Source organism: Pseudomonas gingeri (assembly GCF_013385635.1).
GTDB classification, from domain to species: domain Bacteria; phylum Pseudomonadota; class Gammaproteobacteria; order Pseudomonadales; family Pseudomonadaceae; genus Aquipseudomonas; species Aquipseudomonas gingeri_A.
The window spans coordinates 114,600-172,270 of record NZ_JACAPR010000002.1 but is presented as its reverse complement, the minus strand read 5'-3'; the positions used below and the strand labels follow the sequence as shown (position 1 = coordinate 172,270).

Sequence of the window (57,671 nt, the reverse complement as noted above, 5' to 3'; positions counted from 1 at the left end):
CATGCGCGATGCACCGAGCCGTGTGCTGATGGAAGCCCTGTGGGCCGCCGGCGCCCAGGTACGGGCCTTCGACCCGGAAGCCATGCAGGAAACCCAGCGCCTGTACCCGGATGAGCCGGGCCTGTCGCTGATGGGCACGCCGGAAGCCGCGCTGGTCGGTGCCGATGCCTTGATCGTCTGCACCGAATGGCAGCAATTCAAGGCCCCGGACTTCGAACGGATCCAGCAGCGCCTCAAGGCCCCGGTGATTTTCGACGGCCGCAACCTGTACGACGCCAATCGCATGCAGCGCAAGGGCTTTACCTACTTTGCCATCGGCCGCGGCGCGTCCCTGGACCTGCCGGTGACCCGTCACGGTCATGTAGAGGCCTGATCGCCTTGGTCCTTGTGGGAGCCGGCTTGCCGGCGATAGCGGTCGGACGGGCGATACAAGGCTTGCGGGCCTCGATCGCCGGCAAGCCGGTTCCTACAGGGTATGGCGTTTGATCGCTCCCACGCTCCTGCGTGGGAATGCCTCTCAGGACGCTCTGCGTCCGCTGTGTGACGCAAAGCGTCACGGACTGCATGCCCACGCCGAGCGTGGGAACGATCCTTGGACAAGGACCTCACTGTGACATTGCTCCCCGCCTCTCGCCAAACCCTCAATCGCCAATCCCTGGGCCTTGGCCTGATCGCCCTGCTGCTGTTCCTCGCCGGGGTCTATCAGCAGGCCGCCATCGGCTTCGACTCGCGCTTCGTGCTGTTCGCCCAGGAAATGCTCCGCCACGGTCCGGGATTCTTCCCCACCACCTACGGCGAACCCTATCCCGATTACTCGGCCTTCTCGACCTTCCTGGTCTGGCTGTTCGCCCAGCCCTTCGGTACGGTCAATGCCCTCGCCGCCTGGTTGCCCAGCGCGCTGGCGGCGGCCTGGATCGTGGTGCTGATGTACCGGCTGGTCGCGCCCTATTCGCCACGCTGGGCGTTGCTGAGTATCGCCCTGCTGTTGCTGAGCAATACCTTTATCACCGAAACCCGTGCCGTATCGCTGGACCTGATGCTGGCCGCGGTCGGCCTGTCGGTGTTCTACCTGGGCTACGCCACCGAGCATTTCGCCGCGCCGAAACGCACACTCTGGATCCTCGCGCTGCTGGTACTGGGCTTCGCCATTCGCGGCCCCATCGGCCTGGTGATCCCCACCGGCATGCTCTGCAGCTTCTATCTGCTGGGCGGTCAGTGGCGGCGTTTGCTGGTCTTCGGCTTCCAGGCCCTGGCCTTGCTGGTGGCCTGCATCGGTCTGCTGCTCTGGCTGGCGTGGCTCGATGGCGGCAGCTTCTTCCTCTCGGAAGTGATCCGCATGCAATTCACCGGTCGCATGGATGGCAGTGAAGGTTCCAGCGGCGTGCTGTATTACTTCAGCAGTTCCTTCGGCAACTACGCCCTGGCCTACCCGCTGGCGGTGCTGGTGGTCGCGGCCCTGCTGGCAAACGGTCGCCAGCAGCGCGGACCGGCCCTCCGACTGGTGCTGTACTGCCTGGCCGCCGGCCTGATCGTGATGCTCGGCCTGTCCGTGCCGCAGGCGAAGAAGGCCCGATACATCCTGCCGATGTTGCCGCTGGTCGCGATTGTCGCGGCCTTCCCCTTCCAGGTGAACCAGGGCCGGCTATTCGCCTGGTTGCGCGGTTTGATCCAGGGGATCTGGTTGATCCTGCCGGGCCTGCTGATCGCCGGGATGATCATGCTGCATCGGCGTTTTCCCGAGGAGTTGCCGACACTGGGCCTGGCACCCTGGCTGGCGGGTGTCTTGCAGATCATTGCCGTGATCATGCTGTTCAAGGCCCGCTGGCGGGCGCTGGGCCTGGCCGGCTGTGCGGTACTGGCGCTCTGGGCGAGTTACATTCTGGTGATCGAGCCGGTCGAACGCACGGCCTACGACACGCGCACCTTCACCCGTGCCGCCCGGCAACTGATCCAGCACGACCCGGCGCCTGTGGTCCTGCACGCCATGGGCAAGGACGCGAAGGCGATCAAGTTCATGGTCAATCTCGACGAAGACCTGCAACCGGTGTTCACCGGCACGGCGCAACAGCTCCAGGCCGTGACCGGCCCGGCGTGGCTGGTGATGGACAAGCAGGATTATCAGAAACTGCAGGGCTCGCCGATCGGCGCCCTGGGCCCGGTACTCAGTGGACGCTTCGACAAGAACGATTTTGTGTTGTTGAAACTGCCTTAGCTCGAGAATGTGGCGAGCGGGCTTGCCCGCGCTGGGGGCGAAGCTCCCTAAAACCTTTAATCGCGGCGTATCAGACCTAAACGCGACTCAGGTTTACGGCTGCTGCGCAGCCGAACGCGGGCAAGCCCGCTCGCCACAGGATGAGTCAGGCGCTCCTCAGGCGATCACCACGCTCGCGCCTTTCAGCGTATCCAGGCCGACCCCGACCAGGGTCACCGAATCCGCGCCGAAGCTCAGCACCGTGTCCTGCCCGACCACCCTGGCATGATCAAGGATGTTGTGCCCCTGTGAATCGGCATAACCCATGAACACCAGCTTGTCGGACGCCTGGAAGCCGGTCACGCGATCCTGGCCGAAGGCGCCGTTGAAGAGGAAGGTGTTACCGCCGCCCCTGGCATCCATCAGGTCATTGCCGGCGCCACCGATAAACAGGTTCCCGCCCTTCGCCGCGCCGATCAGGTGATCGTTGCCGTCGTTGCCCAGCAACCATTCGCCCCGGGCCTTCGCCGTCAGGGTGTCCGCGCCGCTGCCGCCGACCTGCGAACTGACATACGCGCCATCGGACAGGCTCTGGTTGCCGACCTTGTGGACCACGTCCCGGGTCAGGAACACCAGGTGCGGCTCACTGCTGATCAGGGTGCCGATATCCTTGGCGATGGTGATCCCGCCCTGGGCATCACGAATATACAAGGTCCCCTGGCCGTCATTGGCGATATCGACGCTGCCCAGCGACTTTTGCAAATCGAGGGTGTTGTTGCCCCGGCCGCCAAGAATGATGTTGTAGCCGCCCTCATCGCGGAAGGTGTCGTTGCCGCCACCGCCCTCCAGATAGTCGTTGCCCCGTCCGCCCTTGAGCAGGTCGCTGGCCTCGCTGCCGATGATAAAGGTCGCCCCGCTGTGGGTTTCGGCATTGCGATTGAGGTCCTGGACCCAGGTCTTTTCCCGCGCCGGATCGGACAGGTTGGCGACGATGATGGTCGAGTCCTTGCTGGTCAGGTCATAGAACTTCGAGTCGAGGATGCGGTTCATGCCATCGCCATAAGCGGTCGGCAAATGAGAAATCCAGGTGGCGACATTGCCGATGGAAAACGGCAGGACGTTCCAGGCATCGGAGGCATAGTGGTCGTTGAAGCTGACGATATTGTTGGTGGCCGACGCCTTGTTGGCATCGTGTACCCCGAGGGTCGCCGGAGTCAGGCTGGAGCCGTTGAGGGCACGGAACACCGGATCGTTTTCATAGCCGATATTCAGCACCTGGGTGCCCGCGCCGCTCTGGGTCGGCGAGGCGAAGGCGATGTAGTTGGCCTCCTTGTAGAAACCGCCCCAGTGGTCCTTGCTCAGGTCCGCCATGCTGTTGACCGCCAGGCCGCCGAGGCTGTGGCCGCTGACCAGCACATCCTTGCCGCCCAGGCCATTGGCCGCGGCAAATGCGGCGACGCTCTTGAGCAGCCCCTCGAAGGCATTGGCACTGTAGTTCTTTGCGTAGTCCTTGGGACCGATGGCCGCCAGCAGGTCATTGATCGCATCGCCGATGGTGTCGCTGATCACCGTCTCCCGGGGCCCGCTGGTACCGCGGAAAGAGATACCGATGGAGGTCAGGTGACCGCTGGCGTCGTACTTGCCGAGCACTTCCGCCTGGCCGGTGGTGTAACCGGCTTTTTCACCGAAGAAAGTGCCCCGGCCATCGGTCTTGCCGCCGTAACCCAGTTGCGTGGCGCTGATGGGTGTCCAGCCGGCCGCCTTCACCGCCGCAAGCGCGGCTTTCTCCGAATCGGGGTTCCAGGGAATCCCGGGGATGATGCCCTGGGCATCGGTGCCGCCGATCAACGCCTTGACCAGGGTCGCCGGCAGCCCGAGGCCGAAGCCATTGTGCTGGTAACCCACGGCAAAGCCGTTGTCGAGGTTGTGGTAGGAGTACAAGGTGATCGCCATCGCGTCGGAGTACAGCGCTTTGGAGACCTCGGAACCCGCGTTTTTATAGTCAAAAACACCCATGGTATTGCCTCTCTGTTGTTGAAATTGTCGAGAAAGCGTTGTCGGCGTCGCATCCTGCAACCGCAAGGACAGCACCTGGGTGCTGCCCTTTTTACATCACGTCAGACCACGATATCCGTGGTCGCTGCCTGCCCCACCGTGGTGACCAGGAAATCCGCCTTGCCGGTCCCGGAGAAATCGATCTCCAGGGTCCCGAGCCCGGTGTCCGTTGCGAAAGCCAGCACCGCATCGCCAGCCTTGCCGGTGAGCCCACTGACGAAATTCAGTGCGGTCCCCCCGGTGATCCCGGACAGGTCGATCTTGTCCTCGCCACTGACAAAATCCATGATCCGGTCGCTCGCATCGGTTGGGGAATCCAACGCATCGATAAACAGAAAGGTGTCCTTGCCGGCACCGCCCCAGAGGCGGTCACCACCAGCGCTACCGTAGAGCAGGTCGTCGCCGGCGCCGCCCTTGAGTTCGTTGGCCGCCAGATTGCCGACCATCAGGTCATCGCCGGAGCCGCCAATCGCATTCTCCAGGGTGACACCCCTGGCAATGGAAACATTGCCTGTCAGCCCACCGACGTCAGAGAAGGAAAGTTCATTGAGATTGATACTCTGGTTCTGGTGGTAACCGGAAAAATCCAGGGTATCGTTGCCACCGGCATCCCAGACCGCAAACACCGGTTTGTCCGCGGCGGACGTGATGCTCAGAAAATCGCGACCGGTATTTGAATTGAAACCATAAATCGTGTCATCGACACGAGTGCTCATATTGGCCCCGTAGAGCTGCTGGATGGCTGAAATATCATCTATCAAGGGAGCGGACGAATACGTTTGCAGGTGATCTTCAGAAAGAGAGGAAAGCATATAGGCTTCATAAGCAGCGATTATTGGCGCACCCAGCGCCCAACTCAAAGACGAATAATTTTCCTGCAGATATTCAATATAATCCTGACTGAAATCGTGCCCTCCATTATTTTCAAGCCAATAGCTCATGACGCTATAACCAACGGTATCCTGAACATACTCCGCATCGTTTTTATAATTGGGTGGTGACGCTTCGTCGTAGTTATAGTAGCCAGGATGCCCAAGCCCCAGGCCGTGGCCTATTTCATGGGTCAATGTCAGTCGGGCATAATTGTTGAGCTCTGGTGTCTTGTTGATCGTGTAGGTGTCACTGGCTTTTACCCAGACATAGGCCGTCTGGTCGGAATTCCCAAAAAAATTCAGATTGAACGCCGTTCCATCAACCTCTTCGCTGGCCTGATAGTTACCTAAATAAAAATGGCCATCTCCGCCGCCGGAAGGGCTTTCCCGGAAGCTCACATTCGCCAGGTCCGACCAGGATTGCAGCGACAACCTGGTTTGATCCTGTTGTTGTGAGTTGAATGGCGTGAAACCGTCGAGTTCGAAAAGATTGGCGAGTCTCGGTCCGTATGGGGTGTTCAGGAACTCATAAGTGATTTCGACTTTGCCATCGCCATCCAGATCCTGAAAGGACTCCATATCCTCTATTAACTTCACCACCGCCTGATCGTTCGAAAAGGAGGGTTTTTCCTGATGAAAAATTTCCGTATCACGATCGGAAACCACCTTGAAATAATTGGCCAGCTTGGAGGCAAGCGTTGTTTGAGCAGAAGCGTTAGTTGTCAGCATGATGAAATCCTTTTTCATAAGGCAAACCAATAAAGCACAGAGGCCGCTAAAAATCGGCGTGCATATTCAATGCTTTACCTCATGAAAAATCCTGTCGAAATCGCTCATCAGGGAACCCGTCCCACAAAAGCTTCATCGACCCTGGCCAGATCGGTTTCACGCAAGGTGCCGGCGTAGTAATGCAATTTGGTCCAGGCCATCAGGTAGTCATAACGTGCCTGCGCCAGGTCGCGGCGGGTGCTGTAGAGCTGCTGCTCGGCGTTCAGCGCGTCGAGGTTGACCCGCTCACCGCCGAGGATGCTTTGTCGGGTGGAAACCACCAGCGCCTCGGCCGATGTCAGGGCCTTCTGGTAGGCCCGCAGCTTGTTCACTCCCGACAGGCAGGCGCTGTACTGCCGGCGCAGATCGATCAGGGTTTCGCGGGTCTTGCCGTCGAGTTCGTATTCGGCCTGCTCCAGGTTGGCGCTGGCCTGGCGCACCGACGCCGACACCCCGCCGCCGGCAAACAACGGCACGTTCACCTCGATGCCGATGGTGTTGGTGTCGTAACGCTGGTTGTAGGTGTTGCCGCTATCGGACTCGCTCTTGCGCACGCTGGCGTAGGCGTTGACCTTGGGCAGGTGTCCGGCGCGATTGCGCTCGACTTCGTAGCGCGCCACCTCCAGGGCCTGGCGCTGGGACGCCAGGGTCGGATTGTTGCTCAACGCCAGTTCGTGCCAGCTGTCGAAATTCGCCGGTTCCAGGGGGAAAGACTGGAATACCGGGCTCAAGGGCGACAGTTCGGTCACATTGACCGCCGGCACGCCGATCAGCGCACCCAGCTCACGCAGGGCCGCATCCTGGACGTCGCGCGCTTCGATTTCCTCGGCGGTGGCCAGCTCGTACCGCGACTCGGCCTCGAGGATATCGGTGCGGGTGCCCTCGCCCTGGCGAAACAGATGCTCGTTCTGCTGGAACTGCTGCTCGAAGGCTTTCTTCTTGGCCCGGGCGATCTCGATCTGGTCCTCGGCAAACAACGCCTGGGTGTAATAGGTCAGCACCCGCACCAGCAACTCCTGGCTCTTGCCGCGAAAGGTCTCGTCGGCAAACAAGGCCTGGGCCACACCCTTGCGGTAGTTGGCGTAGGCCTCGTAGTCGATCAGGGGCTGTTGCAGCATCAGGGTCGAACCGGAACTGGTGTAGCGACGGTCCTCATGGCTATTGCCGCGTTCGTTGAGGTAGGTCGCCCGGGAGTCGTTGCGCCCCTGATTATAGTTGTAGGACAGCTTCGGCAGCAGGCCCGCGCGGCCGATGGCGCGGTTCTCCTGGCCGGCATCGCGCTCCTTCAGCGCGCCGAGAAACACCGGATCGTTGCGCAGCGCCTGTTCATAGACCTGGAACGGTCCCATGGCCTGGCAATCGAGGGAAATGGACAACAGCAAGGCCACGGCCATGCACAGCGGTTTTTTCATCAAGCGGAACATCCTATTCCTCGGTCAACGCAGAGCCCGCGCGGTCCAGCAAGGGCTTGAACAGATAGTTGAGCAGCGAGCGCTCGCCGGTACGCACGAACATTTCGGCGGGCATGCCCGGCTTGATCACCAGCCCGTTGAGTTTCTCCAGGGCCTGGTCGCTGACCGAACTGCGCAGCACGTAGTACGGCGCCCCGGTCTTCTCGTCGAGCAACTGGTCGGCGGAGATCAGGCTGACGGCTCCGCTGACCCGCGGCGTGCGGTTCTGGTTGAAGGCGGTGAAGAGAATGTCCACCGGCAATGCGCTACCCACCTTGTCCACCAGGTTCACCGGCAGATGCCCCTCCACTTCCAGGCGCTCGCCCTGCGGCACGATTTCCAGCAAGGTCTCGCCGGCCCGGACCACCGCGCCCTCGGTATGCACGCCGAGGTTGACCGCGATGCCTTCGGCCGGCGCGCTGATTTCGCTGTGCTGCAGGTCGAAACGGGCGGAAGTCAGTTGCTGCTCCAGGGTCAGGGTTTTCAGCTGGGCATCGGCCAACTGGCTGCGCACCTCCTTCTGGTACTCCTCGGCGTGCTGCGCCAGCTTGAGTCGCGACTCGAGGATCCCCTGCTCGACCCGACCGCTTTCGCCGGTGTTCTGCGCCAGGTCCTGTTGCACCTGGGATAGCTGGCGCTCGTATTCCATCAGCCGGTTGCTGGGGATATAGCCGTTGTCCGCCAGGGGTTTGAGGTTCTCCAACTGACGACGCAGGGAGTCGGCACGGGCGCTCATGTCGGCGCGGGCCCGGCGCATGCCGGCCAGTTGCGCGCTGGCGCCCTCGATCCCGGCGCGGATGCCTGCCTGCTCGCGGGCAAAGGCCTCGCGGCGGCTGCTGAACAACTGCCGCTGGCCTTCGAGTACCAGGCTCAGTTGCGGGTCGGGATCACTGCTCAGTTCCACCGGGAAATGCACCTGCGCCGAATTGTCCCGCTCGCTTTGCCAGCGCGCCTGGCTGGCCCAGGCCATGCGGTACTGCGCCCGCAGGGACTGGACATCGGCCGAGCGCTGGGTCTGGTCGAGGCGAAACAGCGGCTGCCCCTGGTGCACCAACTGCCCTTCACGTACCAGGATCCGCTCGACCACCCCGCCCCCTAGCGATTGCACGGCCTTGCGCTTGCCGGAAACCACCACGGTACCCTGCACCGCGATGCCCTGGTCCAGCGGCGCCAGGGCTGCCCAGGCAAAAAAACCACCGGCGCCCAGCAGCGCCAGCCACCAGCCGGCACGGGCAAAGAATCGTGCGTCACGTTCGGGACGCTCAAGGGTATCGTCGTGCTGTATCAGGCTGTCTTGACTCATGCCCCGCTACTCCGTGTCGGCGCGCTGTATTGTCGGCTCAGGGTCAACCCGGCCGGTTGCGGGACCGCCTGCGGTGTCGCGCCCTGGGCGGTGGCCGACAGCGCCTTGAGCACCTCGGCGCCGGGTCCGAAGGCCTGCATCCGCCCTTCGCTGAGCACCAGCAGCTTGTCCGCCTGGACCAGCGCAGTGGAACGGTGAGTCACCAGGATCACACTGCAGCCCTGGGCCTTCAGTTGCGCGATGGCGGCGGTCAGGGCCGCTTCGCCCACGGCATCGAGGTTGGAATTCGGCTCGTCGAGAACCACCAGCCGCGGTCCGCCATACAGCGCCCGGGCCAATGCCACCCGTTGCTTCTGCCCACCGGACAGGCCGCTGCCATCGTCGCCGAGCACGGTGTCATACCCCTGGGGCAGGCGCAGGATCAGTTCATGCACCCCGGCCTGGACCGCTGCCGCAACCACTTTTTGCGGATCGGCGTCGCTGAAACGGGCGATATTCTCGGCAACCGTGCCACTGAACAGTTCGATCGACTGCGGCAGATAACCGATGTGCGGGCCGAGTTCGCTACGGTCCCAGCGATGGATATCCGCGCCGTCCAGGCGCACCACACCGCCCAGGGTCGGCCAGACGCCCACCAGCACGCGTACCAGGGTCGACTTACCGGAGCCAGAGGAACCGAGGACGCCGAGCACTTCACCCGCCTCCAGCTTGAAACTCACCTGATGCAAGGTCGCGCCACGCCTGCCCGGCGGACCGGCACTGACCTGCTCGAACGCCACCTGCCCCCTGGGCTCGGGCAGGCTCATGGGCAAGGCGCTTTCGGGAAACTCGCGAAGCAGGTCGTCAAGCCGCCGATAGGCCAGCTTGGCCGCACTCCACTGCTTCCATACGGCGATCAACTGATCGATCGGGCTCAATACCCGGCCCATCAGGATCGAGCCGGCGATCATCATCCCGGCGCTCATATCGCCCTTGATCACCAGCAACGCGCCCAGGCCCAGCACCAGCGATTGCAGGCACAGGCGCAGGGACTTGCTCAACGAGGCGACAATGGCCCCGGTATCGCTGGCCTGGTTCTGCCGGGCGAGAAAGCGCGAGTGGATCTGGAACCAGCGTTTGCGCAACGCACCGAGCATACCCATGGCCTGGATGGTCTCGGCGTTATGCAGGTGGCTGGTGGCCAGTTGGCTGGATTTCTGCGAATAGCCGCTGGCTTCGCCCAGCGGCTTTTTTGTCAGCGACTCATTGAGGCAAGCCAAGGCGATCAGCAGCAATGCACCAACGCTGGCGAAGACTCCGAGCCAGGGGTTGAACAGGAAGATCACCAGCAGGTAGATCGGAAACCAGGGCGCATCGAAGAACGCGAACAACGCCGGTCCCGTGAGAAACTGACGGATATGGGTCAGGTCGCCCAGCGCCTGGCCGGCGTGGCCTTCGCCACGAAACAGGTTGCGCTCGAATGCCGCTCGATAGACCCGCAGGTTGAAACGTCGCTCCAGGGCGCTGCCGATGCGGATCACGATAAAACTGCGGATCGTTTCCAGCAGCCCGATAAAGGCGAAAAATCCGACCACCATCAGCGTCAGCATCACCAGGGTGGTTTCGTTCTGCGAGGTCAGCACCCGGTCATAGACCTGGAGCATGTAGATCGAAGGAACCAGCATCAGCAAGTTGATCAGGGCGGTGAAACAACCAACGCTGATCAACGTGCTTTTATAGTCGCCGAGTACACTAAGCAAGGGTGTACCAGAAATCATCTTCAACGATTTCATTTATCTTCCCTGATATTTTTATTCCGAGTGTTCGTAATGCCTGATGCCTTCGGATAGATCGCCGAAGAGTTTGACAGTGTTATCCTTGAAATCTGGAAGAGTATTCTTATTTGGCAAAACCGCTCCTTCGGAAATAACAAGGGTAAGCAAGTAGCGTTTTCGCGCTACTTGCCTATGTCGACTCAAGTCAGTGGAGTAACCTACTGAGTCGACGACTCAGGCCACGATATCCGTGACCGCTGCCTGACCCAACGTGATGACCTGAAAATCGGCCACGCCGTTCCCGGAAAAATCGATCGCCAAGTCAAAACCCAATATCGCCTGGCCAGCCTGGCCGGTGAATTTTTCGACGAAGTTCAAGCCGGAACCGCCGGTGATGCCGGTCAGGTCGATCGTGTCCTGGCCGCTGGAAAAATCGACGAGCCAGTCGGCGTCGCCAGGCATCGAATCCGATACGTCCGTGTACACGAAAGTGTCGCGCCCCTCCCCACCCAGCAACCAGTCGAGGCCGGCACCGCCTTCGAGGACATCGTGACCGCGACCGCCTTCAAGAAAATCCTCCCCATCACCGCCGATAAGGATGTCGTGGCCCGTGCCACCATTGAGGAGATCATCGCCCCCCTTACCGATGAGGATGTCGTGGCCCGCGCCCCCTTCCAGTACATCGTCTCCTTCACCGCCGTGAAGATTGTCGTGACCGGCATAGAGGTTGACCCTCTGATCGTGGATTAATCCTGATGTGTCGAGATGGTGAGTTGCCATACTAAGTCCTTGAAACATGGGAAAACGTACACGAACGCTTCACTGTTCGATAACGAGGGCGGGCATTAGACAGACTCATGCCCGCAGATTCGTGCACATAACGCTCACCCGACGATCAAACGCCGATTTTTTGAAAAAGCCATCTGAAACGGGCGGATCTCCAAGGGGAAAAGTCGACACCACGACCACTCCCATGGCGATCCGACTAGTCCCGGACATCCCTGCTGAACGTCAGTTCACCCCGCTTGCCCGATGCCGTGTAGCGCGTGCCCTGTCGGTTCAGATGCACCAGGCCGTTACCCTCCTGATCGAACAACCACAGCCCATCCGGCGTCGGTTCCCAACTGCCAGGTTGCTGTCCAAGCAGTCTGGCGGCGCATTGCAGGTCGCCAGCCAGCGTCGGCGCCTGGACGCAAAGCTCCAGGACACAGATCTGCGCCGAACCGTCATTGACGGACAACTGCCATTGGCCCGCGAGCGATTCGCGGCTGGGTAACAACAAACTACTGGCCATGACGGCATCTCCTGTAAGTACCAACAGCACGAGCAATGAGCGCGCCCGGGCAATCCCTTGATTTCGAGGCCCGAGGAGCAGCCTCTTGTTGCGGATCTTCATCCGTTTCCCCTTGCTGCCCAGGCCTGCCCGAAGCGAAGAGGCAGCGCGGACGCCGCCTCCCGTTTCACCGAATCAAACCACGATATCGGTGACTGCCGCCTGCCCCACCGTGGTGACCAGGAAATCGGCCACGCCGTGCCCGGAGAAGTCGATCGCCAGGCTGCCCAGGTTGGTGCCCGAGGCATAGGTCAGCACGGCATCACCGGCATGCCCGGTGAAGGCATTGACGAAGTTCAACGCCGCACCGTGGGTGATCCCCGACAGATCGATCTTGTCCTGGCCGCTGACAAAATCCATGATCCGGTCGGCGGCCTTGGGTGCCGAGTCGGAAACGGCGGCGAACACGAAGGTATCGTTGCCCGCCCCGCCCCACAGCTTGTCCGCGCCGCCCGCACCGTAGAGGATGTCGTTGCCGGCACCGCCACGCAGTTCATTGGCGGCATCGTTGCCGATCAGCAGGTCGTTGCCCGAACCGCCGATGGCATTCTCCACCGTGACGCCCTGGGCAATGGAGATATTGCCGACCATGCCCCCCACGTCGGAGAACGAGCCGGCGTGCAGGTTGATCTTCTGGTTCTGGGTGAAGCCGGAGAAATCCAGGGTGTCGTTGCCGCCGCCGTCCCAGACCGAGAACACCAGCTTGTCCGAAGACGAGGTGGCGCTCAGGTAGTCGCGACCGGCATTGGCGTTGAAACCGTAGGTGGTGTCACCGGCACGGGTGCTGTAGTTGGCGCCGTAGAGTTTCTGGATCGCCGCGATATCGTCCATCAGCGGACCGGACGAATAGGCTTCGACGCCACCCTTGCTGAAGTTCTGGCTGGTGTTGCTTTCACTCCAGTAGCTCATGACGCTATAGCCGCGGGTATCCTGCCCGTAGGAGGCGTCATTGTAGGTCGGATTGCCTTCGCCGGCGTTGTAGTCGCCAGGATGGGACAGGCCCAGGGTATGGCCGATCTCGTGGGTCAGGGTCTGGCGACCGTAGTTGTTCAGGCCCGGCGTCTTGTTGACGTTGTAGCCGCTACCGGTCAGGTACCAGGACTGGCCGTCGTAGCCAGGTTCGGTGCCCGGCAGGAAGGCGAATGCCGCCGCGCCCTCCTGCCCGCCGCTGTAGTTACCGAAGGTCATGTGACCATCGCCGCCCCTCGCTGCCTCGGTGAAGGTCACATTGGCCACGTCCGCCCAGGACTGCATGGCCAGGACCGCCTGTGACTTCTGCAACGCACTGAACTGGCTGAACCCGGTGACTCCCAGACCGCTGAAGTTCGAGGTCGGCGATGTCAGGAAGGTATAGGTCAGTTCGATCTTGCCGCTGCCGTTCAGATCGTGCCAGGCGGCACCGTCACGCAACAATTGCGTGGCGGCCTGATCGACGGAGTAGGAGGGTTTGCCATTGACCGTGAGGTTGCCGCCACGATCATATTGATGGCTGAAGCTATTGATCTGGTTAAAGGCGGAACTTGTCCCGTTGGCCGCCAGTGCCGATTCCGAGGAAACAATAGCTTTCGCTTTGACTTTCGACATAAACACACTTCCTTGTTTGCAAGTGAAACAGTTTTTGTCAGATAGCGACAATCCCTTGGCGAGATCATCCTATCACTCGCCCTTTTTGAAGGCAGCGAGAAACTGACACATTTTGAAATCAATCGTCCAGCGCTTTTTTTGATATCAAAGTGCTGCATTTCGAAAAGATCCCGCAAACATTGCTTATGCGCCTGAAAGTTTTTTCCGACAGACTCACCTGACACTAACAAGCAGACTTTCAAGAATATTCAAGTCAGAAAAACGCATACGAGAAGTGCATCAATAAATGACTGACCAGTCATCCGTGATCATTAAGTTTTATTGCTGCCCGCTCGTTCTTAGTGCATCCAGGGCAACTTCGCCCGTCAGTGCGGGAGCGGCACCGCGTCACCTGCAGAGCGGACGCGGAGCGTCCAGCGAGGCATTCCCACGCTGGAGCGTGGGAACGATCAACGCTATCAGACCACGATATCGCCCTGGGTGATCTGACCTACCGCCGTGATCATGAAATCGGCGACACCATTGCCGTCGATATCGATGGCAAGGCGGCTTTCGTGGCTGGACCGGGTGTAGCTCAACAGCGTTTCGCCGGTGACACCGGTGAACGCATCGACGATGTTCAGCCCGGCGCCGCGAGTGATACCGGAGAGATCGATCTTGTCCTCCCCACTGACAAAATCCATGATCCGGTCGGCAGCACCCGGCGCCGAGTCGGCAGCGACCATGAACACAAAGGTGTCGTTGCCCGCCTCGCCCCACAGCCTGTCCGCACCGCCTGCGCCATACAGGATGTCATTGCCGGCACCGCCGCGCAGCTCATTCGCCGTCTCGTTGCCGATCAACAGATCATTGCCCGAACCGCCGACGGCATTCTCCAGCGTGACGCCCTGGGCAATGGAGATATTCCCGACCATGCCGCCCACATCGGAGAACGCGCCGGCGTGCAAATTGATCTTCTGGTTCTGGCTGAAGCCGGAGAAATCCAGGGTGTCGTTGCCGCCGCCGTCCCAGGCACAGAACACCAAGGCATCCCACGACTGGGACGCACTCAGGAAGTCACGCCCCGTATTGGAATTGAAGCCGTAGGTCGTATCGTCGGCACGGGTACTCCAGTTGGCACCGTAGAGTTTCTGAATAGCCGCGATATCGTCCATCAACGGGGCAGACGCATAGTGAGCCGTGCCATCCCGGCTGAAATCCTGGCTGTTGGAGGTTTCGCTCCAGTAGCTCATCACGCTGTAACCCAAGGTGTCCTGCGCATAGGTGGCATTGTGCGTGTAGCTCGTGCCTGCGCCGTTGTAGTTGCCGGGATGCGGCAAACCCAGCGCATGGCCGATTTCGTGGGTCAGGGTCTGACGGCCGTTGTTGTTCAGTGCCGGACTTTTATTGTCCTCATAACCGTCAGCGGTGCTGTACCAGGACTGCCCGCCCAGTCCCGATGCATCCCCCGGGCGAATGGTCTGGGCCGCGCCGTCGCCCACCTTGTAGTCGCCAAAGGTGATATGCCCATCGCCACCCCGCGACGCTGCGGAAAACGAGATATTGGCGGCGTCCGCCCAGGATTGCATGGCCAACGCCGCCTGGGTCTTTTGCATGGGACTGAACTCATGAAGCCCGGCGAGGCCCAGCTCATAATAATCATCGTTGGACAACAGCTGCGATGTGCTCGGAAAGCTGTAGGTCAACTCTATTTTCCCGTTCCCGTCGGTATCCGCCCAGGGCGTTGAACCGTTCAACAGATTTGTCGCGGCTTGATCCACTGAATAAGATGGTTTGCCGTTGACTGCCTGCCCCTCACCGCGCCCCGACCTGGCGCTGAACTCACGAACAGTTGAAAGAAGATGCTGATTGACGACTTCGCTGGCTTTCGACACTTTCATACCCTATCAATGTAAGAGTCCGGGAACTGGAAAGGCTCCCTGCGACACCCCATTGAACAATCCTACGGATCCGCGAGCTTCTAAATAGCGCCCGACACCACTCTCACCCTGCCCGCCGGCAAGAACCGTGACGAGGCGACAATACCGTCATTGAATCCGTGGTAGATCATAGCAACCTTGCTACCCACGGCCGCCAACGCCGCGCAGTAGTATCCCGGATGAACTCTCACAGACATGCCCGAATGGTTAGCGACGAATGGTGCTGAAAAACGATCATCTCGTCTTGCGAAGAAGTAAAAGCAGTCTACTGTGAAAAAGTGTATATCTTGAATAGTCTGTATTTCCCTACGTCGTCTGGTCCGCAGTAACATCAGGTAGCTAAGACACAACGGAGTCTGGTTATGGAAGTCGCCCTCATTCCGGTGAATGAGGATGATTGCGGAGCAGGTTTTACGCATAGGTTGTTCATTCCTCGATACGGGTTGCTATACCGAGCCACCTTGCTGCTTGTTTTCAGCAGATACCGGCGTCTGCCGCTGCCCGGTTGCCGCAAGTCGCCCCATCAACGACTTATAAGTAACATCCACCTTCAGCCTCCACATAAAATTTCTCATCCCTTGACGATCTTTCATATCGCGGGGCCTCCCTTTCTGATGGCCAGTCACTTGGAAAGTTTAAAGCACCTGAATAGGTGTATGCATAACAACTGCTGAAAAGGGGAAGAGCAATGAACACACAAATCGGGAAGGATGCCATCAAAGATGAAGCGTTCCTGCCTTATCGAATCATTCAAGGCAGCAGTATCGATTCCTATCAGGAAAAGGTCGTTTACACCTATGGCGATAATCCAGAGGATTGGCGCAAGGCCATCGGCGACTACATGCTCTTTCAGTTTGGCATCTACGATGACCCTCGCTCGACCCCACCTATCAGCCTGGATGAGTCAGGTATTCGGTACTTTGAACGTCAGTTGAAACTGGCGGGACTGGAAGAGCCGAACCGCCCTCCCATGAATCGGATTCTGGATATCGGCTGTGGCTGGGGATACATACTAAAATATCTGGCCGAACGTTTTCCCGAGTGTCAATGCCTGGATGGAGTCAATGTCAGTCGACGCCAACTTGATTATTGTGCAAAATTCCATTTTGAACAAGGTCTTTCCGACCGCATAAATTTGTACCTGTGCAACGCCAAGGATATCGACCTATTGCCAAACCCCATGGACTACTATGACCTGGTGATTATTCGAGGAGTCATCTCGCACTTCCCGAACGATCTCTATGAATCGGTAATAGGCAAACTAAAACCAAAGTTACGCGAAGGCGGCCTGATTATAATATCAGACAATCTTTACAACACCGAACCTCATCACTATGAATCTGACATCACAGACGATGTCGATCGCCTGGCCTGCAAGCACCGAAAATCACCGGGGTACTTTCGCAACGTGCTTGAACAAGCAGGCCTGAGCACTCATGACATGAGGGTCCTGCCCTCAAATATCGACGTAGCCCGGTGGCTTATGGATTCAAAAAAAAACATCGAAAACAAAGCGCTTTTCCCACATGGCGTCAGCGGAGCCTTAGAGGAGTTGCGGATATTGGCGGAAAACTGGTCAGTTGCGTTGATCAAAAACAAGGTCTCCACCTACAGCATTATTGCAAAAAAACCTTTCAGCCGGGAAACCGATGAAAATATTCAAACTCATAAAGAGCACTGACAAATGCCAAAATCAAACTTGAAAAGCTTGGATTCCATGCCAAAACAGGGTGAAATGATCTATATTCCAGAGACAGGAATGACACTCAAGCCAGAACTTCACCCAGACAGCGATCTAATTGAGAAACGCCTCGCCATTGACGACCGCCCCTACATAATGGATTTTTTCAAGAGCCAAAAAGCCACGAACACCTATATAGCTCAGCGGATTCCCGCATGGGGAGGCCTGTGCTACCCCCACGCTTTAAAAGACAGAATTTATTCGATCCAGCAAATGATGAATGTAGCCACCCTCATGGACGAAGAGTTTACCACCCCTTCAACCCAATCAAATGATAAAAAGCTGGAGACTCTTAGGAAAGCCTATTTTTCGGCTCTAGATGGTATCTCCCCCCCTCCGTCGACCCCAATCGCAAGAATGCTATTCCACAACCTTGAATATATTAAAGAGTCATTGAATTCAAGACCACAAGTTCAAAAACGCCTTTTAAACGCAATTCGCAACCAAATAAACAGCCTCGCCAAACCCATCGTCCGCAATATCGACGTTCTTCCGTATGATCGATACATGGAATTACGCCGCATTGATGTCTTCGGCGAGTGGACAGCCACACTGACCGAGTATGCAATTGATGTTGACATGACAGAACACCTGGAAAACAGCAGTTCCCTGCGTAAAGTCAGAATCGCCGCCATAGATTCAATAACGCTGGCCAACGATCTTTTTTCCTTTAGAAAGGAAATTCCGGCAAAAGACTCTCTCAATGCGATTTGGATTTTGATGCGAGACAAAAAACTTGAGATCCAACAAGCCATTAATCTGCTTGCATCCCTTTTTTTTGAAAACGAAGTCGCTCTGATCAATTCCAGAAATGACGTCCTTGGCAGCAAATTGGGAACTAACCATGAGGTCTGCGCCTACATGACAGAGTTGGAGCACTTACACAGTGGCAATGCCGAGTTTCATACCTTCAGCACACGCTATCAAGGCATAGATTTCCAAGGCGAGAGATTCACCTCTGGAGAGGTGCCGATTGGAGATTTTCCAACGCTTCAGGAAATAGCGGCCAACGATACGGGCAAGCGCCGGCCAGACTGAAGAAATGCGGCACCCGCTGTCGACAGATCTGGATCTGGGTCGATTGCACGGATGTTCTAGACTTGCCCCTGCAAACCGGCGCTAACTGTCACCCTGCATCAATGCCCAACGCCCCAGGTACAGCATGTCCAGCAACGCCGACAACTGGATCGACCTGACTCAGGATCAGGACACCGGTATCGAAACCCTCCGCGCCCATTTCAAGGGGCACGCCTACGACGCCCATTGGCATGACAGCTATCTGGTGGGGGTCACCGAACAGGGCGTGCAGCAGTTCAATTGCCAACGCACCCGCTACCACAGCGTGCCGGGCAACGTGTTCCTGCTCGAACCCGGCGAGATCCACGATGGCGATGCGCCCACCGAAGGCGGCTTCACCTACCGCACTCTCTACCTCGACCCGCACTGGCTGGAACGGGAGCTGGGCGCACTGTTCGAAGAAGCGCCGGCCAACAGCCAACTGTCCTTTGCCAGCCCGCTGGCAACCAGTGACAGTCGCCTGGCCCTGGCGACCAGTACCGCGTTCCAGGCGATCCACAGCCAGGAACTGCGCATAGTCCGGCAAAGCGCCCTGGATCAGTTGTTCGACGCCCTCACCCGCCATCTGCACTGGCGTACCCGCTATCATGAAGACCCACGCCTGCCACGGGTGGCGCAACTTGCCCGGGAATACCTGCATGCCCACCTGCAGCATGACTTGAGCCTCGACGACCTCGCGGCGGTGAGCGGTGTCGACCGCTTTCGCCTGACCCGCGCTTTCAAATCGGCCTATGGCCTGCCACCCCACGCCTACCTGGTGCAACTGCGCCTGGCCAAGGCCCGGCAGATGCTGGCCCGTGGCGAACAACCCGCGACCGTGGCCATGGCCCTCGGCTTCGCCGATCAGAGCCATCTCGGACGCTGGTTCCTGCGGGCCTATGGCCTGACCCCGGCGGCCTATCGCAAGCGCTGCTCAAATCTTCCAGACGCCTGAGGCAGCAGTCGCGAAGATCGTTCCATCGATCTCTACGCGGAGCCCCTGCCCATGCTGTCCACCTTTCCGAGTCTGCTGCCCTTCCTGCTGTTTGCCTTTGTCGCCTCCATCACCCCGGGACCGACCAATATCCTCGTGCTGAGCAACAGCGCCCGCTATGGCCTGGTCGCGGCGCTGCCGATCATTCTCGGCGCCTGCGCGGCGGCTGCACTGATCGTGTTGCTGGTGGGCAGTGGGGTCGGCCAGTCACTGACCGGCATGCCCCTGGTGCAACTCGCCATGCAATGGCTGGGCATCGTCTGGCTGAGCTACCTGGCCTGGCAGATCTTCAGTGCCACGGCGAGCGCCATCGATCCCGATGCCGACCCGGCAAAGCGCCTCGGACTGCTGGGTGCGGCCAGTCTGCAACTGATCAACCCCAAGGTCTGGATGATGGCCCTGGCGGTGGTTGGGGTGTTCGCCGGCAGCGGTGCCGAACGCCAGGCCCACGTGTTGTCGCTGTCCCTGGCATTCTTCCTGGTGTCTCTGCCGTGCATGGGCTTGTGGGCCGTGCTGGGGGTCGGCTCGGCGCGGCTGTTTCGCTCGCCCCTGGCGATGCAGCGCTTCAATCGCTGCATGGCGTTGCTGTTGCTGGTTTCGGCATGGCTGAGCGTATTGGTATAACGTGGAGGGAGTCGCTGCAGTGCAAAAGCCGGTCGCCCTGGTGCGCTTTTGCCAGCGACCGGCTGCGTAACGTGGCCGAACGGTGCATGAAGACACCGGCCTCGACAATAAACGACCTGCCGCGAGACCTCTCCATAATGAAAAGCCTCAACATGAAAAGACAGTTCACCAGCTGTCTGTTCCTCTGCGGTACCGCACTCCTGAGCAACCCGGCATTCGCCAGCGACGACGCTTCCTGCAAGAGCGTACGCATGGGTGTCGTCAACTGGACCGACGTCATCGCCACCAGTGGCATGGCTGACGTACTGCTCAACGGCCTGGGTTATGAAAGCAAGCAGACCAGCGCCGTGCAGCAGATCATCTTTGCCGGTATCCGCGACAAGCGCCTGGATATCTTCCTCGGCTACTGGAAGCCGGCGATGGACAAGAATATCGAGCCGTTCGTGGCCGCCAACCAGGTCAAGGTCATGGCCAAGCCGAGTCTGGCCGACGCCCAGGCGACCCTGGCCGTTCCGCAGTACGTCGCCGACGCCGGGCTGAAGACCTTTGCCGATATCGCCAAGTTCAAGGACCAGCTCAAGGGCACCCTCTACGGGATCGAACCGGGCAGCGGCGCCAACACCACCATCAAGACCATGATCGACACCGACCACTTCGGCCTCAAGGGCTTCAAGCTGGTCGAGTCCGGTGAAGCCGGGATGCTCGCGGCGGTACAGCGGGCGGTCAATCGCAAGGAGTTCGTGGTCTTCGTCGGCTGGACGCCGCACCCGATGAACATCAACATGAAGATCGCCTACCTGACCGGCAGCGAAGATGTCTATGGTCCCAACGAAGGCGCCGCGACAGTCTCCACCGTCACCGCCCCGGACTACGCCGAGCGTTGCCCGAACGTGAACAGGCTGCTGGAAAACCTGACCTTCACCGCCGCCCAGGAAAGCCAGTTGATGGTGCCGATCATGGAGCGCCAGACACCCCAGGACGTGGCGAAGAAATGGTTGCGTGATCACCCCGAGGATCTGCAGCGCTGGCTGGCCGGTGTCACCAGCATCGACGGCAAGGATGGCGTGGCGACCGTGCAGGCCAGCTTGAAGTAAAGATCAGTGCAGAGCTTGTGAGAGCGGGCTTGTGTGGGAGCTGACATTGTGGGAGCGGGCTCGCCCGCGAAGAGGACCTTGAGACTTGCAGCGCCCATGATGGCCTCTTCGCTGGCAAGCCAGCTCCCACAGGGCCGGTTGGCTGAGCACAGGATTACAACCCGGCACGGACATTGTGGGAGCGGGCTCGCCCGCGAAGAGGACCTTGAGACTTGCAGCGCCCATGATGGCCTCTTCGCTGGCAAGCCAGCTCCCACAGGGGCACTTGGCTGAACACAAGATGGCAGCCCGACAGGGACATTGTGGGAGCGGGCTCGCCCGCGAAGAGGACCTTGAGACTTGCAGTGCCCATGATGGCCTCTTCGCTGGCAAGCCAGCTCCCACAGGGCCGGTTGGCTGAGCGCAAGATAGCAACCCAACACGGACATTGTGGGAGCGGGCTCGCCCGCGAAGAGGACCTTGAGGTTGCTGGAGCTTCGCGGGCCAGCCCGCTCCTGCATGAACCGCACTCCTACAGGCTTCGCGTCCTGTAACCATGGAACCCCAATGAGCAACTACCCTCTTTCTCCCGAACTGAGTGCCTTTGTCGACAAGACCCTCGGCTTCGGTTGCCCGGACAGCAGCATCCAGGGCCTGCGCATCGGCTACAGCGAGATGTGCAAGGCCTTTACCCCTCCACGCCCGGCCGGCATCGCGGTCAGCGAGCAACGGATCGCCGGGGTGCCCGTGCGCCAGTACCGACCCACCTCCCCTCGTCCGCCAGACGGCTGGCCTTGTGTGGTCTATCTGCACGGTGGCGGCTGGGTGGTGGGCGATCTCGACTCCCATGATTTCATCACCGCCGAACTGGCGTCGTTGCTGAACGCCGTGGTGATCGCCGTCGACTACCGGCTGGCACCGGAACACCCCTTTCCCGCCGCCTTCGATGATTGCCTGGCGGTCTGGCGCAGCTTGCGCAACGACGCCAAGGATTGGCAACTGGACCCGCAACGCCTGGCGATTGCCGGTGACAGCGCCGGCGGCAACCTCGCTGCCGCCGTATGCCTGGCCTTGCGCGATGCCGGGGAACCGCAGCCGGTGGTACAGGCCCTGATCTATCCAGGGCTGGGTGGCGATGAAGGCCTGCCTTCACGCAGCGAATGCGCCGATGCACCGTTGCTCAGCGCCAGCGATGTGCATTGCTACCACACGCTTTACCTGCCGGGTCCGGGCAAACCCTCGGCCTATGCCATGCCCTTGCAAGCCACCGATTTCCACGGGCTGGCTCCAGCCTTTATCGCCGTGGCGCAATACGATCCGCTGCGGGATGACGGGGTGTGCTATTTCGAGCGCTTGAAGCAGGCCGGCGGCACCGCCAGCCTGCATATGGGCCTGGGACTGGTCCACGGCTGCCTGCGGGCACGGGGAATGGCGCAGGAAGTGGATCTGCTGTACGAGAAGCTGCTGGCGCAGTTGCGGCGCTATCTGAGCCTGTAGCAGATAATGCCGCCGTAGGAGCGGAGCTTGTGTGGGAGGGGGGCTTGCCCCCGAAGCTTTTAGCGTTCTCACAAGCCTCATCGCTGGCAAGCCAGCTCCCACAAAGAGGGGTTCCCACTTCAAGTGGGACGATCCTCGGGATCAGATAACGAAGCGTGCCACCATCGCATTCAGGTCCACCGCCAGGCGTGACAGCTCATGACTGGCGGCACTGGTCTGGTTGGCTCCGGCGGCCGACTGGGTTGCCAGGTCACGGATATTCACCAGGTTACGGTCAACTTCCCGCGAGACCTGCGCCTGCTCTTCCGAAGCGCTGGCGATCACCAGGTTGCGCTCGTTGATCAGGTTGATCGAGTGAGTGATCTGCTCCAGGGCGACACCGGCGGCACGGGCCATTTCAAGGGTGGTCTGGGTACGCTGGTTGCTCTGCTGCATCGACTGCACCGCTTCGCCCGTACCGTTCTGGATCCCGGCCACCATCTGTTCGATTTCCCGGGTCGACTGCTGGGTACGATGGGCCAGTGCCCGCACTTCGTCGGCCACCACGGCAAAACCACGACCGGCCTCGCCGGCACGGGCCGCTTCGATGGCGGCGTTGAGCGCCAGCAGATTGGTCTGCTCGGCAATCGCCCGAATCACGTCCAGTACCTGGCCGATATCCCGACCCTGGGTCGCCAGACCTTCGATCAGCACCGAGGTGTTCTGCACGTCCTGGGTCATGGCCTGGATCGCACCGACGGTTTCCACTACCCGGTCGCGACCCTCGCGTGCCGCCAGGTTGGATTGCTGGGACGCCTCGGAAGTCGAGACCGCATTACGCGCTACTTCTTCGACAGCACTGGTCATCTCGTTGACCGCGGTGGCCGCCTGTTCGATTTCGTTGTTCTGTTGCTGCAAGCCGCGCGAGGCCTCTTCAGTCACCGCGCTGAGTTCTTCCGCCGCGGAAGCAAGCTGGGTGGCCGATCCGGAAATCTGTTCGATGGTCTTGCGCAGGTTGCCCTGCATGGCCGACAACGCCGTGAGCAAACGCGCAGGCTCGTCCTTGCCATCGACCTCGATCGGCTTGGTCAGGTTGCCGCCGGCAATGGTCTCGGCCGCGGCCAGCGCCTTGTTCAAAGGCGTGACGATACTGCGGGTCAGCAGCCAGGCGAGCAACACGGTCATCAGCGCCGCAACGACCGATACACTGATAATGCCCAGGCTGGCACTGTCATATTCCTGCCCGGCCTGCTCCGACGACACCTTGGCACCGGCCTTGTTGATGTCCATCAGTTGATTGAGTTGCACACCCATCAGGTCGGTGCCGGCCTTGATCTGGTTATTGATCAGGCTGCGCAGGTCATCGAGCTTGTTCTGTCGCGACAGCTCGATCATCTGGCCCTGGTCGCGGAGATAGGTATCGAGAGTTGCCGAAAACTCCTTGTACTTGGCCAACTCCTCACCCGCGGAAGGCAAATCGGCATAACTCTTCTGGTCCTTGCGGATCTTGTCCGTCAGGAAGGCGATACGCGCGTCCGCCTCCTGCAAGGCCGCAGGCTCGCGATTGATCAGCACGCGAAACGACAGGATGCGCAAGCGCAGGACACCTTCGATCACATTGCTCAGATAGCCGACACTCGGCAACTGGTTGGTGTTCATATCGACCGATGCCTGGCGGATCACCGTCATGCGCGTTTGTGCAAACACCCCCAACACCACCACCAGCAGTGCGATAAACGCAAAACCGAGAAAGGCTCGAGGGGCGATATTCATATTACGTAGGGACATGGGAGGCTCTCTCTGAACATTGGGGGCTTAGCGTCCATGCCATCTGTCCACCAGGTGGGAACAAGACGATGCTCCGCCCGACGGTTAACGCCACGTCTGTAAAAACTCGCGGGCTTATTATCGATATCGGCAGGACTTTATGTTTTATTCAGGGCGAGAGGCAAAAATATTTTAAATAATTACAAGCAGTTGAGAAGCTATATCTGTGACGCCAAAAAGATGGCTATTTAATACTAGTCAAACGTTTCAGCAGTGTAACTCTATAACACTTCAAACTCTATTATGGATCCAATAAGTGCGCTGCAGATAAAAAAACGGGAGCGGATCCAATCCGCTCCCGCCTTTTTAGGCAACTACCCCGAATAACGCGATAATTACTCGCCGGTCTTGATCTTGTTCCACAGCCGGGTACGGATCCGGTCGATGTTCAACGGCATGGCCTCCAGCGCAAACAGCTTGCCCATCATCTCCGGGCTCGGATACACCTTGGTATCGGCCTTGAGCACCGGGTCCACCAGGCCATCCGCCGCCGAGTTGCCATTGGCGTACTTCACATAATTGCTGATACCGGCCATTACCTCCGGACGCAGCAGGTAGTTCATGAAGGCATAACCGGCTTTCTCATCCGGCGCATCGGCGGGCATCGCGACCATGTCGAACCAGATGGCTGCGCCCTCCTTCGGAATCGAATAACCGATATTCACGCCGTTCTTGGCTTCCGTGGCGCGACTGGCGGCCTGCAGGATATCGCCGGAGAAACCCACGGCGACGCAAATATCGCCATTGGCCAGGTCCGAGGTGTATTTGGATGAATGGAAGTACGCCACGTAGGGTCGCACTTTCATCAAAAGATCCTCGGCCTTCTTGTAGTCCGCCGGGTTCTTGCTGTGGTGTGGCAGGCCCAGGTAATTAAGTGCCGCCGGCAGCAACTCGGGACCATTGTCGAGAATCGCCACCCCACACTTCTGCAACTTCTTCATGTTCTCGGGCTTGAAGATCAGGTCCCAGGAATCCACCGGTGCATTGTCCCCCAGCACCGCCTTGACCTTGTCGATGTTGTAGCCGATGCCGGTACTGCCCCACAGGTAAGGAAAGCCATGTTCGTTGCCCGGGTCATTGACCTGCAGCGCCTTGAGCAAGGCCGGGTTGAGGTTCTTCCAGTTCGGCAACTGGCTCTTGTCGAGTTTCTTCAGCGCGCCGCCCTGGATCTGCCGGGCCATGAAGTGGTTGGAAGGAAACACCACGTCATAACCCGATTTGCCGGTCATCAACTTGCCGTCCAGGGTCTCGTTGCTGTCATAGACGTCGTAGCTGAAACCAATCCCGGTTTCAGTCTGGAAGTTCTTGGTGGTATCCGGGGCGATATAGTCCGACCAGTTGTAGATCTTGACGGTTTCGCCCGCCTGGGCGAGGGACGCCACCAGCATCAAGGGAGCAATGGACATGCGGATCATCAGTCGATTCCTGTATTTGGTTGTTGTTGGCAGGCTCAAGTGATCAAGGATCAGAAAATCAGGACGTAGGTCTTGCGCACGGTTTCCTGGATGTCCCAGATTCCGGTGCTGTTTGCCGGCAACATCAGTGCATCGCCGGCTTCTATGTGCAGGGTTTCACCGCTGTCCGAGGTGAAGGTGCAGCGGCCCTGGATAAAGTGGCAGAACTCCTGAGCGACGATCTGCCGCCGCCAGCGCCCCGGGGTGCACTCCCAGATCCCGGTCTCGACGCCGTCGGTGCGCTCGACACAGGTCACCGAAGCCACGGAAACGTGTTCGCTGAGGGGCACCGCGACCGGGTTCGAGACTTCGAGGGTGGCCGTGGCGGTATTCTTGAATTGCGTAATGCTCATGGGATCAGTCCTGCGGGTGGATGACCCGGCGCAGCCGCGCCGGTTATTTCATGAAACCTTCCATGAACCCGGCCACGCCGCTGGCCAGCTTGCGGCGCCACGGCGGGGTGTTGGGGTTGGCCAGGGTCTGGTCTTCATGGACAAAGCTGCGGATGATCGCGTTGTAGCCCAGCCAGCGGCAGGGTTCGGGCTCCCAGGCCTTCAGCGCGGCCAGCCCGCCCTGCTGGATCACCCAGGGTTGCCGGACCCGCTGGGTATCCTGCTGCAGAATCAGGTCGGCCAGGGTGCGCCCGCCGAGGTGGCTGGCACCGACCCCTTCACCGCCGTAACCGCCGGCCAGGGCAATACCGTTGGCACGGTCGCAGAGCATGTGCGGCTGGAAACGCCGCGACATGCCCAGGTTGCCGCCCCAGGCGTGGGTAATTCGGACTTTCTTCAGTTGCGGGAACAGCTCGCCGAACAGATAGCGACGCAGTTCGATTTCCTGCTCGGTCAGGTTGAAGTCATGTCGCAGCTGGCCGGCGAAGCGATAACCGCCACGGGCGCCGAATACCAGGCGGTTATCGGCGGAACGCTGGCCGTAGGTGACCTGGCGACTGCTTTCGCTGAAGGCCTGACCCTGACTCAGGCCGATTTCGTCCCAGGTCGCCGCCGACAACGGCTCGGTGGCCACCAACAGGCTCTGCACCGGCAATTGATAACGCCCCAGGGGCGGCAGGGTCACCGAGTAGCCTTCGACCGCCGGCACCACCCAGTGGCTGCGAACCTGGGCCCTGGCCGTGCGCAGGCCACCGGAGCGCCAATCGGTCACCGGGCTGTTTTCGTAGATCGGCACGCCGAGGCGTTCCACCGCCCGGGCCAGCCCGCGTACCAATTTGGCCGGCTGTACAGTAGCGATATGCGGCGCGAAGATGCCGCCATAAGGGCGCGCAATACGAATCTGCCGGGCCAGTTGCTCGGGGCTCAGCCAGGCATAGTCGGACTCGTCGAGGCCCTGCTTGCGCAGCTTGTCCAGGTAGGCGCGCAGGCTGTACTCCTGCTCGGGATAACGCGCGGCGCAGTAGAGCACCCCGCCCTTGCGATAATCGCAGTCGATGGCTTCCTGATCGAGGACGCTCTTCACATCGTCAGGGATACTGTGCAACAGGTCGAAGGATGCCCGGCGCTGTTCCGGTGACAAGCCGGCGAGCAGCCGGTCTTCCCCCAGCAGATTGCCCATCACCCAGCCACCGTTGCGCCCGGAGGCACCAAAGCCGGCGGTCTGCGCCTCGACGATCACCACCTTCAGTTCGGGCGCCTGGCGCTTGAGGTAATAGGCGGTCCACAGCCCTGTGTAACCAGCGCCGACAATCGCTACGTCGACATCCAGGTCCTGCTCCAGGCTGGCCCGCGGTGTCAGCGGCTCATCGAGCTGATCCATCCATAAACTGATATTTCGCCACACCGGCATTGCAGACTCCACAACCTGTAACAGATGGTGGTGATCCTAGTACCGCCGGTCAGGGAGTGTCTTGCGCGCGTGCACGCAGAGAAATTTGCCTGCCGTAGGCTTTCGGCGACAGGCCGGTGTGCTCGCGAAAACACTTGTAGAACGCCGACAGCGAATTGAACCCGGCGGCAAACGCCAGTTCGTCGATACGTGCCGGTTGCTCGGCCTTGTCCAGGGCCGCGAGCAGGTGCTGCAGTCGCGCCTGGTTCACATAGCGGTAGAAACTCTGGCCGAGCACCCGGTTGAGCAGATAGGAAATCTGATTGCGACTGTAGCCGCACTCCTTCGCCACCCGCTGCAGGTCCAGTTCCGGATCGAGGTAGGGTTGCTGGCGCTCGAAGTACTGTTGCAGATCGTCGGCCATGAAGCTCAGTTGCCGTGGCGACAGGCCCAGCCGGCTCACCGCAGGACGCGCAGCACGGGTATTTTCACCGGCAACCGGTTGTTCATGGACCAGCGAGGCGTATTCGTTGACCCGCCAGATCAGACCGTCGCGCACAGTGATGGCTTCGCTGGAGCGGAACGACACCAGGCCCCGGCCACCGCGCAGGGTCATCTTGTATTGAATGAAAGCGGTGTTGCCATCCAGGCGGATACGATCACTGTGTACCAAGGCCTCATCCGACTCCCTCGGCATGCTGCCCCGGACATACTCACGTAATTCGGACAGCCCCATGACGCGGTTCTGGAAGAAGTCGTGGTACTGGATCTGCGGGTGATACAGTGCCATGACCCCATCCAGGTCGCGGTGTTTCCAGCACAGGTGGTAACGCAGGACAGTGTCGCCGGTGGTCTGGGTCTGGGCCGGGCCGTCATCGTCGTCGGACATGGAACGCTCAAATGCAGGTGAGTTATGACACAGATCAAATTACACGAAAACAATCGCCGAACGGCCTGAAAAAACTCTCCTGCCCATTGCGAACGAGTGCTATTTTTAGCACTCGGCCAGGTCGGACCAAGAGGTCCTTCCGTTCCTACCCGCGAGCAAAAGGAAGCGCTCAATGAAACAGGTGGGCACCATGAGCAAAATCTTCAGCAAGGTCACCTTCCCCAATGCCTGCCAATTGATGCGCTGGCATTTTCACCCCTTGGGTTTCGAAGCCACCATGGATGCGCCGGGCAGCATGATCGCCCGGCTGTTCGACCGGGCCAGCAGCGAAACCCTGATCGCCATTGCCGGGATACCCTGCGCCACGGTGATGAATGCCGCTGATGTGGAGCGCATCATCGAGGCGATCGAGGCCGAACTCGAATCCTTCGAGCCACCGCAAAGCCTGAAGGCCCTGGCCTGACTCCATAGGGATGGCCATCCCCACAAGGTATGGCCATCTCCCGGTAGTGGTTTATGCCTTGGCGCGCAAATCGGCAAAAAACGCCTTGTCCCCGGCAACCCGATCGGACGCCTTGGGCGCATTCGCCGCCTGGGTATCCTGCCCATCCAGATACCAATAGCAATGTTTTACCGCCCGGGTGATCCCGACGTAGGCCAGGCGCAGGATCTCATCCTTCTGCGCGCTGTCGTAGGGTTCGGCATCGCCATCCTTGCCCAGTCCCGCCATCCGGTAGACCTGGTTCTTGTAGGGTGAGCGAGTCAGGTGCAGGCAATCACCGAGCAGGAATACCGCATCGGCCTGTAACCCCTTCGAGCTGTGATAGGTCAACTGCTTGAGCCGGCGCTGCTCGAACGGCAAGCTAGAATCCACATTAACTATCGACTGAATATGCTCTTCAATCAATAATTTATCGCTACTTTTTCGAAACAACATCAAGATACTATCGCCCTTCTGATAGTGTTCTGCCAGGCGCTGGCCCAACGCGGCGTCGTCTCGATCCAGGATATTCACGGGCAGCACTTCCTTCATCCCTCCCGCAGCCTTGGCCTTTTTCCCGGCGATGGCCGGAGCTGCCCGCACGATATGCTCGGCCGCATCGATAATGTGCTGGTGGCTGCGATAGTTGTCGCTGAGCATTACCCGGGTAGTCGCCGGCGACGGAAACTCCTTGCCGAACTCCATGAAGTACTTGGGTGAACTGCCCCGCCAGCCATAGATCGACTGCCAGTCATCGCCCACGCACAACAACGAAGAATGCCGGGCTCCGTGCCCGACATGCAGGGCCGGGCCACGCCGACGAATTTCCCGCAGGCTGGCCCGCAGCCAGGAGACGATCTGCGGCGAAACATCCTGGAACTCGTCGATCATCAGGTGCGACAGCGGCCGCAACAGTTCGTCGCTGAGCAACGCCTGGTTTTCCGGGTTGTTCTCACCGAACAGCGAGAACATCCGGTTATAGGTCATGATCGGCGGCGATTGTGCGAGCAAATGCGCCTCCAGGGCCTTCCAGTACAGACTCAGGGCCTCGAAGAAGAACCGGTCCGGATCATCCTGGGCAAAACTCATCTGGCCCACGGCGACATTGACGTCCAGGCCGAGGTTCTCGATAAATCCGGCGGCCATGACAAAACAGTCAAGCAGAGGCGCCGAAGCCAGCTCGCCCTTGACCTTGTAATCGAAACCGGGACCGGCCGTGGCATCACCACCCAGGGAGGACAAAACACGTTTTGCCGACTCATAGTTATCAAGCCATATCAATGGCTTACGACAAAAAGCTTGAAACAGAGTGCGCTTTACCGCCCATTCCGCACGCACCGTCAGGCGTGAGCCCGGCCGCGTGATCTGCGGGCTTTCGCGCGGGTCGAAACCCAGGACCACCCAGGCATCCAGCTCCGGGATATAGCCATGGCAATGAAAGCGCGAGCCGTTGATATCGACTGTCTCGCGGTTCGGCTCGATCCCTTCGATCGGCCAGGCGCCGGCGCGGAACCACAGGTCCTCGACGGTATCGCACAGTTCCTCGTCGCGCCTGGACGCGAGCTCGGTAACCGCCATGCGTTTCTGCACATCCGGGTGATCCTGCTCCAGTTCCTTGAGTTGCAGCGCATGTTTGTACAGCGGCACCAGGACTTCACGCAAGCGCGGCTCGTCGCGGTACAGCCGGTGATAGCAGGCATTGAGCTGCTGGCGCTGGGCGTCATTGATCCGCAGGTCGAAGGGATTGCTGTCGGCACCCTCGTCCTCGAACAGCGTGCGCGCACTGAGGTTCTCGAACGCCTGCAACTGGGCAAAACCCGGCAGGCTGCGGACCATCGGCAGGATCCGCGAATGAAAGGTGCGCACCACGTCCCTCGCGTCTTTGGGACTGAGCGTACGCCCCCATAACGCGAAGACCTCGATCAGCTTGGCAATGAAATCCTTGCGCGATTCGCGGGTAAAGGTCACCACGGTCAGCGAGTCGAGTTCGAAGCCCAGGTAGTGGGTCAGCAGGAGAATACGCAGGACCAGTGACGTGGATTTCCCCGCGCCGGCCCCGGCGATCACCGAAGTTGACGGCGTGTCGCTGAAGATCATCTTCCATTGCGCCGTGCTCGGCTGCGCATGGGCCGGCAACAGGCGGGCAACGTCCGCCTTGATGAGCCTCTTCAGCTCAGCCCCCAGCGGCAAGCGCCAGTCGTCGAACAGGTTGCCGTCGACCCCGGGCGCGCGGTGTTCCGCAGGACGCGTATCGCGGATCAGCAACACCTGCCGCCCCTCTTCCAGACCGTCGGCGCGCCCTTCCTGGTAACCGTATTCCACGCCGGCACTGTGGCCGCTACGGAAGCCATCCGCCTGCCCCTGCAACCAGGACGCCACGTGCTGCGCCCGCAGCCGGCTCAGGCCACTGCCCAGCAGGCGGGCCATCAGGCGCTTGAGCAGCGGCAACTGGGCCAGGGAGGAAAGTTCGGCGGGCGGTTCGGGGGTGTATGACGACACGCTGACTCCAGGTCTGAGGCTGTCCGGACGGGAGGCCTATGGTCGCTCCATTACGCCTGGAGTTCTAGTCAATTGCTTGTCTATCAGCTGTTTAGGCGACGAATTGAAAGTGGAGACATCATTGGAGGCACGGAAAAACATCAACTATATCGATTGTTTTGAAGCATTATTTACGCTTTTTATCGATATTGGTTTGATCGATCATAGGACCATCATCAACCGGTCACCGTCCTGCCCTGGCCCGTGCCAGCCCACGACGAACCTGAACAGGAGAAGACTCATGCTGCAACTCAGGCCCTTCAACACCCTGGGCGGCGCTCACCACGGCTGGCTGGATGCGCACCACCACTTTTCGTTCGCCGAATACCACGATCCGCAGCGCATGAACTGGGGCAACCTGCGGGTCTGGAACGACGATGTGATCGCCCCTGGCACCGGTTTTCCGCAACACCCGCACCGGGACATGGAAATCATCACCTATGTCCGCGAAGGTGCCATCAGCCACGAGGACAACCTTGGCAACAAGGGTCGCACCGAAGCCGGCGATGTCCAGGTGATGAGCGCTGGCACCGGGATCGCCCACAGCGAGTACAACCTGGAATCGACGCCCACCAGGATCTTCCAGATCTGGATCATCCCCAACGAAGCCGGCTCGGCTCCCTCCTGGGGTGCCAAGCCGTTTCCCAAGGGCGAGCGTGGCGAAGGTTTCGTCACCCTCGCCAGTGGCAAGGCCGGCGATGACCAGAGCCTGCGGATTCGTGCCGATGCCCGCCTGGTCGCCGCCAACCTGAAGGCCGGTGAAAGCGCCGAATACCGCCTGGACGGCAAGCGCCGCGCCTACCTGGTGCCGGCCACCGGAGTGATCGAGGTCAATGGCCTGCGCGCCGAAGCACGTGACGGCGTGGCCGTGGCCGAGGAAGAGGTGCTGCGGATCACCGCCGTGCAGGACAGCGAGATCATTCTGGTGGATCTGGCCTAGAAGGACTGCCGAGCGATCAGCAGGTGTGGCGAGTGGGCTTGCCCACGCTCGACTGCGAAGCAGTCGTAAAACCGAATACCCCGGTCCATCTGACAGACCGAGCCGGCTGGTTTCAGGGGTGCTTCGCACCCCAGCGCGGGCAAGCCCGCTCGCCACAAAACCACGGTTATCCGATAGACAGGGCTCGCAGGTTTCAGAGTGCCGCCCGGCAAGCCCGCTCGCCACAAGGGAGGGTCACTTGGCGCAAATGGCTCCGTCCACCAGTACCTGCGCTTCCGCCACCAGGCGCTTGAGGTGATCGTCACCGACAAAGCTCTCGGCGTAGATCTTGTAGATATCCTCGGTGCCTGACGGCCGTGCGGCGAACCAGCCGCTCTCGGTCATGACCTTCAGGCCGCCGATGGCCTGGTCGTTGCCTGGCGCATGGCTGAGGATCTGCTGGATCGCTTCGCCGGCCAGTTGCGTCGAGGTCACCTGCTCCGGCGACAGCTTGCTCAGCAGCGCTTTCTGCGCCGGCGTCGCCTTGGCATCGACGCGCACGGAGAACGGCTCGCCCAGCTCGTCGGTCAGGCCACGGTAGATCTGGCTCGGGTCACGCCCGCTGCGCGAGGTCATTTCCGCCGCCAGCAGGGCCGGAATCAGGCCGTCCTTGTCGGTGGACCAGACGCTGCCGTCCTTGCGCAGGAACGATGCCCCCGCACTCTCCTCGCCACCAAAGCCGAGGGAGCCGTCGAACAGGCCGTCGGCAAACCACTTGAAGCCCACCGGCACTTCGTACAGGCGCCGGCCCAGGCGGGCCGCCACGCGGTCAATCAGGCCGCTGCTGACCACTGTCTTGCCGACCGCCGCATCGGCGCGCCACTGCGGGCGGTTCTGGAACAGATAGTCGATGGACACCGCCAGGTAGCTGTTCGGCGCCAGCAGGCCACCGGACGGCGTGACAATACCGTGGCGGTCATGGTCGGGATCGCAGGCGAAGGCCACGTCGAAACGCTCCTTCAGGCCGATCAGGCCCTGCATCGCATGGCTGGAGGACGGGTCCATGCGGATCTTGCCGTCCCAGTCGACGCACATGAAGCGGAAGGTCGGATCGACCTCGGTGTTCACCACTTCCAGGTTCAGGCGGTAGTGATCGGCGATCGCCGACCAGTAGCGCACGCCGGCACCGCCCAGGGGATCGACACCCAGGCGCAGGTTGGCGCCACGGATAACGTCCATGTCGATGACATTGACCAGGTCGGCGACATAGCTGTTGAGATAGTCATGACGGTGGGTGGTGTCGGCCTTGAGCGCCTTCTCGTAGCCGATGCGCTTCACGCCGGCCAACTGGTTGCCCAGCAGCTCGTTGGCCTTGGCTTCGATCCACTTGGTGATATGGGTATCGGCCGGACCGCCGTTGGGCGGGTTGTACTTGAAGCCACCGCTTTCCGGCGGGTTGTGGGACGGGGTGATCACCACACCGTCCGCCAGGCCGGAAGTGCGACCGCGGTTGTAGCAGATGATGGCGTGGGATACCGCCGGCGTCGGCGTGTACTCATCGCCTTGGGCAATCATGGTTTCCACGCCGTTGGCAGCAAACACTTCCAGGGCACTGGCACCGGCCGGGGTGGACAGCGCATGGGTATCGATGCCGACAAACAACGGGCCATCGATCCCCTGGGACTGGCGGTACAGGCAGATGGCCTGGCTGATGGCCAGGACATGCCATTCATTGAAACTCAGCTCGAACGAACTGCCCCGATGCCCGGAGGTGCCGAAGGCGACACGCTGGGTGGAGATCGCTGCATCGGGTTGGCCAGTGTAGTAGGCCGATACCAGTCGCGGGATATCAACCAGCAGCTGTGCCGGTGCCGGTTTGCCCGCAAAAGGACTGAGTGTCATGCAAAACCTCTGGAAATCAAAGAGTACGAGGGGGAAGCGCGCAGTTTACTGGCAGTTCGACACTGGCGTTAAGGTATCTATCCCATGACGAGAAAGATTTTCTGCAGCCGACGCCCCCTGGCTGTCGGGGGCGTCCGGACAAAGATGAAGTCAGTTCAGGGGGGGGTCAACGGGCCTTCGCCCGCACCTCGCCGTAATGGCCGTCCTGACCATGCTCAAGGTCGTAGCGCAGTTCGGCGATCAGTTCGGAAATGGCGCGATTGCTGTCCAGCTTCGAGGCGCAGATCCCGGTCACCACCAGGTCGACCCGTTCGGATTTCCTGTCGAACACCTTGACGGTCAGGGACTCGTTCGCGCCCAGGGTGCATTGGCAGCGCATCGGCAGGAAACTGCTTTCAATGATATTGCGTAACTCCAACGTCGATAGCGATAGCATGGCTACTCTCTCCGTTCTATGAGGCTGCCAGATTTTATTGTGGTGACGGCCATTGGCCGCCGCGCAACCCACGGGCGGCCGGCCCTGTCCTCTCCTGGACAACGAAACCACCTTCAAGACTAGGCCGTTTTTTTTCGGCTGTTAAGGTTATTCGTCCAACAATCCGCCCAGTGGGTGCCACTCGAAAGCAGCAGGAAACATGCCCACCAAGATGAATAATTGTTTGCTGGAAAAACAATGACTTTGCCCCACTAATAGCAAAGTGACGCTATGCAAAATGCAAGAAAAATGCTTTGGCATAGTGCAATTTGCCCTTATCTTGGCAAGTAACTTGGGTACCCGGAAAAAACCACCGCATCCAATACGGCATGCCGTCATGGCTGCACCACTCAAACGAGGGATAGCTCCCTCCTGACAGGGCAAGAGAGCTCATGAATTCGACGACTATCGCCGCCACATTCCTGCTGGCCTTGACCACTGCCGCCAGCGCGGTCGCCGCCGACAAATCGGATCTGGCCCCCTTCCCGAAAGCGGAAGATGGTTTCACCCGCACGGTCATCCGGGTACCGAAGATGACCAAGGACTCCGATCACCGGGTGGAAATCATCGCCGGGAAGACCCTGCCCGTCGATTGCAACCAGAAACGCCTGGGCGGCAACCTCGACGAAAAGAACCTCGAAGGCTGGAGCTATTCCTACTACCGCCTGGAAAGCGTCAGCGGCCCGGTGTCCACGCTGATGGCCTGCCCACCCGGCACCAAGGCCAAGAAGGACTTTGTCCCGGTGGTCGGCACCGGCTACATGCTGCGCTACAACAGCAAGCTGCCGCTGGTGATCTACGCCCCGGACGACGTGGAAATCCGCTACCGCATCTGGACACCGTCCAAGCTGACCAAGAAGGCCGTCAGCGAATAACCGCCATAGCGGTCAGCCCAGCGCAACCTGCGGCCCGCAATGGGCCGCACGTTCGGCGACATGCCGCAGGCTGTCGAAGTTGATATTGGCGCCGGAATTGATCGCCACCAGCGTCTGACCCTTGAGCCGGTTGAGCGTCACATATTTCCTGATACCCGCCACCGCCAGCGCGCCTGAAGGTTCGGTGATGGACCGGGTATCGTCATAGATATCGCGGATGGCGCTGCACAACTCGTCATTGCTGACGGTGATGACTTCATCGACATGCCGGCGGCAGACCTCGAAACCGTATGCACCGATCTGCGCGACCGCAACACCATCGGCGAAGGTCCCGACCCGGGGCAAGACCACCCGCTCCCCGGCCTGCAACGCCAACTGGAGGCAGTTCGAGTGCTCCGACTCGACGCCGATGATCCGCACCTGCGGGCGCAGGTATTTGACGTAGGCGGCGATCCCGGCGATCAGGCCACCACCGCCGACCGGAACGAAGATCGCATCCAGCGCGCCCTGATGCTGGTTGAGCAGTTCCATCGCCACCGTGCCCTGGCCGGCAATCACCTCGGGATCGTCGAAGGGCGAGACAAAGGTATGGCCCTGCTCCTCTGCAAGCGCCAAGGCATGGGTCAGGGCGAATGGAAAACTCTCGCCGTGCAGAACCGCCGTCGCTTCGCGGCTGCGTACGCCCTGCACTTTCAACTCGGGGGTGCTGGTGGGCATGACGATCGTTGCCTTGATGCCCAGAGTGAGGGCCGCCAGTGCCACGCCCTGGGCATGGTTGCCCGCCGACGCCGTGACCACGCCACAACGGCGCTGGGCCTCGTCGAGCTGCACCAGCTTGTTGTAGGCGCCGCGAATCTTGAAGGAAAAGGTCGGTTGCAGGTCTTCGCGCTTGAGCAGGATCTGGTTGCCCAGCGCCAGGGATAGCGCCGGGGCCGGCTGCAGTGGCGTGCGGATCGCCAGGTCGTAGACCGGGGCCGCAAGGATCTTGCGCACATAGCTGCCCAGCAGCAGGGACTCGCTACTCGGTGATGTTCTACTCGGTGGTTGACTGGCGGTATCGTTGCTCATGGGGCTCTCCGGGTGATCGCTTGGCCTCGGAGACAGAAACAACAAACCCGCCTCGGAGGCGGGTTTGGGTAACAGATACAGGTCAGCCCGCCAGATAAGGAATGGCGATAATAATGCTTGGCTGAGGAAGAATGTGGGTGCAGGTCATGGATCGAAATTAGCCGGGAGCGCCGGGCAAGTCAATGGCTGAATTCGTTGCCTGCTTGCCGGAAATATACGAAACATATACGATTCATATATTCCAAGCCGAGAGAAACCCATGGGCATCGTCAAGATCTCCGATGAACTGCATGAACAACTGCGCATGGCCAGTGCCGCCATGGATCGCTCGATCAACGCACAGGCCGAGTTCTGGATCAAGCTCGGGCTGCTGGCCGAGCTCAACCCACAACTGGGCTACAACGATCTGGTCAACCGCCTGCTGTTGAACAGGGAAGACCTGATTCGAGGGCGCAGCTGATGCCTGTGGGCCTGATCAAGACGCCAGCCGAACTGGCGCTGATGCGTGAAGCCGGGCGCCTGCTGGCCGAGGTCTTCAGCATGCTCGACGGGCTGGTGGCCGCGGGCCTGTCGACCCTGGAACTGGATCGCCGGGTGGAGACGTTTATCCGCCAGGAACTGTTGGCCCGCCCGGCCAGCAAGGGCCAGTACGACTACCCCTACTCCATCAATACCTCGATCAACGAGGTGGTCTGCCATGGCATGCCTGACGCCCGGGCGATCCTGGCGCAAGGCGATATCGTCAATATCGACATCACCCTGGAGAAGAACGGCTTTATCGCCGACTCCAGCAAGATGTACCTGGTCGGTGAAGTCAGCACCCAGGCCCGACGCCTGGTGGACAAGACCTTCGAGGCGCTCTGGGCAGGTATTCGCAGGGTCAGGCCAGGGGCCCGGCTGGGAGATATCGGCCATGCGATCCAGAAACACGCCGAAGCCAACGGCTACAGCGTGGTGCGCGAGTACTGCGGGCATGGCATCGGCCGGCAGATGCACGAGGAGCCGCAGGTTCTGCATTTCGGCCGGCCGGGCACCGGGCTGGTGCTACGCGAAGGCATGGTCTTCACCATCGAGCCGATGCTCAACCAGGGCAGCGCCCGGGTGCGTGACCTGAAGGACGGCTGGACCGTGGTAACCCGCGACGGCAGCCTGTCGGCGCAGTGGGAACACACCGTGGCCGTCACCGCCGATGGCTTCGAAGTGCTGACCCTGCAACCTGGATTCCCCCCATGATCGTTCCCACGCTCCGCGTGGGAATGCCGCCCCGGACGCTCCGCGTCCAGCCTTTGCGACGCAGAGCGTCGCGAGATGCGTTCCCACGCGGAGCGTGGGAACGATCAAGTGGCCGGCTTCGCCGGTTCGCGGGCAAGCCCGGCGCCTAGAGGGTCTGGTACTGCCTTCAGGTGGCCCGGTCGGTATTGCCGGCCATGCGCTTGAGCCCGAGCACCATCAGCCCCGCCCCGACGAGCATCGCCGTGAGGAACAGCGGATAGGACACCCACCACGGCGTACCCGCGGTCATCATGCTGTATTCGGACATGCCGCCGATGCTGGCGATCAGGTTGAGCGGCAGGAACACCACGTTGATCAGTGTCAGCTTGCGCAGCAGGCCGTTGGTGCTGTTGTTCATCAGGTTGCCACGGGCGTCGATCAGCGCGGAAAACACGTTGGAATAGATCTCGGCCTGCTTGTAGCACTGGTTGTTCTCGATGATCAGGTCGTCGATCAGGCCGATCGCCTGCTCGCTGAAGGCCTCCTTCTGGGCGTGATTGCGCAACCGCGTCAACACCGCGCCGTTGCTGTGCAGGGCGTTGATGTAATAGATCAGGCTTTCGCTGAGGTTGAACATCTGGATCAGATGGCGGTTTTCCATCGACGCATAGAATTTCTGCTGCAGCTCGCGGGCGACCATCTTGATCACCTTCAAGTGCCCGAGGTAGTGATGGATGTTGTTGAAGAGCATCTCCAGCAGCACATCGAGCGGCGTGTGCAGGGCCTTGCGCGTACCGAGGCTGTCGAGCTGGGCATCATCGGTGGCGATCACCAGCAGGCGTTCGGCACAGAACAGCAGGCCGCAGGATGACACCTCGAAGGACAGGCTGCCGGCCCCCGAATAGTTCAGCGGGCGCTTCCAGATCAGGAACAGATTGTCCGGGTGAAACTCGATGCGCGAGACCTCGTCCGGGTCCAGGGCCGACGCCAGGGCATGCTCGTCAAGCTTGAAATGGCTGTGCAACAGATCCCGTTCCGCCGCATCGGGATTGCTGAACAGCATCACCCCGGCATCCAGGCGTTCCACTGCCTGCAGCGCGCCGTGCTGCAACTCGAAGCTCTTGATCATCGCCGCCCCCTACCAGGCCTGACCGCGACGCTTGAGCTCCAGGCGCCGGACAAACTCTTCGAGCACCAGCCCATACAGGTCGTCCTGCAGGTAGGCGTCCTCGATCCCGGCGTCCATGTTCGGGTTGTCATTGACTTCAATCACCACCACTTTGTCACCGGACTGCTTGAGGTCGACCCCGTACAGCCCGTCGCCGATCAGGTTGGCGGTCTTCACGGCCAGTTCGACCACCGCACGCGGGGCTTCGTGAACCGCCAGGGTCCGGCATTCGCCGTTGACATCCTGGCCCTTGGCCTTGTGGTTGTAGATCTGCCAATGCCCCTTGGACATGAAGTACTGGCAGGCGAAGATCGGCTTGCGGTTGAGCACCCCGATGCGCCAGTCGTATTCGGTATAGAAGAACTCCTGGGCCAGCAACAGCACCGAGTGTTCGAACAGTTCGGCGGTGGCTTCCAGCAGCGCCTGCTGGCTTTCGACCTTGATCACGCCACGGGAAAAACAGCCGTCGGGGATTTTCAGCACCAGCGGAAAACCCAGGCGGTCGCCGACCCGTTCGAAGTCTTCCGGTCGTTCCTTGTAGAGGATCTCGGTCGCCGGCATGCCCAGCTTGTGGCTCTTGAGCAGATCGGTCAGGTAGACCTTGTTGGTGCAGCGCAGGATCGACGCCGGGTCGTCCATCACCACCAGCCCTTCGCTTTCGGCCTTCTTGGCGAAGCGGTAGGTGTGGTTGTCGACGCTGGTGGTCTCGCGGATCAACAGTGCATCGTATTCGGCGATCCGCCCGTAGTCCTTCTTCTCGATCAGTTCGACATCGATGCCCAGGCCCTTGCCGACCCGGATAAAACTCTCCAGCGCCTTGGCATTCGAAGGGGGCAAGGCTTCCTGGGGGTCGTGCAGGATTGCCAGGTCATAACGGGCCAGGCGACGCGAACGTGGTACACGCCAGATTTTGCGACTGAAACTGTCGAGGGACTGGGCGAAGTGATCTTCCTGGTCCTCGCGCAACTTCTGTAAAGTCCCCGCCTTGACCCCTTCGATATGCCAACTGTTGCTCTTCTTGAACTCGACCAGCAATATCGGACAGGGAAATACTTCAAACAATTGTCGGGCAAGTTCCTGCAGCGGCTCGATAACGGTAGTACCGAAATACAGCGTCAGGGTAAAGCCTTCGGTATCCCGATAAAGATGATCGCCAAGGGCCTTGCCCAGGGTTTTATCCAAGTCATCCAGGGCCAGCCCGTACAGCGCCTTGCGGGTCAGCTCGCTGATGGTCCGCACCGAGGGAATGACCTTGTGTCCGCGGGCTTCGGCCAGCAACGAGCAGTAGTAGCCATGGCCCAGGTACTTGTAGCCGCGACACAGGTTGATCACCTGCACGCGCTTGCCCGGCTCATTGACACGGGACTGTTCCAGGTACTCCTGGGCGGTGACGATATCCTCGCTGGGAAAGTATGAAGCCCAGTCTTCCTTGCGCTCGACAATAATAACCAACTGACTGCCAGGATTATTCGACGGAGATAAATAAGTTGCCGTGGATATTGCTGCCGGCAAACTTTGCCCGGATACTTCGCGCCAATGACCTTGTACCGCTGACATAGAGATCGATCCGTTGAACAAGATGCTTTCTATTAAGCACGAACTTTTCAGAAAGTCCCGTTCCGTTACGCAACTTTTACGGTGGTTATATGGATCTCGTCTTTCGCCTTGCGACAACCGATGACCTGGCTGCACTGCTGCAGCTGGAAGAGCATTGTTTCACCACCGACCGCCTGACCGCCCGCAGCTTCCACTGGATGGTCAGTCGGGCCCACGCCCGGCTGATCGTCGCCCAGCAGGCCGACGGACAACTGGCCGGCTATGCCCTGGTGCTGTTTCACCGCGGCACCTCGCTGGCACGCCTGTATTCGATTGCCATCGCGCCCCACGCGCGCGGTATCGGCCTGGGCAAACAGCTGCTGCAACGCAGCGAGGCCTGTGCCCTGGAGCATGACTGCGCCTATCTGCGCCTGGAAGTACGCACCGACAATGACGCGGCTATCGCCCTGTACGAGCACAACGGTTATCGCCGCTTCGGCCTGATCAACGACTACTACGAGGACCATACCGACGCCCTGCGCCTGGAAAAACGCATCCTGCAGCACCACGCCAACCGTGAGGCCCAGGTGCCCTATTACGCCCAGACCACCGAGTTCACCTGCGGCCCGGCCTGCCTGCTGATGGCCATGGGCGCGTTACAGGCGCAGCGCCAGGCCTCGCGTCGCGAAGAAGTGCAGATCTGGCGTGAAGCGACCACCGTGTTCATGACCTCGGGGCACGGCGGCTGCAGCCCCCAGGGCCTGGCGCTGGCAGCCTGGCGACGTGGCTTTGCGGTGCGCCTGCAAGTGAGTATCAGCGGTCCGCTGCTGCTCAACGGTGTCCGTAACGAGCATAAAAAAGCCGTCATGCGCCTGGTACATGACGGCTTCGAAGAGGAACTGCAGCAGACCGATGTCGAACAGGTGCTCGGCGGCGCCCTGGATCTACCGCGCCTGCTGGCCGCCGGCGGCCAGCCACTGGTGTTGATCAGCAGCTACCGCCTGACCCGCTCCAAGGCGCCACACTGGGTGATCGTGACCGATTGCGACGAGGAGTTCGTCTACCTGCACGATCCGGATGTCGACCACAGCCAGCACCGACAACCGCTGGACTGCCAGCATCTGCCAGTCAGCCACGGTGAATTCGACAAGATGAGCGCCTTCGGCAACAGCAAGCTGCGGGCGGCAGTGATCGTCTACTCCAGGCCCACCTTGTAGAGCGCACCGTTCTCGGCATCGGTGAGGACATACAGGTAGCCGTCCGGTCCCTGGCGGACATCGCGAACCCGCGATTTCAGTCCGCCCAGCAGGCGCTCTTCATGGATGACCTTGTCGCCATCGAACTGCAGGCGGATCAGCTCCTGGGCCACCAGTGCACCGATAAACAGGTTGTGCTGCCATTTCGGAAAGCGATCGGCATCATAGAACGCCATGCCGCTGAGACCGGGGGATTTTTCCCAGACATGGTGGGGCGGCACGGTGCCTTTCACCGTCTTGCCCTGGGCCTCGGGGATCGGTTGCAGCGAATAGTTGATGCCATGGGTTGCCAGCGGCCAACCGTAGTTCTTGCCGCGCTCGATGATATTGATCTCGTCACCGCCCCGCGGCCCATGCTCGTGGGTCCACAAGGTCCCGGTCCAGGGGTTGAGCGCTGCTCCCTGCTGATTGCGATGTCCGTAGGACCAGATCTCCGGGCGCACGCCCTGCTGGCCGACAAAGGGGTTGTCATCGGGAACCCGGCCGTCAGGAAAGATCCGCACCACCTTGCCTTGCAGCTTGTCGAGGTCCTGAGCCGTCGGCCGTTCGTTGTTTTCACCCAGGGCGATAAACAGGTAGCCGTCGCGGTCGAATACCAGGCGCGAGCCGAAGTGATTGCCCACCGACAGCTTCGGCTCCTGGCGGAAGATCACCTTGAAACCGCTCAACTGCTGCAGGTCCGCCGACAGTTGCCCTCGCCCCACCACGGTGCCGGCCTTGCCACCCTCACCCCCGCCTTCGGCGTAAGACAGGTAGACCAGCCGATCTTCCTTGAACGACGGCGACAACACCACATCGAGCAAGCCGCCCTGGCCCTTGGCCCAGACTTCGGGAACACCACCCAGCGGTGCCGACAGTTTGCCGTCGGGACTCACCACCCGCAGGCTTCCGGGGCGTTCGGTGACCAGCATGCCCTGCTTGTCGGGCAGGAACGCCAGGGCCCAGGGATGCTTCAGGCCATCGACGATTTCCGTGGCGGTTACCGCTCCCAGTTCGGACTGGAAGGTCTGGGGCGCCCTATCGACCGCCAGCACGGGCAGGCTCATCAATGAGCCGGTGCACAAGGTCGCCAGGAGTGTTTTCAGCAACATGGGCATTTCCTTATGGTTGGAGAAAAAACACTGGCCATCAACTCCGTCTCAGCGGCGCTGGTTCGGATCGGCGCGAGTGCCAGGTTGGATCGGCACCGCCATCGGCGCCTGCTGGTCGCGCGGGTAACCATTGCGGATCGCCCCGTTCTCGATCGTCGAAGGGCGCGGCGTTGGCTGGGTATTGAGGCCGCGTACAGGCGGAGTGGCCGACTCGGAGCCTTGCCGGCTGTTGGGGTTGGCACGGCGAATCGGGCTGTTATAGGGGTTGTCGCTGTTGGGCAGGTTCTGCGCCAGCAGCAATGCCGCAGGTGGTGTCGGACTCAGGACAGCGCCATCGGCGGGGATGGCAACGACCAGCAGGCCGATGACCAACAAGGGGGTCAGACCGAAGACAAGTCTGTTCATGACGCCTCTCTCGAAGGATGAATTCATTATTGGCTGCAAACAGCCCATCAAGAATTGGATAACACCCTACGCCCGAGGTTCGCGCCACGGAAAAATTTCATATGACAGAATGCTTCAACAAATCGGCGGCAACATCGCGAAAAAGCTGGCCTGGCGGTGTCCCGACGAAAAAAGCACTGGACCAAACCTCTCACATTACGCCTGTTTTGCCACGGGCATAACCTGTCAACTTTGACAGTTATGCGCGGGTCTTTTTTACGTTATAACCCCCCACGAACACCCATGTTGAGCGCGTAGGGCCCTCAACATGCGCCGTGGTGGCTACGCCCTATCCTTGAAAAAAGGATAAATGCGATGCCTTATTTCCTGCTTCGCCCTCTCTGTGTTGTCTTTTTCCTCCTGATAACCCTGCAAGGCGCCCGCGCCGCTTGCACCTTCGCTCCGGCCACTGCCGGCAACGATGACTACTCCTGCGACAGCGGAACCGCCCCGACACTCGTCGACAACGCCGGCAACAACAGCCTGACAATGCCTGCCGGCGGCACCGGCAGCATTACCGGTCCGGTGGTCTTCGGCACTGGCAACGACCGGGTGGTCATCGGTGGCGGCACCATCCACGGCGATGTCGATGAAGGCAGCGGCACCGACAACTTCACCATGACCGGCGGACAGATCCAGTCGCTGCACCAGGGTGACGGCCTCGACACCTTCCAGATGAGCGCCGGGGTCATCGTCGACGAGTTCGAAGATGGCGACAGGGCCATCATGACCGGCGGGTCGATCGGACGTGTCGACATGAAACTGGACGACAATCTGTTCGACATGCAGGGCGGCACCATCGTCGGCAACCTGGTGACCGGCTTCGGCAAGGACACCATCCTCTTCACCGGCGGGACCATCGGCGGCAATATCAGCGTCAGCGGCGGCGACGATCAGGTCCTGGTCACCGACGGCACGATACACGGTGAAGTCCGCATGAGCGCCGGCGCGGACATCTTCAACTGGCGCAACGCCGGTATTATCCACGGCGCCATCCTGATGGGGGATGACAACGACCAGGCGCTGCTCGACGGCCTCTCGGACGCCACCCTCTCCTCCACGCCGTCGGTGGATGGCGGCAATGGCACCGATCAACTGACGTTCCAGGCCAGCACACCGATCAATGGCGCGCGCTACGTCAACTGGGAATCGGTGAAACTCACCCAGGGCAGCCAACTGACCCTCAATGACAGCCTGGTGCTGGGAGACGTCGGTACCGGCACGGGCACCCTGGATATCGATGCCAGTAGCAGCCTGAGTTCCCACAGCGGCGTGCTCACGGCCTTCACCGCCGGACAGAATGTCACCCTGACCAACGCTGGTACGATCAACCTCACCAGCGGCGGTGCGCAGGCCGACGATCGCTTCACGGTGGTCGGCAACTATGTCGGCAATAGCGGTCACCTGAAGCTCAACAGCACCCTCGCCGGCGATGACTCACCTTCCGACCGGCTGGTGGTATCCCAGGGCTCGCTCTCCGGGACCACCGCCATAGAAGTCAGCAACTTCGGCGGTGGCGGTGCCGAAACCCTGCAGAACGGTATCCAGGTCGTCGAGGCCACCCAGGGTGCAACCAGCAGCGCCGGCGCCTTCAGCCTGGCGGGCCCGGCGTCAGCCGGGGCCTTCGACTACTACCTGTTCAAGGGCGGCGTCAGCGCCGGTACGGAAAACAACTGGTACCTGCGCTCCGCCGTGACCGGGCCGGATCCGGAAGGACCGGTCACGCCGCTGCCACAACCGGTTTTCCCCGGCCTGCCGACACCCGCCCCCGGAGAAACCATTCCCTTCTACCGTCCTGAGGTACCGATCGACGCGGTCGTCACGCCCGCCGCCGCGCTACTGGCCCAGACCACCCTGGGCACCTTCCACGAACGCCAGGGCGAGCAAAACCTGTTGCGGGAAAACGGCGACCTGCCGGCCGGCTGGGCCCGAACCTTCGCCAGCCGCTCGCGGCAGAGCTGGACGGGAGACGTCAACCCGAGCCTGGACAGCACGGTCTGGGGTTTCCAGGCAGGACACGACCTGTTCGGCTCAACCAGCGCGGATGGCTACCGGCAACACGCCGGGCTGTTCGTCAGCCATGCCCGCCTGGACGGTGACGTGCGCGGTTTCACCGGTGGTTTCCAGGATCGCGAAGCCGGCAACCTGCGCCTCAACGGCGACAGCCTGGGCGCCTACTGGACCCTGATCGGCCCCACCGACTGGTATATCGACACCGTCGCCATGGGCACCCGCTACAGCGGCAACGCCCGCTCCGACCGTGGCGTCAAACTCGACCTCAAGGGACATGCCGTGACGCTGTCCGTGGAAAGCGGCTATCCGCTGCCGCTGTCCGAGCGCTGGGTCATCGAACCCCAGGTCCAGGTGATCGGCCAGAAAGTCTCCATGGACAGTGATGACGACGGCATCTCGCGAGTCGGTTTCGACACCCAGGAGTACGTCAAGGGTCGCATCGGCGTGCGTGCCAAAGGCTCTTACGTCGCAGGCGACGTACCCGTCGAGCCCTATGTGCGCGGCAACCTCTGGCACGACTTCAAGGGACGCGACACCGCAACCTTCGACGGTTATCCGATCAAGACCGACCATACCGGCAGCACCCTGGACTTCGGGGCCGGCGTGGTGGCGAAACTGAGCCGGGACGTCAGCCTCTACACCAGCATCGACTACGGCAGCAATATCGATGCCCGCCAGCAGGAAGCCGTCTCCGCGACCGTCGGCGTGCGCATGAGCTGGTAGGCGTGGCTCGCTGTGCACAGCCACTGTGGCGAACGCAAAAAACCCCGGCGGTGCCGGGGTTCAAGCGCGAGTCAACGCATCGGTTACCGGCTGTTTTCCGCTCGCCGCACCTTGTGCACCGGCAGCGACACCACATAGGCCATGGCTTCTTCCCGGGTGCTGAACGAACTCAATCGATCCGCCTGGGTGCGCACTTTCCAGGGACCACCGCTGGCGTGGATTACCTCGTAGCCGTTGACATGCATCTTCGAGAGCAGTGAAACGCTCATAGCCACCTCCCTTCACGTGAGATATCCGAGGATTGCCGCCCCACCATACACCCGGTCGAGGCCGATTGACCGGCCGTACGTCGCCGACTGGCTCGCCACCGGCCTCGCGCCAGCCGCGAAAATCTCGCGCTCAGCAGGATCATCGCGCACAAAAGCGCCGAATCAACGATCAGCCGCCATATAACTGTCGTCTCACGTATGCGACAATAGATGAAATGTCTGGCACCCACCCCGCATTCACATCACGGCAACTCGGCCTGTACGCGCGCAGCTTGCTGTCGACTTATGCCCGCTGGATAACCTCACGCTCCGGTTGGAGCGAGCCGGAAACGTTGCAAAAGGGTATCGAACGGGTATCTGCAGCCTCCGGCCACAGTTCAGTTATTGATAGGTAAGCTCCTTGATCTCCACAGCTAACATCACCATGCAGTTCGGCGCCAAGCCGCTCTTCGAGAACGTTTCGGTCAAATTCGGCGGTGGTAACCGCTACGGCCTGATCGGCGCCAACGGGTGCGGCAAGTCCACGTTCATGAAAATCCTCGGCGGCGACCTCGAGCCATCCGGCGGCCAGGTCATGCTGGAGCCGAACGTGCGCCTGGGTAAACTGCGCCAGGATCAGTTCGCCTACGAAGAATTCAGCGTGATCGACACCGTGATCATGGGGCACGAAGAGCTGTGGAAGGTCAAGGCCGAGCGCGACCGCATCTACTCGCTGCCGGAAATGACCGAAGAAGACGGTATGGCCGTGGCCGAGCTGGAAACCGAGTTCGCCGAGATGGACGGCTACACCGCCGAATCCCGTGCCGGCGAACTGTTGCTGGGCCTGGGTATCGGCATCGAGCAGCACTTCGGCCCGATGAGCGAGGTGTCCCCTGGCTGGAAACTGCGCGTATTGCTGGCCCAGGCGCTGTTCTCCGATCCGGAAGTACTGCTCCTCGACGAGCCGACCAACCACCTGGACATCAACACCATCCGCTGGCTGGAAAACATCCTGACCCAGCGCTCCAGCCTGATGATCATCATCTCTCACGACCGTCACTTCCTGAACAGCGTGTGCACGCACATGGCTGACCTGGATTACGGCGAGCTGCGCCTGTTCCCGGGCAACTACGACGAATACATGACCGTGGCGACCCAGTCGCGCGAACAACTGCTGTCGGACAACGCCAAGAAGAAGGCGCAGATTTCCGAACTGCAATCGTTCGTCAGCCGCTTCTCGGCCAACGCCTCGAAAGCCAAGCAGGCCACCTCCCGCGCCAAGCAGATCGACAAGATCCAGCTGGCCGAGGTCAAGCCATCAAGCCGCGTCAGCCCGTTCATCCGCTTCGAACAGACCAAGAAGCTGCATCGCCAGGCGGTCATCGTCGAGCATATGGCCAAGGGCTTTGATGGCGTCCCGTTGTTCAAGGACTTCAGCTTCACCGTCGAAGCCGGCGAGCGCGTGGCGATCATCGGCCCGAACGGTATCGGCAAGACCACCCTGCTGCGCACCCTGGTCAACGAACTGACCCCGGACGCCGGCACCGTGAAATGGACCGACGCCGCCGAACTGGGCTACTACGCCCAGGACCACGCCCATGACTTCGAAGACGACGTCAACCTGTTCGACTGGATGGGTCAATGGACCCAGGGCGGCGAGCAACTGGTGCGCGGCACCCTTGGCCGCATGCTGTTCTCCAACGACGAGATCCTCAAGTCGGTCAAGGTGATTTCCGGTGGTGAGCAAGGCCGCATGCTGTTCGGCAAGCTGATCCTGCAAAAGCCCAACGTGCTGGTGATGGACGAACCGACCAACCACCTGGACATGGAATCCATCGAGGCGCTCAACCTCGCGCTGGAAAACTACCCGGGCACGCTGATCTTCGTCAGCCACGACCGCGAATTCGTCTCGTCCCTGGCCACCCGCATCATCGAGCTGAGCCCGAGCGGCGTGATCGACTTCAGCGGCACCTATGACGACTACCTGCGCAGCCAGGGCGTAGTCTTCTAAAAAACGCTCATCACCCTGATCGTTCCCACGCTCCGCGTGGGAATGCAGCCCGTGACGCTCGGCGTCACAGAAGCGGACGCAGAGCGTCCAGAGAGGCATTCCCACGCTGGAGCGTGGGAACGATCAACACACCGCTCTTTCGTTAAAAGGCCGGCAGAAAATTAGTTAGCCTGCTTTCTTTTATCCCTCCGGCCCGCCATGATGAAGCTCTCCAACCGCCCGCCCGCGAACGAGCCCTCATGTCCGCCCAGCAACCTCCCCGCCAGCCCGGCAACCTGACCGTCACCCTGCAAATCGTTTCCATCGTCTTCTACACCTTTGTCGCCTTTCTCTGCATCGGCCTGCCGATCGCGGTCTTGCCCGGCTATGTGCATGAGCAACTGGGCTTCAGTGCGGTGATCGCCGGGCTGACCATCGGTTCGCAGTACCTGGCCACGCTGCTCAGCCGGCCCATGGCCGGGCGCATGGCCGACAGCGTCGGCACCAAGCGTGCGATCATCTATGGCCTGTCGGGGATCGTCCTCAGCGGCGGGCTGACCCTGCTGTCGACACTGGTGCAGCACCTGCCCCTGCTGAGCCTGGCCATCCTGATTCTCGGACGCTTGCTGCTGGGGGTTGCCCAGGGCCTGATCGGCGTGGGTACCATCAGTTGGGGGATCGGCCAGGTCGGCGCCGAGCAGACCGCCCGGGTGATTTCCTGGAACGGTATCGCTTCCTACGGCGCCATCGCCATCGGTGCGCCGCTGGGCGTGCTGATGGTTGCCGAGCATGGTTTCTCCAGCCTCGGCATCGCCCTGTCGACGCTGGCCGCCGGAGCCCTGCTGCTGATCCGCAACAAACCCTCGGTGCCGGTGATTCGTGGCGAACGCCTGCCCTTCTGGGCAGTGTTCGGACGCATTGCGCCCTATGGCGCGAGCCTGACCCTGGCGTCCATCGGCTACGGCACCCTGACCACCTTTATCACCCTGTTCTACATCAGTCGCGGCTGGATCGGCGCGGCCTATTGCCTGACGGTCTTCGGCACCTGCTTCATCCTCGCGCGGCTGTTCTTTATCGGCAGCATCAACCGCTTCGGCGGCTTCAAGGTGGCGATTGCCTGCATGAGTATCGAAACCCTGGGCCTGGCCCTGCTCTGGCTGTCACCGTCCACCGCGGTGGCGCTGACCGGGGCCGGGCTGGCCGGGTTCGGCCTGTCCCTGGTGTACCCGGCCATCGGCGTGGAAGCCATCCGCCAGGTGCCGAACTCCAGCCGCGGTGCGGGACTGAGTGCCTACGCGGTGTTTTTCGACCTGGCGCTGGCCATCGCCGGTCCGGTGATGGGCGCGGTGGCGTTGAACCTGGGCTATGCGTGGATTTTCTTCACCGCGGCGCTGCTGTCGATCACCGGCCTGTCCGTCACCGTGCTGCTGGCGCGTCGCCCGGTAGCACGCTGAGTCATTGATCGGCGGTCTGCATACCGCCGCGATTCGGCACGCTGAGGGTCTTGCTGAAGAAACGTCCGGCCTCGGAGATCAGGTCGCGGTGGATATCCACGCGGTTGACCCCTTCAGGATCGGTACACAGGCCTGGCGTGGCCTTGAGCTGCTCTTCGCTGCAGGGCGCCATGAACACGAAGTGCCCGGCCCCGGCGATCATCTTGAACTGCGGCGCCACAGGCAGCTTGCGGGCCAGGGCCGCGGCGTTCTTGTCGGGGAACACCAGCTTGTCGCCGTCGCCGCTGTACATCAGCACCGGCACATGCACATCGGCCAGGGTGTGACGACCGAACATCAGGCCCAGCGGCGCCATCAGCATCAGGGCATGCACCCGCGGATCGGCAACCGGCTGCAGGTCGTCGCGGTCGACGATCAACTCGCCCTTGGTATTGCAGGCGTCCTTGTCTTCCGGACGCTCCTGGCAATAGCGCCGCAGGCGATCCAGATTCGGTTGCGCGCCCGAAAGAATCAACGCGGTTTCGCCGCCGGCGGAATAACCGATCACCCCGACCTGTTCCGCCTCGACGAACGGCGACAGCATCGGATCGCCGAGGGTGGCGGTAATGGCCTCGGAAATCTGCATCGGTCGGCCGTAGAGGTTGCTCAAGGTCCCCAGGCGGCTGTGGTCCTTGTAGTTGTCACCGGGATGCAGCACGGCCACGACGATAAAGCCCTTGCGCGCCAGCGAGGTTGCCAGGTCATGCAGGGCCAGCGGCGTACCGGTATTGCCATGGGACAGCATCAGCAGCGGGTAGCGGCCGATGGCGATACGCGAATCTTCGCTGGCCTGGATGGTGTAGCCGCCGATCTTGCTCGGCTGCTCGCGGCCGGTGGACGGATAGAAGGCGATGGCCTTCATCGGCTGCAGATCCAGCGGATCAAGAAACGTCAGGCGATGGAAACCCACGCTCCAATGAGCCGGGGGCGCTGCCTGCACCGTCATGAGGCTGCCGGACAAACAGATCAGTAACACTGCACAAAGACGCATCATGGGGATGCCCACCTTTGCTGCGTAATTAGCAAGCCAATTTCTCTGCCATTCCCTGAAACTGAAGCTCCACTGAGGCTTCGACTGACTTTTCGAGGTTTTCCAGAGCGCCTATGCCGAAGAGCACTTACTCTCCTGATTGCACAAGACTGCATAAGTCGCGCCAAACCATGATCAGCAGACGCAAAAAACTCCGTACCTGATCATTCACATGATCAGAGTACAGAGTTTAGTGTTTGTTACCGGAAGTTTCTTGCTCGTTTACAAAAGCTTTACGCCGCGGCGAACAAAGTGTCGCTGATCAGTGCCTGGGCGTCGCTCATGGCCTTGGCACGAACCTCCTCACCGTAGCCCAGGCCGTGGGCGCGGACGAATTCGATGTCGGTGATGCCGAGGAAACCGAACAGCACCTTCAGGTAATCTTCATGGGCCACGCCGGTCGGCTGGCCGACATGCAGGCCACCGGAGGTGGACACGATCACCAGCTTCTTGCCACCGGCCAGGCCTTCAGGGCCGTTTTCGGTGTAGCGGAAGGTCTTGCCGGCCACGGCGATGCGGTCAATCCAGGCCTTGAGCTGGGTCGGGATGGTGAAGTTGTACATCGGCGCGGCGATTACGATGGCATCGGCGGCGAGGAACTCTTCGATGGTCGAAACGCTGAGCTCGGCTTCATGACGCTGGGCCGCGTCACGCAGTTCGGCAGCGGTGCCGCCGGCAACCAGGGTCAGGCTGGAAAAGTGGCTGATGGCGTCGCTGGCCAGGTCGCGGTAAGTCACCACGCTCGAAGGCTCGGCGGCCTGCCAGGCGTCAACCACACGACGGCTCAGTTGGCGCGAGGCCGAGTTGTCACCGAGGATGCTGGAATCGATATGCAAGAGTTTCATGTGGGATCTCCAAGTGAGGATCGCCACTCGGCGATCAAGTTGAGATAATCCTACTTGTGAAACCAATAACTGATTAGTCGCTTAAAATGCGATAGTTTGTCCCACCTATAGAACAGCCGAGTGATTACCATGCAGGACCTCAACGATCTCTACTACTTCGCCAAGGTGGTGGAAGCCGGTGGCTTCGCCGCCGCCGGGCGTTTGCTGGGGATTCCCAAGTCGCGCCTGTCGCGGCGTATCGCTGAACTGGAAGAGCGCCTCGGCGCGAGGCTGCTGCAGCGTACCACGCGGCAATTGAAACTGACCGCCGTCGGCGAACGTTACCTGCGCCACTGCCAGGCCATGCTGCTGGAGGCGGAAATGGCCGATGAGGCCGTGGCCAGCATGTCCAGCGAACCGCGTGGGCGCCTGCGGGTGTCGTGCCCGGTGGGACTGGCCCAGGAGTTCATGCCCTGGGTGATTTCCAGCTTCCTCGCGGCGCACCCGCTGGTCCAGCTGGAGGTGCTGATGGTCAACCGCCGCGTCGACCTGGTGACCGAGGGCATCGATGTTGCCCTGCGGGTTCGCGAACACGGCGATGAAGACCCGTTGCTGGTGACCCGACGATTGCGCCAGGCGCAGACCTTCATGCTGGCAACACCGGCCTTCTTGCAAAAACACCCGATCAACAGCCTCGACGACCTCAAGGATGCGCCGATCCTCGGCGCCCTGGAGGCGGATCGCCTGGTGCACCTGAGCCTGCTGGACGAGCACGGGCACAAACGCGAGTTGAGCCTCGAAGCGCGGCTGGGGGTGGACGATTTTGTCGTGCGCAAGGCCTGCGCAATGGCCGGCCTGGGCTTTACCGTACTGCCCATGTTGTACTGCGAGGAAGAACTGGCCAATGGTACCTTCGTGCAAATCCTGCCCGAATGGTCGTTGCCCGGCGGCTGGCTGCAGGCTGTCTACCCCCATCGGCGCGGGGTATTGCCGGCCGTACGGGCCTGGATCGACCACCTGGCCGAAGTATTCAAGGGATGTGGAGACAAGACCCTGTGAAAGAAGCAACGATGAACTCGCAAGCGGTTGCGCGTTTCTGCCTTGACCTGCCAGGCGCCCGCGAGGATTACAAATGGGGCGGCGTACGGGTGTTTTCCATTGCCGGGACGAAGATGTTCGCCCTGCTCAACCTGAGCGGCGACACTTTGTCGTTCAAGGTCGACAAGGATCTGTTCCTCGGCCATATCGACCGTCCGGGCATCCGCCCCGCGCCTTATCTGGCCCGGGCCTACTGGATCACCATGACGGCGCCCTATCCGCTGGGCGCCCGGGAACTGCAGGAACTGCTCAAGCGCTCCCATCAACTGGTGGTCGGCAAGCTGCCCAAGCGCACCCAGGTCGGCCTGCTGCTATAGACCTGCCGCTATAGAAACGACAGGTGAACCAGGCTCGCGCCGAGAAACAGTTGGTCGATCCAGAACACCTGGTGCAGCAGCACGATGGACCAGAACACCAACTGGAAGGACAGCTTGCGGGTCTTGTGCCGAAACACCTGCTGGGCGATCAGCGCTCCCGGCCAACCACCCAGCAACTCGACACCGTGCAGGACCTTCTCCGGCGTACGCCAGGTGTCATTGCGTGCCTTGCGCTTGTCGCTCCAGTAGAGGAAGAACGCTAGCAGGCTCGCGACGCCATAGCCCCACAGCGGCCAGGCAGCACCACCGCTCAGCCACATCTTCAGCGCACCGAAACCGGGCAACCCGCAGAGCAGCAGCCATACCGCGAGCTTGAGCCTGGGGTGCTGCACCCGGCCGCCAGACACCGGCCGGCTGCGTTCCGGATTACGTGCGCCCTTCATGCCTTGGTCGACCAGTCGACCCAGCCGAACTGCCAGGTCGCCAGGATCACCAGGCCGAAGACGATCCGATACCAGGCGAACGCCGCATAGCTGTGGCTGGCGATGAACTTCAGCAGGCCACGCACCGCGATCATCGCGAAGACGAAGGAGGTCACGAAGCCCACGGCAAACACCGGCAGATCGGCCATCTGGAACTGATGGCGGAAGCCGTAGCCGGAATACACCGCGGCGGCGACCATGGTCGGCATCGCCAGGAAGAACGAGAATTCGGTGGCGGTCTTGCGCGACAAGCCGAACAACAGGCCACCGATAATCGTCGCGCCCGAGCGCGAGGTGCCGGGAATCATCGCCAGGCATTGGGCGAAGCCGACTTTCAAGGCATCTTTCCAGGTGATCTCATCGACGGTCTCGGCACGCACCACATGCTCCCGGCGCTCGGCCCAGAGGATGACCAGGCCGCCGACCACCAGCGCCGTGGCGACGGTAATCGGGTTGAACAGATAAGTGGCGATGACCTCCTTGAACAGCACCCCGAGGATCACCGCCGGCATGAATGCCACCAGCAGGTTGAGCGTGAAGCGTTGCGCCGTCCGCTGGGTCGGCAGATCCCGTACCACGGTGAAAATTTTCTCGCGAAACTCCCAGACCACCGCGAGGATCGCCGCGAGCTGAATGATGATATTGAAGGCAATCGCCCGTTCACCGCCAAAACCGAGCAGGTCCGCCACGATGATCTGGTGTCCGGTGCTGGAAATCGGCAGGAATTCGGTCAAGCCCTCGACAATACCCAGTATCAACGCCTGTGCGGCGGTCCAAAGATCCATCATTCCCCCTCAAGGCCCGCCCCTGCGGGTCCTTACAAAAATCGAAAGCCGCGGGTCGCCCCTGGCGTCATCCCGCGTCGAGCCTGTCTCACCACCTGTCGCCAAACCGTGAAAAATGCCTGAAAAATCAGACATCAACTCAGGTTTGGCGGTTTCGGGCCGAAATCCTATCAGACATGCCTGTTTGTCGCTGCCTCGATAGTAGCCATAAGCAGGCTGGGCACCGCGGGGAAAACCTGCTGCTATAGACCCCGCGATGACACAACAACAAGAAAAGGGAATGGTGGTCTTATGAAAAGCTTGCGCAGTGTGTCGATCAGTCGACGCTTGTGGCTCATCCTGATTGTGGCGGTGGTGATGCTGCTGACCCTGGGCCTGTTGATGCTCAAGCAGATCCACGACGACCTCTATCATGCCAAGGCGCAGAAGACCCAGCACGTGGTCCAGGTCGCCAGCGGTATCCTCGATTATTTCCATGGCCTGGAAACGGCCGGCACCCTGACCCGCGAGGCCGCGCAAAAACAGGCACTGAGCGCGGTGCGCGGCTTGCGTTACGACCAGAACGACTATTTCTGGATCAATGACCTGCGACCGGTGATGGTCATGCACCCGGCCAATCCCAAGCTCGAAGGCCAGGATCTGTCCGGGATCAAGGACCCCGACGGTTATGCGCTGTTCAACGAGATGGTCATCCTCGCCAAGGCCAAGGGCGCCGGCATGATCGACTACCGCTGGCCAAAACCGGGGGCCAGCGCTCCGGTCGAGAAGACCTCCTACGTGCAGTTGTTCCAGCCCTGGGGCTGGATCATCGGCTCCGGCGTCTATATCGATGACATGCAGGCCGAGTTCTACGGCCAGGTGCGCAGCGCCTCGCTGGCCGGCGTCGCCATTGCCGCGATCATGGCCCTGCTGGTGCTGCTGATCGGTCGCAGCATAGTGCGGCCGCTGCAGGAAACCGTGGATGCCATGGCCAATATCGCCAGCGGCGAAAGCGACCTCACCCGCAGCCTCGATACCCACGGCCAGGACGAAGTGACCCAGTTGGCCCGACACTTCAATGCCTTTACCAGCAAACTGCGCGGGGTCATCGGCCAGTTGCAGGTGTCGGCGAGTGCCGTCGGGCAATCCTCCAGCGACCTGGGCAGCAATGCCGTCCAGGCCCAGGCACGCAGCCAGCAGCAATCGCAGCAGATGGAAATGGTTGCGACGGCGATCAACGAAGTCACCTATGGCGTCCAGGATGTCGCCAAGAACGCCGAGCAGGCCGCCAGCGAAATGCGTGACGCCGAGGCGCAGGCCCGCCAGGGCCAGTTGAATATCGACAACAGCCTGCAACAGATCGATCGCCTGTCCGGCACCATCGACCAGGCGGTCGAGGTCATCCGTACCCTCGCGGCCGAGAGCACACAGATCGGCAGTGTCCTGGAAGTGATCCGCTCCATCGCCGAGCAGACCAACCTGCTGGCCCTGAACGCGGCCATCGAAGCGGCCCGCGCCGGTGAACAAGGCCGCGGCTTTGCCGTGGTGGCCGACGAAGTACGCCTGCTGGCCCAGCGGACGCAGAAGTCCACGGCGGAGATCCAGTCAATGATCGAACGCCTGCAAAAGCACTCCGAAGCGGCGGTCAAAGTGATCGGCGACAGCAGTCACGCCTCTCGGCTGACCATCGAACAGGCAGGGCTGGCCGGGGAAAGCCTGAACGCCATCGGCCAGGCACTGCGCAACCTCAACGGCCTCAATGCCTCGATTGCCAGCGCCACCCTGCAGCAGGCCCATGTGGTCGAGGACATCAACCAGAACGTCACCGAAGCTGCCGGACTGTCCCACAGCACCGCGCTGGCCGCCGAGCAGTCGAGCGTCGACAGCGGCCAGCTCAAGGCCCTGAGCGAACAGCTCAATGGCTTGCTGAGGCAGTTCCGTATCTGACGCAAGCCCTGATCGCTCCCAGGCACAAGCCCGGGAGCAATCAACACACTCCCCTCCCCGCGGCAGTCTGGTTACAATCCGTCCCCTTCTTTTTCGATGCAAAGGAATTCCCATGTCCGGGATTGAACTGTTTGCCGCCGCGCTCGGCGTGATCGCCGTCTGGCTGACGGTCAAGCAGAACCCCTGGTGCTGGCCGATCGGCCTGGTCATGGTGCTGCTCTACAGCTGGATCTTCTTCGATGTGAAGCTCTATTCGGACATGCTGCTGCAAGTGGTCTACGCCGTGCTGCAGCTCTACGGCTGGTGGCAATGGACCCGCGGCGGCGCGATCCGGCATGGCCGTCAGGTCACCATCCTCGGCCCGCAAGCCTTGCTCGCCGGACTCGCCGCCGGTGCCCTGGGCAGCCTTTTGCTGGGTGCTGCCATGGCCCACTGGACCGACGCCGCGCAACCCTGGCTCGACGCCGCATTGACCGCCTTCAGCCTGGTGGCGCAACTGTGGATGGCGCAGAAGCGCATCCAGTGCTGGCCATTGTGGATCGCGGTCGATGTGATCTTCGTCGGCCTGTTTGTCTACAAGGACCTGTACCTGACCGCCGCGCTCTATGCCCTGTTTACCCTGCTGGCCGTACAGGGTTGGCGTGAATGGCGAACCGACCCGGCGCTGCGGGCATGAAGGTGGTGGTCCTGGCCGGCCCCGAGTCCAGCGGCAAAAGCTGGCTCGCCGGCGAGTTGCAGGCACGCTTTGGCGGCCTGCTGGTGGCTGAGTACGTGCGTCACTTCATCGACTGGCACCAGCGCGACACCTGCCTGGCCGACATCCCGGAGATCGCTCGCGGGCAACTGGCCTGGGAGGATGCCGCCCGTGCCCGGCAGCCGGCGCTGCTGATTCTCGACACCCACCTGCTGAGTAATATCCTCTGGAGCCAGACCTTGTTCGGCGATTGCCCGACCTGGCTGGAACCGGCCCTGCTGGCACGGCAGTACGACCTCCATCTGTTGCTCAGCCCCGACGGCGTGAGCTGGACCGATGACGGCCAGCGCTGCCAACCGGAGCTGGATGAACGCCGCGCCTTTTTCGCCGCCAGCCTGGGATGGCTGACAGAACATCAGCAGGCGGTCCGGATACTCGACGGCGATTGGCAACAACGACACCAACAGGCAATGGCGGCGGTCGAACAGTTGCTGATGGACTGAGGAAAAGCAACGCCAGAAGGCCGGAAAAGCGCTGTTCGGGCGAACAAGTGTCCGTTCATGAAACACCTGGCCGCGCCGCAAGCGACCAGAATCAACGCTTGCGGACCAGCACCCGAGCAAGTGTTAAGACACTGATACACCTCAGCTCCCGGCCCCTGACTACGGGGCCGCGCCCACCTTCCCCCCTGACTCGGCCGCCGATCTGTCTCACGCTTGAAACAGGTCCAGCCATGCCTTGCTCAACAGAACGACCAACCATTTGTTTTATAAGTAAAAATAAAAAGCGGCACAGCTTCTGCTCTTTCCTTCATAACGCTGAACAGGGCCAGCGAACTGAAGAAGGAAAGCCACCGTGGGGACTCTTACAACAACAGGTTTCACCCGCACCTTGCTGATCGGTTGCGCGCTCAGCTCGCTGCTCAGTCTCACGGTCC

Annotated in this window: 50 protein-coding genes and 2 pseudogenes (2 of these 52 cut by a window edge); 23 read left to right on the top strand and 29 right to left on the bottom strand. The window is 60.9% G+C overall.

All coding sequences use genetic code 11. The annotated features are described in order from the left end of the window. Both HX851_RS02165 and HX851_RS02160 read left to right on the top strand, forming a co-directional pair. On the top strand, nt 1-373 hold the end of the coding sequence (locus tag HX851_RS02165) for a UDP-glucose dehydrogenase family protein (protein ID WP_177057030.1). It extends 995 nt beyond the left edge of the window; 373 of the gene's 1,368 nt are visible here — the last part of the coding sequence; the start codon falls outside the window, past its left edge; the stop codon is at nt 371-373. A gap of 243 nt (nt 374-616) precedes the next feature. Beyond that, nucleotides 617-2,212, top strand: coding sequence for an ArnT family glycosyltransferase (locus tag HX851_RS02160; RefSeq protein ID WP_218173393.1), 1,596 nt, complete (start codon nt 617-619; stop codon nt 2,210-2,212). A 156-nt stretch (nt 2,213-2,368) separates the two neighbouring features. Here HX851_RS02160 and HX851_RS02155 read toward each other — a convergent pair whose 3' ends face one another. The 10 genes from HX851_RS02155 to HX851_RS02110 form a co-directional block, all read right to left on the bottom strand. Beyond that, nucleotides 2,369-4,207 carry a polyurethane esterase gene (locus tag HX851_RS02155; RefSeq protein WP_177064811.1) on the bottom strand — a complete coding sequence of 613 codons (1,839 nt, stop codon included), beginning with the start codon at nt 4,205-4,207 and terminating at the stop codon, nt 2,369-2,371. A 101-nt stretch (nt 4,208-4,308) separates the two neighbouring features. Beyond that, nucleotides 4,309-5,697 (bottom strand): M10 family metallopeptidase C-terminal domain-containing protein, encoded by a 1,389-nt coding sequence (locus tag HX851_RS02150; RefSeq protein WP_256262741.1) that lies wholly within the window; start codon nt 5,695-5,697, stop codon nt 4,309-4,311. A 257-nt stretch (nt 5,698-5,954) separates the two neighbouring features. After that, entirely contained in the window at nt 5,955-7,310 is a 1,356-nt protein-coding gene (locus HX851_RS02145; protein ID WP_177064810.1) for a TolC family outer membrane protein, read from the bottom strand. 1 nt (nt 7,311) lies between these two features. After that, entirely contained in the window at nt 7,312-8,640 is a 1,329-nt protein-coding gene (locus tag HX851_RS02140) for an HlyD family type I secretion periplasmic adaptor subunit (protein WP_177064809.1), read from the bottom strand. Next, the gene (locus HX851_RS02135) at nt 8,637-10,412 is read right to left on the bottom strand and encodes a type I secretion system permease/ATPase (protein ID WP_177064807.1); all 1,776 of its coding nucleotides are present in this window, start codon (nt 10,410-10,412) and stop codon (nt 8,637-8,639) included. Before HX851_RS02135 ends, HX851_RS02140 begins: the two co-directional genes overlap by 4 nt. A gap of 216 nt (nt 10,413-10,628) precedes the next feature. Continuing rightward, nucleotides 10,629-11,174, bottom strand: a complete 546-nt coding sequence (locus HX851_RS02130) for a M10 family metallopeptidase C-terminal domain-containing protein (protein ID WP_256262735.1) — start codon at nt 11,172-11,174, stop codon at nt 10,629-10,631. 205 nt (nt 11,175-11,379) lie between these two features. Further along, on the bottom strand, nt 11,380-11,688 hold the full coding sequence (locus HX851_RS02125) for an AprI/Inh family metalloprotease inhibitor (RefSeq protein WP_177057038.1): 309 nt from the start codon (nt 11,686-11,688) through the stop codon (nt 11,380-11,382). Nucleotides 11,689-11,862: 174 nt separating this feature from the next. Then, complete coding sequence (locus tag HX851_RS02120; protein ID WP_177064805.1) at nt 11,863-13,311, bottom strand: serralysin family metalloprotease; 1,449 nt, start codon at nt 13,309-13,311, stop codon at nt 11,863-11,865. A gap of 458 nt (nt 13,312-13,769) precedes the next feature. Beyond that, nucleotides 13,770-15,191: a serralysin family metalloprotease gene (locus HX851_RS02115; protein WP_177064804.1), complete on the bottom strand. Its 1,422-nt coding sequence runs from the start codon at nt 15,189-15,191 to the stop codon at nt 13,770-13,772. 485 nt (nt 15,192-15,676) lie between these two features. Then, the gene (locus HX851_RS02110) at nt 15,677-15,823 is read right to left on the bottom strand and encodes a hypothetical protein (RefSeq protein ID WP_177064803.1); all 147 of its coding nucleotides are present in this window, start codon (nt 15,821-15,823) and stop codon (nt 15,677-15,679) included. Nucleotides 15,824-15,918: 95 nt separating this feature from the next. On the opposite strand from HX851_RS02110, the gene HX851_RS02105 reads away from it, so the two are divergent. The 6 genes from HX851_RS02105 (at nt 15,919) to HX851_RS02080 (ending at nt 22,215) form a co-directional block, all read left to right on the top strand. After that, nucleotides 15,919-16,911: an SAM-dependent methyltransferase gene (locus HX851_RS02105; protein WP_177064802.1), complete on the top strand. Its 993-nt coding sequence runs from the start codon at nt 15,919-15,921 to the stop codon at nt 16,909-16,911. A 3-nt stretch (nt 16,912-16,914) separates the two neighbouring features. Next, nucleotides 16,915-18,009 (top strand): terpene synthase family protein, encoded by a 1,095-nt coding sequence (locus HX851_RS02100; RefSeq protein WP_177064801.1) that lies wholly within the window; start codon nt 16,915-16,917, stop codon nt 18,007-18,009. Between the two features lie 124 nt (nt 18,010-18,133). Beyond that, the gene (locus HX851_RS02095) at nt 18,134-18,982 is read left to right on the top strand and encodes an AraC family transcriptional regulator (RefSeq protein ID WP_177064799.1); all 849 of its coding nucleotides are present in this window, start codon (nt 18,134-18,136) and stop codon (nt 18,980-18,982) included. A 51-nt stretch (nt 18,983-19,033) separates the two neighbouring features. Further along, entirely contained in the window at nt 19,034-19,645 is a 612-nt protein-coding gene (locus HX851_RS02090) for a LysE family translocator (RefSeq protein WP_177057045.1), read from the top strand. Nucleotides 19,646-19,797: 152 nt separating this feature from the next. Further along, a complete protein-coding gene (locus HX851_RS02085; RefSeq protein ID WP_177064797.1) occupies nt 19,798-20,739 on the top strand; it encodes a choline ABC transporter substrate-binding protein in 942 nt (313 codons plus the stop codon). 546 nt (nt 20,740-21,285) lie between these two features. After that, the gene (locus tag HX851_RS02080) at nt 21,286-22,215 is read left to right on the top strand and encodes an alpha/beta hydrolase (protein WP_177064795.1); all 930 of its coding nucleotides are present in this window, start codon (nt 21,286-21,288) and stop codon (nt 22,213-22,215) included. A 141-nt stretch (nt 22,216-22,356) separates the two neighbouring features. Here the strand turns inward: HX851_RS02080 and HX851_RS45385 are convergent. From HX851_RS45385 to HX851_RS02055, 6 genes and pseudogenes are all read right to left on the bottom strand, one after another. Continuing rightward, nucleotides 22,357-22,956 (bottom strand): annotated as a pseudogene (locus HX851_RS45385) (methyl-accepting chemotaxis protein); the annotation flags it as partial. 306 nt (nt 22,957-23,262) lie between these two features. Continuing rightward, nucleotides 23,263-23,967, bottom strand: a pseudogene (locus HX851_RS45380) (MCP four helix bundle domain-containing protein); the annotation flags it as partial. A gap of 389 nt (nt 23,968-24,356) precedes the next feature. Beyond that, nucleotides 24,357-25,436, bottom strand: coding sequence for a polyamine ABC transporter substrate-binding protein (locus tag HX851_RS02070; protein ID WP_177057049.1), 1,080 nt, complete (start codon nt 25,434-25,436; stop codon nt 24,357-24,359). Nucleotides 25,437-25,486: 50 nt separating this feature from the next. Further along, nucleotides 25,487-25,828, bottom strand: coding sequence for a cupin domain-containing protein (locus HX851_RS02065; protein WP_177064791.1), 342 nt, complete (start codon nt 25,826-25,828; stop codon nt 25,487-25,489). 43 nt (nt 25,829-25,871) lie between these two features. Next, nucleotides 25,872-27,278, bottom strand: a complete 1,407-nt coding sequence (locus HX851_RS02060; RefSeq protein ID WP_177057051.1) for an NAD(P)/FAD-dependent oxidoreductase — start codon at nt 27,276-27,278, stop codon at nt 25,872-25,874. A gap of 49 nt (nt 27,279-27,327) precedes the next feature. Further along, on the bottom strand, nt 27,328-28,146 hold the full coding sequence (locus HX851_RS02055) for a helix-turn-helix domain-containing protein (protein WP_177064789.1): 819 nt from the start codon (nt 28,144-28,146) through the stop codon (nt 27,328-27,330). 172 nt (nt 28,147-28,318) lie between these two features. On the opposite strand from HX851_RS02055, the gene HX851_RS02050 reads away from it, so the two are divergent. Next, nucleotides 28,319-28,609 (top strand): DUF1652 domain-containing protein, encoded by a 291-nt coding sequence (locus tag HX851_RS02050; protein WP_177057053.1) that lies wholly within the window; start codon nt 28,319-28,321, stop codon nt 28,607-28,609. Nucleotides 28,610-28,660: 51 nt separating this feature from the next. Here HX851_RS02050 and HX851_RS02045 read toward each other — a convergent pair whose 3' ends face one another. Further along, on the bottom strand, nt 28,661-31,126 hold the full coding sequence (locus tag HX851_RS02045) for a UvrD-helicase domain-containing protein (RefSeq protein ID WP_177064787.1): 2,466 nt from the start codon (nt 31,124-31,126) through the stop codon (nt 28,661-28,663). Between the two features lie 280 nt (nt 31,127-31,406). On the opposite strand from HX851_RS02045, the gene HX851_RS02040 reads away from it, so the two are divergent. After that, nucleotides 31,407-32,105, top strand: coding sequence for a pirin family protein (locus tag HX851_RS02040; RefSeq protein ID WP_177057055.1), 699 nt, complete (start codon nt 31,407-31,409; stop codon nt 32,103-32,105). 234 nt (nt 32,106-32,339) lie between these two features. Here the strand turns inward: HX851_RS02040 and pgm are convergent, their stop codons facing one another. Together pgm and HX851_RS02030 are read right to left on the bottom strand one after the other, a co-directional pair. Continuing rightward, nucleotides 32,340-33,986 carry a phosphoglucomutase (alpha-D-glucose-1,6-bisphosphate-dependent) gene (gene pgm / locus HX851_RS02035; protein WP_177064785.1) on the bottom strand — a complete coding sequence of 549 codons (1,647 nt, stop codon included), beginning with the start codon at nt 33,984-33,986 and terminating at the stop codon, nt 32,340-32,342. Nucleotides 33,987-34,152: 166 nt separating this feature from the next. Next, the gene (locus HX851_RS02030; RefSeq protein WP_177057057.1) at nt 34,153-34,422 is read right to left on the bottom strand and encodes a DUF1652 domain-containing protein; all 270 of its coding nucleotides are present in this window, start codon (nt 34,420-34,422) and stop codon (nt 34,153-34,155) included. A gap of 431 nt (nt 34,423-34,853) precedes the next feature. On the opposite strand from HX851_RS02030, the gene eco reads away from it, so the two are divergent. After that, a complete protein-coding gene (gene eco, locus HX851_RS02025) occupies nt 34,854-35,336 on the top strand; it encodes a serine protease inhibitor ecotin (protein ID WP_177057058.1) in 483 nt (160 codons plus the stop codon). Nucleotides 35,337-35,348: 12 nt separating this feature from the next. Here the strand turns inward: eco and ilvA are convergent, their stop codons facing one another. Beyond that, on the bottom strand, nt 35,349-36,404 hold the full coding sequence (gene ilvA / locus HX851_RS02020; protein ID WP_177064782.1) for a threonine ammonia-lyase, biosynthetic: 1,056 nt from the start codon (nt 36,402-36,404) through the stop codon (nt 35,349-35,351). Between the two features lie 259 nt (nt 36,405-36,663). On the opposite strand from ilvA, the gene HX851_RS02015 reads away from it, so the two are divergent. Together HX851_RS02015 and map are read left to right on the top strand one after the other, a co-directional pair. Further along, nucleotides 36,664-36,864: a ParD-like family protein gene (locus HX851_RS02015; RefSeq protein ID WP_177057060.1), complete on the top strand. Its 201-nt coding sequence runs from the start codon at nt 36,664-36,666 to the stop codon at nt 36,862-36,864. 11 nt (nt 36,865-36,875) lie between these two features. Then, nucleotides 36,876-37,637: a type I methionyl aminopeptidase gene (gene map, locus HX851_RS02010; RefSeq protein WP_177064866.1), complete on the top strand. Its 762-nt coding sequence runs from the start codon at nt 36,876-36,878 to the stop codon at nt 37,635-37,637. A 166-nt stretch (nt 37,638-37,803) separates the two neighbouring features. Here the strand turns inward: map and HX851_RS02005 are convergent, their stop codons facing one another. Together HX851_RS02005 and HX851_RS02000 are read right to left on the bottom strand one after the other, a co-directional pair. After that, on the bottom strand, nt 37,804-38,745 hold the full coding sequence (locus HX851_RS02005; protein WP_177057061.1) for a magnesium transporter CorA family protein: 942 nt from the start codon (nt 38,743-38,745) through the stop codon (nt 37,804-37,806). A gap of 9 nt (nt 38,746-38,754) precedes the next feature. Further along, nucleotides 38,755-40,341 (bottom strand): RimK family ATP-grasp domain-containing protein, encoded by a 1,587-nt coding sequence (locus HX851_RS02000; protein WP_256262355.1) that lies wholly within the window; start codon nt 40,339-40,341, stop codon nt 38,755-38,757. A gap of 89 nt (nt 40,342-40,430) precedes the next feature. Here HX851_RS02000 and HX851_RS01995 point away from each other — a divergent pair, with 89 nt between their 5' ends. Further along, complete coding sequence (locus HX851_RS01995; RefSeq protein ID WP_177057062.1) at nt 40,431-41,537, top strand: GNAT family N-acetyltransferase/peptidase C39 family protein; 1,107 nt, start codon at nt 40,431-40,433, stop codon at nt 41,535-41,537. Here HX851_RS01995 and HX851_RS01990 read toward each other — a convergent pair. Both HX851_RS01990 and HX851_RS01985 read right to left on the bottom strand, forming a co-directional pair. Further along, nucleotides 41,516-42,667, bottom strand: a complete 1,152-nt coding sequence (locus tag HX851_RS01990) for a PQQ-dependent sugar dehydrogenase (RefSeq protein ID WP_177057063.1) — start codon at nt 42,665-42,667, stop codon at nt 41,516-41,518. The genes HX851_RS01995 and HX851_RS01990 overlap by 22 nt on opposite strands. Before the next feature lie 48 nt (nt 42,668-42,715). Next, nucleotides 42,716-43,072, bottom strand: a complete 357-nt coding sequence (locus HX851_RS01985) for a hypothetical protein (RefSeq protein WP_177064780.1) — start codon at nt 43,070-43,072, stop codon at nt 42,716-42,718. A 354-nt stretch (nt 43,073-43,426) separates the two neighbouring features. Here HX851_RS01985 and HX851_RS01980 point away from each other — a divergent pair, with 354 nt between their 5' ends. Beyond that, nucleotides 43,427-45,847, top strand: coding sequence for an autotransporter family protein (locus tag HX851_RS01980; protein WP_177064778.1), 2,421 nt, complete (start codon nt 43,427-43,429; stop codon nt 45,845-45,847). Between the two features lie 83 nt (nt 45,848-45,930). On the opposite strand, the gene HX851_RS01975 is transcribed toward HX851_RS01980, so the two are convergent. Continuing rightward, complete coding sequence (locus HX851_RS01975; RefSeq protein ID WP_177057066.1) at nt 45,931-46,116, bottom strand: DUF2188 domain-containing protein; 186 nt, start codon at nt 46,114-46,116, stop codon at nt 45,931-45,933. A gap of 400 nt (nt 46,117-46,516) precedes the next feature. Between HX851_RS01975 and HX851_RS01970 the strand changes: the two genes are divergently transcribed. Then, entirely contained in the window at nt 46,517-48,106 is a 1,590-nt protein-coding gene (locus HX851_RS01970; protein WP_177057067.1) for an ABC-F family ATPase, read from the top strand. 239 nt (nt 48,107-48,345) lie between these two features. After that, complete coding sequence (locus HX851_RS01965) at nt 48,346-49,539, top strand: MFS transporter (protein ID WP_177064776.1); 1,194 nt, start codon at nt 48,346-48,348, stop codon at nt 49,537-49,539. 1 nt (nt 49,540) lies between these two features. On the opposite strand, the gene HX851_RS01960 is transcribed toward HX851_RS01965, so the two are convergent. Next, entirely contained in the window at nt 49,541-50,572 is a 1,032-nt protein-coding gene (locus HX851_RS01960) for an alpha/beta hydrolase family protein (RefSeq protein WP_177057069.1), read from the bottom strand. 269 nt (nt 50,573-50,841) lie between these two features. Continuing rightward, complete coding sequence (locus HX851_RS01955) at nt 50,842-51,453, bottom strand: FMN-dependent NADH-azoreductase (protein WP_177064774.1); 612 nt, start codon at nt 51,451-51,453, stop codon at nt 50,842-50,844. Between the two features lie 129 nt (nt 51,454-51,582). Between HX851_RS01955 and HX851_RS01950 the strand changes: the two genes are divergently transcribed. Next, entirely contained in the window at nt 51,583-52,491 is a 909-nt protein-coding gene (locus HX851_RS01950) for a LysR substrate-binding domain-containing protein (RefSeq protein ID WP_177057190.1), read from the top strand. An 11-nt stretch (nt 52,492-52,502) separates the two neighbouring features. Continuing rightward, on the top strand, nt 52,503-52,847 hold the full coding sequence (locus HX851_RS01945) for an MmcQ/YjbR family DNA-binding protein (RefSeq protein WP_177057071.1): 345 nt from the start codon (nt 52,503-52,505) through the stop codon (nt 52,845-52,847). An 8-nt stretch (nt 52,848-52,855) separates the two neighbouring features. Here the strand turns inward: HX851_RS01945 and HX851_RS01940 are convergent, their stop codons facing one another. Together HX851_RS01940 and HX851_RS01935 are read right to left on the bottom strand one after the other, a co-directional pair. Next, nucleotides 52,856-53,290, bottom strand: a complete 435-nt coding sequence (locus HX851_RS01940; protein WP_177064772.1) for a DUF1294 domain-containing protein — start codon at nt 53,288-53,290, stop codon at nt 52,856-52,858. Then, a complete protein-coding gene (locus HX851_RS01935; RefSeq protein ID WP_177064864.1) occupies nt 53,287-54,114 on the bottom strand; it encodes an undecaprenyl-diphosphate phosphatase in 828 nt (275 codons plus the stop codon). Before HX851_RS01935 ends, HX851_RS01940 begins: the two co-directional genes overlap by 4 nt. Before the next feature lie 291 nt (nt 54,115-54,405). On the opposite strand from HX851_RS01935, the gene HX851_RS01930 reads away from it, so the two are divergent. The 4 genes from HX851_RS01930 to fapA form a co-directional block, all read left to right on the top strand. Beyond that, nucleotides 54,406-56,040 (top strand): methyl-accepting chemotaxis protein, encoded by a 1,635-nt coding sequence (locus tag HX851_RS01930; RefSeq protein WP_177057073.1) that lies wholly within the window; start codon nt 54,406-54,408, stop codon nt 56,038-56,040. A 112-nt stretch (nt 56,041-56,152) separates the two neighbouring features. Next, the gene (gene pnuC / locus HX851_RS01925; protein WP_177057074.1) at nt 56,153-56,716 is read left to right on the top strand and encodes a nicotinamide riboside transporter PnuC; all 564 of its coding nucleotides are present in this window, start codon (nt 56,153-56,155) and stop codon (nt 56,714-56,716) included. Then, on the top strand, nt 56,713-57,237 hold the full coding sequence (locus HX851_RS01920) for an AAA family ATPase (RefSeq protein WP_177064862.1): 525 nt from the start codon (nt 56,713-56,715) through the stop codon (nt 57,235-57,237). The genes pnuC and HX851_RS01920 overlap by 4 nt, the downstream gene beginning before the upstream one ends. Before the next feature lie 352 nt (nt 57,238-57,589). Further along, nucleotides 57,590-57,671: the beginning of a functional amyloid chaperone FapA gene (gene fapA / locus HX851_RS01915; protein WP_177057075.1), read on the top strand. Its footprint extends 365 nt past the window's final position; 82 of the gene's 447 nt are visible here — the first part of the coding sequence; the start codon lies at nt 57,590-57,592; the stop codon falls past the right edge of the window.

Coding starts and splice junctions, on each gene's coding strand:
- HX851_RS02130 (WP_256262735.1), bottom strand. CDS start 11,174: ATGGCAACTCACCATCTCGACACATCAGGATTAATCCACGATCAGAGG.
- HX851_RS02055 (WP_177064789.1), bottom strand. CDS start 28,146: ATGTCCGACGACGATGACGGCCCGGCCCAGACCCAGACCACCGGCGAC.
- HX851_RS01975 (WP_177057066.1), bottom strand. CDS start 46,116: ATGAGCGTTTCACTGCTCTCGAAGATGCATGTCAACGGCTACGAGGTA.
- HX851_RS02060 (WP_177057051.1), bottom strand. CDS start 27,278: ATGCCGGTGTGGCGAAATATCAGTTTATGGATGGATCAGCTCGATGAG.
- HX851_RS02065 (WP_177064791.1), bottom strand. CDS start 25,828: ATGAGCATTACGCAATTCAAGAATACCGCCACGGCCACCCTCGAAGTC.
- HX851_RS02140 (WP_177064809.1), bottom strand. CDS start 8,640: ATGAGTCAAGACAGCCTGATACAGCACGACGATACCCTTGAGCGTCCC.
- HX851_RS01930 (WP_177057073.1), top strand. CDS start 54,406: ATGAAAAGCTTGCGCAGTGTGTCGATCAGTCGACGCTTGTGGCTCATC.
- HX851_RS02015 (WP_177057060.1), top strand. CDS start 36,664: ATGGGCATCGTCAAGATCTCCGATGAACTGCATGAACAACTGCGCATG.
- HX851_RS01985 (WP_177064780.1), bottom strand. CDS start 43,072: ATGAACAGACTTGTCTTCGGTCTGACCCCCTTGTTGGTCATCGGCCTG.
- HX851_RS02090 (WP_177057045.1), top strand. CDS start 19,034: ATGCTGTCCACCTTTCCGAGTCTGCTGCCCTTCCTGCTGTTTGCCTTT.
- HX851_RS01920 (WP_177064862.1), top strand. CDS start 56,713: ATGAAGGTGGTGGTCCTGGCCGGCCCCGAGTCCAGCGGCAAAAGCTGG.
- HX851_RS02080 (WP_177064795.1), top strand. CDS start 21,286: ATGAGCAACTACCCTCTTTCTCCCGAACTGAGTGCCTTTGTCGACAAG.
- HX851_RS02000 (WP_256262355.1), bottom strand. CDS start 40,341: ATGTCAGCGGTACAAGGTCATTGGCGCGAAGTATCCGGGCAAAGTTTG.
- HX851_RS01960 (WP_177057069.1), bottom strand. CDS start 50,572: ATGATGCGTCTTTGTGCAGTGTTACTGATCTGTTTGTCCGGCAGCCTC.
- HX851_RS01955 (WP_177064774.1), bottom strand. CDS start 51,453: ATGAAACTCTTGCATATCGATTCCAGCATCCTCGGTGACAACTCGGCC.
- ilvA (WP_177064782.1), bottom strand. CDS start 36,404: ATGAGCAACGATACCGCCAGTCAACCACCGAGTAGAACATCACCGAGT.
- HX851_RS02155 (WP_177064811.1), bottom strand. CDS start 4,207: ATGGGTGTTTTTGACTATAAAAACGCGGGTTCCGAGGTCTCCAAAGCG.
- HX851_RS02100 (WP_177064801.1), top strand. CDS start 16,915: ATGCCAAAATCAAACTTGAAAAGCTTGGATTCCATGCCAAAACAGGGT.
- HX851_RS01990 (WP_177057063.1), bottom strand. CDS start 42,667: ATGTTGCTGAAAACACTCCTGGCGACCTTGTGCACCGGCTCATTGATG.
- HX851_RS02135 (WP_177064807.1), bottom strand. CDS start 10,412: ATGAAATCGTTGAAGATGATTTCTGGTACACCCTTGCTTAGTGTACTC.
- eco (WP_177057058.1), top strand. CDS start 34,854: ATGAATTCGACGACTATCGCCGCCACATTCCTGCTGGCCTTGACCACT.
- HX851_RS02150 (WP_256262741.1), bottom strand. CDS start 5,697: ATGGAGTCCTTTCAGGATCTGGATGGCGATGGCAAAGTCGAAATCACT.
- HX851_RS02125 (WP_177057038.1), bottom strand. CDS start 11,688: ATGGCCAGTAGTTTGTTGTTACCCAGCCGCGAATCGCTCGCGGGCCAA.
- HX851_RS02145 (WP_177064810.1), bottom strand. CDS start 7,310: ATGTTCCGCTTGATGAAAAAACCGCTGTGCATGGCCGTGGCCTTGCTG.
- HX851_RS02110 (WP_177064803.1), bottom strand. CDS start 15,823: ATGAAAGATCGTCAAGGGATGAGAAATTTTATGTGGAGGCTGAAGGTG.
- HX851_RS02120 (WP_177064805.1), bottom strand. CDS start 13,311: ATGTCGAAAGTCAAAGCGAAAGCTATTGTTTCCTCGGAATCGGCACTG.
- HX851_RS01950 (WP_177057190.1), top strand. CDS start 51,583: ATGCAGGACCTCAACGATCTCTACTACTTCGCCAAGGTGGTGGAAGCC.
- HX851_RS02005 (WP_177057061.1), bottom strand. CDS start 38,745: ATGATCAAGAGCTTCGAGTTGCAGCACGGCGCGCTGCAGGCAGTGGAA.
- HX851_RS01935 (WP_177064864.1), bottom strand. CDS start 54,114: ATGGATCTTTGGACCGCCGCACAGGCGTTGATACTGGGTATTGTCGAG.
- HX851_RS02040 (WP_177057055.1), top strand. CDS start 31,407: ATGCTGCAACTCAGGCCCTTCAACACCCTGGGCGGCGCTCACCACGGC.
- HX851_RS02115 (WP_177064804.1), bottom strand. CDS start 15,191: ATGAAAGTGTCGAAAGCCAGCGAAGTCGTCAATCAGCATCTTCTTTCA.
- HX851_RS01995 (WP_177057062.1), top strand. CDS start 40,431: ATGGATCTCGTCTTTCGCCTTGCGACAACCGATGACCTGGCTGCACTG.
- HX851_RS02070 (WP_177057049.1), bottom strand. CDS start 25,436: ATGATCCGCATGTCCATTGCTCCCTTGATGCTGGTGGCGTCCCTCGCC.
- pgm (WP_177064785.1), bottom strand. CDS start 33,986: ATGACACTCAGTCCTTTTGCGGGCAAACCGGCACCGGCACAGCTGCTG.
- HX851_RS02050 (WP_177057053.1), top strand. CDS start 28,319: ATGAAACAGGTGGGCACCATGAGCAAAATCTTCAGCAAGGTCACCTTC.
- pnuC (WP_177057074.1), top strand. CDS start 56,153: ATGTCCGGGATTGAACTGTTTGCCGCCGCGCTCGGCGTGATCGCCGTC.
- HX851_RS01940 (WP_177064772.1), bottom strand. CDS start 53,290: ATGAAGGGCGCACGTAATCCGGAACGCAGCCGGCCGGTGTCTGGCGGC.
- HX851_RS02085 (WP_177064797.1), top strand. CDS start 19,798: ATGAAAAGACAGTTCACCAGCTGTCTGTTCCTCTGCGGTACCGCACTC.
- HX851_RS01945 (WP_177057071.1), top strand. CDS start 52,503: ATGAACTCGCAAGCGGTTGCGCGTTTCTGCCTTGACCTGCCAGGCGCC.
- HX851_RS02095 (WP_177064799.1), top strand. CDS start 18,134: ATGTCCAGCAACGCCGACAACTGGATCGACCTGACTCAGGATCAGGAC.
- HX851_RS02105 (WP_177064802.1), top strand. CDS start 15,919: ATGAACACACAAATCGGGAAGGATGCCATCAAAGATGAAGCGTTCCTG.
- HX851_RS01980 (WP_177064778.1), top strand. CDS start 43,427: ATGCCTTATTTCCTGCTTCGCCCTCTCTGTGTTGTCTTTTTCCTCCTG.
- HX851_RS02030 (WP_177057057.1), bottom strand. CDS start 34,422: ATGCTATCGCTATCGACGTTGGAGTTACGCAATATCATTGAAAGCAGT.
- HX851_RS01965 (WP_177064776.1), top strand. CDS start 48,346: ATGTCCGCCCAGCAACCTCCCCGCCAGCCCGGCAACCTGACCGTCACC.